The 57081-nt window shown below is 64.0% G+C and carries 51 protein-coding genes, 1 tRNA gene, 2 rRNA genes and 1 pseudogene (2 of these 55 only partly in view); 32 read left to right on the top strand and 23 right to left on the bottom strand.

Annotated elements, in window-relative coordinates; genetic code table 11:
* Positions 1-755, top strand: the 3' portion of a protein-coding gene (locus tag G6N82_RS11410) for a hydroxyneurosporene dehydrogenase (RefSeq protein ID WP_346773761.1). Its footprint begins 148 nt before the window's first position; the window shows 755 of its 903 coding nt (coding positions 149-903); the start codon falls outside the window, past its left edge; its stop codon occupies positions 753-755.
* Here G6N82_RS11410 and G6N82_RS11405 read toward each other — a convergent pair whose 3' ends face one another.
* From G6N82_RS11405 to G6N82_RS11380, 6 genes are all read right to left on the bottom strand, one after another.
* Positions 756-926: a hypothetical protein gene (locus tag G6N82_RS11405; protein ID WP_165196545.1), complete on the bottom strand. Its 171-nt coding sequence runs from the start codon at positions 924-926 to the stop codon at positions 756-758.
* The gene (gene bchO, locus G6N82_RS11400; RefSeq protein ID WP_165196543.1) at positions 923-1816 is read right to left on the bottom strand and encodes an alpha/beta fold hydrolase BchO; all 894 of its coding nucleotides are present in this window, start codon (positions 1814-1816) and stop codon (positions 923-925) included. The genes G6N82_RS11405 and bchO overlap by 4 nt, the downstream gene beginning before the upstream one ends.
* On the bottom strand, positions 1813-3525 hold the full coding sequence (locus tag G6N82_RS11395; protein ID WP_165196541.1) for a magnesium chelatase subunit D: 1713 nt from the start codon (positions 3523-3525) through the stop codon (positions 1813-1815). Before G6N82_RS11395 ends, bchO begins: the two co-directional genes overlap by 4 nt.
* Entirely contained in the window at positions 3522-4523 is a 1002-nt protein-coding gene (gene bchI, locus G6N82_RS11390) for a magnesium chelatase ATPase subunit I (protein WP_165196539.1), read from the bottom strand. Before bchI ends, G6N82_RS11395 begins: the two co-directional genes overlap by 4 nt.
* Positions 4524-4573: 50 nt before the next feature.
* Positions 4574-5851, bottom strand: coding sequence for a DUF3422 domain-containing protein (locus G6N82_RS11385; protein ID WP_165196537.1), 1278 nt, complete (start codon positions 5849-5851; stop codon positions 4574-4576).
* Between the two features lie 112 nt (positions 5852-5963).
* Positions 5964-6584, bottom strand: coding sequence for a TetR/AcrR family transcriptional regulator (locus tag G6N82_RS11380; RefSeq protein ID WP_165196535.1), 621 nt, complete (start codon positions 6582-6584; stop codon positions 5964-5966).
* Positions 6585-6794: 210 nt separating this feature from the next.
* Here G6N82_RS11380 and G6N82_RS11375 point away from each other — a divergent pair, with 210 nt between their 5' ends.
* From G6N82_RS11375 to rimO, 6 genes are all read left to right on the top strand, one after another.
* On the top strand, positions 6795-9038 hold the full coding sequence (locus G6N82_RS11375) for a TonB-dependent receptor (RefSeq protein WP_241255263.1): 2244 nt from the start codon (positions 6795-6797) through the stop codon (positions 9036-9038).
* 140 nt (positions 9039-9178) lie between these two features.
* Positions 9179-9370 (top strand): DUF2892 domain-containing protein, encoded by a 192-nt coding sequence (locus G6N82_RS11370; RefSeq protein WP_165198201.1) that lies wholly within the window; start codon positions 9179-9181, stop codon positions 9368-9370.
* Between the two features lie 52 nt (positions 9371-9422).
* Positions 9423-10718, top strand: a complete 1296-nt coding sequence (gene serS / locus G6N82_RS11365; protein ID WP_165196531.1) for a serine--tRNA ligase — start codon at positions 9423-9425, stop codon at positions 10716-10718.
* Complete coding sequence (surE, locus tag G6N82_RS11360; protein ID WP_165196529.1) at positions 10718-11482, top strand: 5'/3'-nucleotidase SurE; 765 nt, start codon at positions 10718-10720, stop codon at positions 11480-11482. The genes serS and surE overlap by 1 nt, the downstream gene beginning before the upstream one ends.
* A 37-nt stretch (positions 11483-11519) precedes the next feature.
* Positions 11520-12572, top strand: coding sequence for a potassium channel family protein (locus G6N82_RS11355; RefSeq protein WP_165198199.1), 1053 nt, complete (start codon positions 11520-11522; stop codon positions 12570-12572).
* A 40-nt stretch (positions 12573-12612) separates the two neighbouring features.
* Complete coding sequence (rimO, locus tag G6N82_RS11350; protein ID WP_165196527.1) at positions 12613-13989, top strand: 30S ribosomal protein S12 methylthiotransferase RimO; 1377 nt, start codon at positions 12613-12615, stop codon at positions 13987-13989.
* 9 nt (positions 13990-13998) lie between these two features.
* Here rimO and G6N82_RS11345 read toward each other — a convergent pair whose 3' ends face one another.
* On the bottom strand, positions 13999-15021 hold the full coding sequence (locus G6N82_RS11345) for a LacI family DNA-binding transcriptional regulator (protein ID WP_165196525.1): 1023 nt from the start codon (positions 15019-15021) through the stop codon (positions 13999-14001).
* A gap of 123 nt (positions 15022-15144) precedes the next feature.
* Here G6N82_RS11345 and zwf point away from each other — a divergent pair, with 123 nt between their 5' ends.
* The 5 genes from zwf to G6N82_RS11320 are packed head-to-tail and all read left to right on the top strand — an operon-like array spanning position 15145 to position 22774.
* A complete protein-coding gene (zwf, locus tag G6N82_RS11340) occupies positions 15145-16608 on the top strand; it encodes a glucose-6-phosphate dehydrogenase (protein WP_165198197.1) in 1464 nt (487 codons plus the stop codon).
* Entirely contained in the window at positions 16601-18406 is a 1806-nt protein-coding gene (gene edd, locus G6N82_RS11335; protein WP_165196523.1) for a phosphogluconate dehydratase, read from the top strand. Before zwf ends, edd begins: the two co-directional genes overlap by 8 nt.
* On the top strand, positions 18403-19389 hold the full coding sequence (glk, locus tag G6N82_RS11330; protein WP_165196521.1) for a glucokinase: 987 nt from the start codon (positions 18403-18405) through the stop codon (positions 19387-19389). The genes edd and glk overlap by 4 nt, the downstream gene beginning before the upstream one ends.
* Positions 19386-20000 carry a bifunctional 4-hydroxy-2-oxoglutarate aldolase/2-dehydro-3-deoxy-phosphogluconate aldolase gene (eda, locus tag G6N82_RS11325; RefSeq protein ID WP_165196519.1) on the top strand — a complete coding sequence of 205 codons (615 nt, stop codon included), beginning with the start codon at positions 19386-19388 and terminating at the stop codon, positions 19998-20000. Before glk ends, eda begins: the two co-directional genes overlap by 4 nt.
* The gene (locus G6N82_RS11320; RefSeq protein ID WP_165196517.1) at positions 19997-22774 is read left to right on the top strand and encodes a phosphoenolpyruvate carboxylase; all 2778 of its coding nucleotides are present in this window, start codon (positions 19997-19999) and stop codon (positions 22772-22774) included. The genes eda and G6N82_RS11320 overlap by 4 nt, the downstream gene beginning before the upstream one ends.
* On the opposite strand, the gene tilS is transcribed toward G6N82_RS11320, so the two are convergent.
* From tilS to G6N82_RS15320, 5 genes are all read right to left on the bottom strand, one after another.
* The gene (gene tilS / locus G6N82_RS11315) at positions 22771-23697 is read right to left on the bottom strand and encodes a tRNA lysidine(34) synthetase TilS (protein ID WP_277601975.1); all 927 of its coding nucleotides are present in this window, start codon (positions 23695-23697) and stop codon (positions 22771-22773) included. The two genes, G6N82_RS11320 and tilS, sit on opposite strands and share 4 nt — an antisense overlap.
* A gap of 22 nt (positions 23698-23719) precedes the next feature.
* Positions 23720-24691, bottom strand: a complete 972-nt coding sequence (locus tag G6N82_RS11310; RefSeq protein ID WP_346773732.1) for a tetratricopeptide repeat protein — start codon at positions 24689-24691, stop codon at positions 23720-23722.
* 146 nt (positions 24692-24837) lie between these two features.
* Complete coding sequence (locus G6N82_RS11305) at positions 24838-25707, bottom strand: helix-turn-helix domain-containing protein (protein ID WP_165196513.1); 870 nt, start codon at positions 25705-25707, stop codon at positions 24838-24840.
* 133 nt (positions 25708-25840) lie between these two features.
* Positions 25841-28111, bottom strand: a complete 2271-nt coding sequence (gene ptsP, locus G6N82_RS11300; protein ID WP_165196511.1) for a phosphoenolpyruvate--protein phosphotransferase — start codon at positions 28109-28111, stop codon at positions 25841-25843.
* Positions 28112-28207: 96 nt separating this feature from the next.
* On the bottom strand, positions 28208-28294 hold the full coding sequence (locus tag G6N82_RS15320; protein WP_346773760.1) for a hypothetical protein: 87 nt from the start codon (positions 28292-28294) through the stop codon (positions 28208-28210).
* 235 nt (positions 28295-28529) lie between these two features.
* Here G6N82_RS15320 and G6N82_RS11290 point away from each other — a divergent pair, with 235 nt between their 5' ends.
* A complete protein-coding gene (locus G6N82_RS11290; protein WP_165196507.1) occupies positions 28530-28727 on the top strand; it encodes a DUF465 domain-containing protein in 198 nt (65 codons plus the stop codon).
* 227 nt (positions 28728-28954) lie between these two features.
* Positions 28955-29413, top strand: coding sequence for a DUF1465 family protein (locus G6N82_RS11285; protein WP_165196505.1), 459 nt, complete (start codon positions 28955-28957; stop codon positions 29411-29413).
* A gap of 12 nt (positions 29414-29425) precedes the next feature.
* On the opposite strand, the pseudogene G6N82_RS11280 reads toward G6N82_RS11285, so the two are convergent.
* Positions 29426-30843 (bottom strand): annotated as a pseudogene (locus G6N82_RS11280) (glycerol kinase).
* Here G6N82_RS11280 and G6N82_RS11275 point away from each other — a divergent pair.
* From G6N82_RS11275 to nadA, 5 genes are all read left to right on the top strand, one after another.
* Entirely contained in the window at positions 30784-30933 is a 150-nt protein-coding gene (locus G6N82_RS11275; RefSeq protein WP_165192549.1) for a hypothetical protein, read from the top strand. The pseudogene G6N82_RS11280 and the gene G6N82_RS11275 overlap by 60 nt on opposite strands.
* A gap of 128 nt (positions 30934-31061) precedes the next feature.
* On the top strand, positions 31062-31949 hold the full coding sequence (locus G6N82_RS11270; protein WP_165196503.1) for an MBL fold metallo-hydrolase: 888 nt from the start codon (positions 31062-31064) through the stop codon (positions 31947-31949).
* On the top strand, positions 31934-32743 hold the full coding sequence (locus G6N82_RS11265; protein ID WP_165196501.1) for a hypothetical protein: 810 nt from the start codon (positions 31934-31936) through the stop codon (positions 32741-32743). Before G6N82_RS11270 ends, G6N82_RS11265 begins: the two co-directional genes overlap by 16 nt.
* Before the next feature lie 189 nt (positions 32744-32932).
* Complete coding sequence (locus tag G6N82_RS11260) at positions 32933-33700, top strand: hypothetical protein (protein WP_165196499.1); 768 nt, start codon at positions 32933-32935, stop codon at positions 33698-33700.
* Between the two features lie 72 nt (positions 33701-33772).
* The gene (gene nadA, locus G6N82_RS11255) at positions 33773-34759 is read left to right on the top strand and encodes a quinolinate synthase NadA (protein WP_165196497.1); all 987 of its coding nucleotides are present in this window, start codon (positions 33773-33775) and stop codon (positions 34757-34759) included.
* Here nadA and G6N82_RS11250 read toward each other — a convergent pair.
* Positions 34756-35655, bottom strand: coding sequence for a DMT family transporter (locus G6N82_RS11250; protein WP_165196495.1), 900 nt, complete (start codon positions 35653-35655; stop codon positions 34756-34758). The genes nadA and G6N82_RS11250 overlap by 4 nt on opposite strands.
* 86 nt (positions 35656-35741) lie before the next feature.
* Between G6N82_RS11250 and G6N82_RS11245 the strand changes: the two genes are divergently transcribed.
* Positions 35742-36848: an alkene reductase gene (locus G6N82_RS11245; protein WP_165196493.1), complete on the top strand. Its 1107-nt coding sequence runs from the start codon at positions 35742-35744 to the stop codon at positions 36846-36848.
* Positions 36849-36853: 5 nt separating this feature from the next.
* Here G6N82_RS11245 and G6N82_RS11240 read toward each other — a convergent pair whose 3' ends face one another.
* Entirely contained in the window at positions 36854-37153 is a 300-nt protein-coding gene (locus G6N82_RS11240) for a hypothetical protein (protein ID WP_165196492.1), read from the bottom strand.
* Positions 37141-37815 (bottom strand): lipoyl(octanoyl) transferase LipB, encoded by a 675-nt coding sequence (gene lipB, locus G6N82_RS11235; protein WP_165198193.1) that lies wholly within the window; start codon positions 37813-37815, stop codon positions 37141-37143. Before lipB ends, G6N82_RS11240 begins: the two co-directional genes overlap by 13 nt.
* 81 nt (positions 37816-37896) lie before the next feature.
* On the opposite strand from lipB, the gene G6N82_RS11230 reads away from it, so the two are divergent.
* A complete protein-coding gene (locus G6N82_RS11230; RefSeq protein ID WP_165196491.1) occupies positions 37897-38718 on the top strand; it encodes a glycerophosphoryl diester phosphodiesterase membrane domain-containing protein in 822 nt (273 codons plus the stop codon).
* Positions 38719-38724: 6 nt separating this feature from the next.
* Here the strand turns inward: G6N82_RS11230 and G6N82_RS11225 are convergent, their stop codons facing one another.
* The gene (locus G6N82_RS11225; protein WP_165196490.1) at positions 38725-39369 is read right to left on the bottom strand and encodes a methyltransferase domain-containing protein; all 645 of its coding nucleotides are present in this window, start codon (positions 39367-39369) and stop codon (positions 38725-38727) included.
* A gap of 100 nt (positions 39370-39469) precedes the next feature.
* Here G6N82_RS11225 and G6N82_RS11220 point away from each other — a divergent pair, with 100 nt between their 5' ends.
* The gene (locus G6N82_RS11220; RefSeq protein WP_165196489.1) at positions 39470-40849 is read left to right on the top strand and encodes an MFS transporter; all 1380 of its coding nucleotides are present in this window, start codon (positions 39470-39472) and stop codon (positions 40847-40849) included.
* Here the strand turns inward: G6N82_RS11220 and arsC are convergent.
* Positions 40846-41187, bottom strand: coding sequence for an arsenate reductase (glutaredoxin) (gene arsC / locus G6N82_RS11215; protein ID WP_165196488.1), 342 nt, complete (start codon positions 41185-41187; stop codon positions 40846-40848). The two genes, G6N82_RS11220 and arsC, sit on opposite strands and share 4 nt — an antisense overlap.
* A gap of 164 nt (positions 41188-41351) precedes the next feature.
* Here arsC and G6N82_RS11210 point away from each other — a divergent pair, with 164 nt between their 5' ends.
* Positions 41352-43463, top strand: a complete 2112-nt coding sequence (locus G6N82_RS11210) for a TonB-dependent siderophore receptor (RefSeq protein ID WP_165196487.1) — start codon at positions 41352-41354, stop codon at positions 43461-43463.
* A 3-nt stretch (positions 43464-43466) separates the two neighbouring features.
* Here G6N82_RS11210 and G6N82_RS11205 read toward each other — a convergent pair whose 3' ends face one another.
* Complete coding sequence (locus tag G6N82_RS11205; RefSeq protein WP_165196486.1) at positions 43467-44021, bottom strand: (2Fe-2S)-binding protein; 555 nt, start codon at positions 44019-44021, stop codon at positions 43467-43469.
* Between the two features lie 135 nt (positions 44022-44156).
* On the opposite strand from G6N82_RS11205, the gene G6N82_RS11200 reads away from it, so the two are divergent.
* From G6N82_RS11200 to G6N82_RS11160, 9 genes are all read left to right on the top strand, one after another.
* Positions 44157-45500: an MATE family efflux transporter gene (locus G6N82_RS11200; protein ID WP_165196485.1), complete on the top strand. Its 1344-nt coding sequence runs from the start codon at positions 44157-44159 to the stop codon at positions 45498-45500.
* A 63-nt stretch (positions 45501-45563) separates the two neighbouring features.
* Positions 45564-47924, top strand: coding sequence for a chemotaxis protein CheA (locus tag G6N82_RS11195; protein WP_165196484.1), 2361 nt, complete (start codon positions 45564-45566; stop codon positions 47922-47924).
* The gene (locus G6N82_RS11190; protein ID WP_165196483.1) at positions 47921-48361 is read left to right on the top strand and encodes a chemotaxis protein CheW; all 441 of its coding nucleotides are present in this window, start codon (positions 47921-47923) and stop codon (positions 48359-48361) included. Before G6N82_RS11195 ends, G6N82_RS11190 begins: the two co-directional genes overlap by 4 nt.
* Before the next feature lie 52 nt (positions 48362-48413).
* The gene (locus tag G6N82_RS11185) at positions 48414-48779 is read left to right on the top strand and encodes a response regulator (RefSeq protein ID WP_165196482.1); all 366 of its coding nucleotides are present in this window, start codon (positions 48414-48416) and stop codon (positions 48777-48779) included.
* A gap of 11 nt (positions 48780-48790) precedes the next feature.
* Positions 48791-49903: a chemotaxis-specific protein-glutamate methyltransferase CheB gene (cheB, locus tag G6N82_RS11180; protein ID WP_241255083.1), complete on the top strand. Its 1113-nt coding sequence runs from the start codon at positions 48791-48793 to the stop codon at positions 49901-49903.
* Positions 49894-50745 carry a protein-glutamate O-methyltransferase CheR gene (locus tag G6N82_RS11175; protein ID WP_165196481.1) on the top strand — a complete coding sequence of 284 codons (852 nt, stop codon included), beginning with the start codon at positions 49894-49896 and terminating at the stop codon, positions 50743-50745. The genes cheB and G6N82_RS11175 overlap by 10 nt, the downstream gene beginning before the upstream one ends.
* Before the next feature lie 150 nt (positions 50746-50895).
* A complete protein-coding gene (locus G6N82_RS11170) occupies positions 50896-52401 on the top strand; it encodes an EAL domain-containing protein (protein WP_241255082.1) in 1506 nt (501 codons plus the stop codon).
* Positions 52398-53153 (top strand): hypothetical protein, encoded by a 756-nt coding sequence (locus G6N82_RS11165; protein WP_165196480.1) that lies wholly within the window; start codon positions 52398-52400, stop codon positions 53151-53153. Before G6N82_RS11170 ends, G6N82_RS11165 begins: the two co-directional genes overlap by 4 nt.
* Entirely contained in the window at positions 53150-54199 is a 1050-nt protein-coding gene (locus G6N82_RS11160; protein WP_241255081.1) for a methyl-accepting chemotaxis protein, read from the top strand. The genes G6N82_RS11165 and G6N82_RS11160 overlap by 4 nt, the downstream gene beginning before the upstream one ends.
* Positions 54200-54231: 32 nt before the next feature.
* Here the strand turns inward: G6N82_RS11160 and G6N82_RS11155 are convergent, their stop codons facing one another.
* The 4 genes from G6N82_RS11155 to G6N82_RS11140 form a co-directional block, all read right to left on the bottom strand.
* Complete coding sequence (locus G6N82_RS11155) at positions 54232-55419, bottom strand: acyl-CoA dehydrogenase (protein ID WP_165196479.1); 1188 nt, start codon at positions 55417-55419, stop codon at positions 54232-54234.
* A 149-nt stretch (positions 55420-55568) separates the two neighbouring features.
* Positions 55569-55645: transfer RNA gene (locus G6N82_RS11150), tRNA-Met, on the bottom strand.
* A gap of 99 nt (positions 55646-55744) precedes the next feature.
* A 5S ribosomal RNA gene (rrf, locus tag G6N82_RS11145) occupies positions 55745-55859 on the bottom strand.
* A 139-nt stretch (positions 55860-55998) separates the two neighbouring features.
* A 23S ribosomal RNA gene (locus G6N82_RS11140) occupies positions 55999-57081 on the bottom strand; it runs 1705 nt beyond the window's last position.

Below are 57081 nucleotides of genomic sequence, written 5' to 3'. Positions count from 1 at the left end.
TCAACGTCGCGCTCTATGGGCCGAGCGCGCGCTGGACCATGACCGAGCGGCAGAGCGCATTGGTGCGCCGCGATCGCGACACGTTGCAGGTCGGCCCCAGCGCGGTGCGCTGGTACGGCGACCATCTGCAAATCGACATCGTCGAGCGCGACAAACGGCTTGGCATTCCGTGGCGTCGGCACGTGCGCGGCACGGTGCGGCTCTACCCTGAGACGCTGAATTCGACCGCCTTTGCGCTCGATCCGGAAGGGCACCACCTGTGGCATTGCCTTGCCCCGCGCGCGCGGGTGGAAGTGGAGATGACGCAGCCAGAATTGCGCTGGAGCGGCGAGGCCTATCTCGATTCCAATTTCGGCCGCGAGTCGCTGGAAGAAGGGTTTCGCGTATGGCACTGGTCGCGCGCGCATCTCGGACGCGAGGCAGTCGTCTGCTATGAAGGTGTCCGCCGCGATGGCAGCGGTTTTGCCAGTGCGCTGCGGTTTGATGCCTCGGGCACGCCGCACGAGGCGGAGCTGCCGCTGGTCGCGCCCTTGCCCAATACGCTGTGGCAGATGACGCGCCGGACCCGCGCCGATCGCGGCCATGCCAGCGTGCTCAAGACCTGGGAGGATGCGCCCTTCTATGCCCGCTCGACGCTCGCTTCGCGGCTCTATGGCGAACAGGTGGTGGCGGTGCAGGAAAGCCTCGATCTGGACCGCTTCGCTTCGCCAGTGGTGCAATTCATGCTGCCGTACCGGATGCCCAGAAAGGACTGATCATTCGGCGTCGCGGCGTTCGGCCTTCTTCGCCTTGTCCTTGGCGATTTCGCGATTGACCGACCAGATCTGGTACGCCCCGAAACCGAGCGCGACGGTGGCGGTGAACAGCACTTCGACGATGGCGAAATTGCTGCCAACGAAGCTGCGAAACGCCTCCCACATCGTCATTCTCCCGCTGAAATCGGCTGCGCAATTGATTCAATCAACGCCGCGGCCTGATCTGGCGCCTCTTCATGCGCAAGATGGCCCAGATTTCCCATCAGTTCCAGCCGCGCACCCGGGATGCGCGCTGCTGCCGCTTCGACCGAACCGAGCGGCACAGCGGTGTCACCGCGGGCATGGACCAGCAGCACCGGATTGGCGACATCGCCGAGCCGCCGCGAGAATGCCTCAAGGTCCCAATGCGCCATCATCGCCAGCGCGCCGCGCGTGTGATGCGAACTGGCAAACAGCCGGGCATAGCAGCGCAGCGAGACCGGATCGGTGCGCGAACCGGTCGAACGCTCAAGGAAACGCGAAGGATCGCCCGCCAGGCGCGACACGCCGGAGAAGACTTTCGGCACAAAGGGATTAAGCAACAACAGCTTGGCCATGCCCGGGAAGATCTGCGCCGCCGCCCCGGGAAAGGGGGTTAGCGCGGGGTTGAAGCCGACCACTGGCGTGCGCCGATCGACCACGCCATCAAGGGCCATCTGCAGCGCGATCGCCGCGCCGGCGGAATGGCCTACCAAGGCAGTCGGCTCCACACCAAGCGCGACCACAAGCGCCGCCACGGCCCGCGCCATTGCGGGCAGGCTGGCGCGATGGCTCACCGGGTCGCCCCCGGTGAAACCATGCAGCGGCAGGTCGGGCACAATCACCGTGACGTTCTGGGCAAGAAGCGGTGTCACCCGATGCCAGCTGTGGCTCGATGCGCCGGTGCCGTGGAGCAGCAGTATTGGCGGCCCCTCCCCCATCTGCTGCACATGCCAGGTGAGGCCATCAGCTTCGACAAAGCGGCTGGCCCCGCGATGCGGCCAGTCACGCCCTTCGACGTCCCAGCGCAGGGCGCCGCTCATCGTGCGAATTGCGGCGCAGGCTGGGCCGCGCTCACCGCCCGCTCAAGCGCGGCGGCATCGGCCAGGGGCAGCGGCAGGTAGCGCGCCTGCATCGCCTTGGCGAGCTCCGCCGCTTCGGGGCGCGGACGCGGCGAGATGTCGATCACGATCCCCTCGATCCCGCGCAGGGCAAACCCGCGCGCGGCCGCCAGCGCATCTTCCTTTGCCTGCGTCCGCCCAGGCGCGCCATCTGCGGCGATATTGGCGCTGCCATCGGTCAGGCAAACCACAAAGGGTGTGCGCCCGCGCGACGCCACCGCCAACGCCATCTGCAAGCCGAGCTGCAACCCGGAGGCCAGCGGTGTGCCGCCCCCGCCCGGCAGTTCCGACAAGGCACGCCGCGCGCGAGTTAGCGAGCGGGTCGGGGGCAGCAGCACTTCCGCCCCTTCGCCGCGAAAGGCGATCAGCGCCACTTCGCTACGTTTGACATAGGCCTGCGCCAGGATGCGCTCGACCGCGCCCTTGGCCTCGGCCAGCCGCGCGATCGCCGCAGAGCCTGAAGCATCGACGCAGAAGATCGTCACCGAACCCGCGCGTTCCTCAAACCGGCGGATGCGCAGATCGTCTTTCTCGATATGGAGCGCGGTCATCGCACTTTCGCCGCGTTCGTGCCGCCGCAGCGGCTGCCATGGCGCCGCCGCGCGCAGGCTGTCGATCAGCGCCAGCCGCGCCCCGCCACGCGGGATGCCGGGCCGCGCGCCGAGCGGCTTGCCGCGCAGCTTCGACATGCTGCGCTTGCCGCCGCCTCCGCCTTGCGCACTCCTCCGCATCTTGCCCGCGGCAATCTGAGCCAGCACATCGGGCGGGATCGCGGCGAGCGCGGCTTCGACCAGCATTTCGTCCGGCGGCATTTCGCCTGAGCTTTGTTTCTCGCCATCGGACGAATCCTCGCCCTGATCGGGCGGAGGGGGTGCATCGTCGTCTGCGGGCGCTTCGGGCAGCTGGGTGGCACGGGGGCTGAGCACCAGCCGAACCGCAGCAGCCAGATCCTCTTGCCGCACCTTCTTGCGCCGGTTGAGCGCGGCATGCGCCCGTGCCGTGGCCAGCGCAAACAGCAATGGACGCACCGAGTCGATCCCCAGCGCGGCCGAAACGGCAGCGAGCGCGGCAAGCTGCTCGTCATCCAGCCCTGCCACCTGGCTGATCGAAAACGGCTTCGTATCGGCAGTATCTGCAACGTCGATCGATGCCACACGCGAAAGGTCACACTCGAACGCCACCCGATCGCGCAGTGCCGCCGCAGGCCGGTCATCAGGCTCGCGCCCGTCATCCAGCAGCACCAGGGCAATTGCGCCATCGTCCATCGCCTGCGCCAGCCGCCCGGCGGTTGCTTCGCGCATGCGCTCGGCCATCGGCACCAGCACCACGCCGCCCTGCGCTTCGCTCAATAGTCCGCAGCGCTGCACCGCGCGGCCTTCGGCTAGGCTGGCAGCGACGTCGATCCCGCCGAGCAGTCCCTCGTCATCGGCATTGGCCGGAAGTCGCCGCCAAGGAGCGCTTTCAGGCAAGGCAGCGCGAAGGCGCTCCAGCACCAGGTCGCGCGCCGGGCCGCCGCCGCGCAGGCAAATCCCGCCAAGGCTGGTAGGTGCAATTGCCAGCAGGCGCGCCGCCAGCAGCGCATCGGCCAGTGGGTCGAAAGCAGGCTCCGGCGCAGGCGCGCCGATGCTCATCCGAAGAGCTCGGCCACCGCGCGTTCGATCCGCACGGTCGAGCCGGTTTCGTCAAGCACATCGCGCCGCAAGCGGTGGCGCAGCGCCATCGGGGCAACCGCCAGCACATGCTCGCGCTTGACCTTTCGCGCACCGGCAAGCGCCGCATAGGCGCGGCTTGCACGCATCAGCGTCAGTTCGCCGCGCAGCCCGTCAACGCCCACCGCCATGCAGAGCTGCGCTGCATCCGCCAGCACATCGTCCGGCAGCTCGATTGTCTGGACGCGTTTCTGGCCGCGCGCGATCTGCTTGACGATCTTGTCGTCTTCTGCCTGCCACTCTGTGGCAAAGCCTTCCGGATCGCGTTCCTGCGCGCCGCAGCGGCGCATGATCTCGACCCGCTGTTCGATTTCGCGCGGGGTGCGCACCTCGACCGACAGACCAAAGCGGTCGAGCAATTGCGGCCGCAGCTCGCCTTCTTCGGGGTTGCCGCTGCCGATCAGCACGAATTTGGCGCGGTGGCGCACTGACAGCCCCTCGCGCTCGACCACGTTTTCACCTGATGCCGCCACATCGAGCAGCAAATCGACGAGGTGATCCTCAAGCAAATTGATCTCGTCGATATAAAGGAACCCGCGATGCGCCTTCGCCAAGAGGCCGGGCTCGAACGCTTTTTCACCCTGCCTGAGTGCCTTCTCAAGATCGAGCGAACCCACCACCCGGTCTTCGGTCGCGCCCAATGGCAGATCGACAAACGGGACCGCGCGCTTTGCATTACGGCCCGAGGTGCAAGGGTCAGGGCAAGTGCCGCGCTGTTCGGGCAGGCAGTGGTAACGGCAGCCCTCGACCGTGGTCATCGGCGGCAGCAAGGATGCAAGCGCGCGGCTGGCGGTGGACTTGCCCGTGCCGCGATCGCCAAACACCATGACGCCGCCGATCGACGGATCGACCGAGGCGATCAGCAGCGCCAGTTTCATCTCGTCCTGGCCAACAATCGCAGAGAAGGGAAAACGCGCCATCTGTCCACTGTTCTGGACAAGTTGCAGCGTCAGGACAAGCGATTAAGTGATCAGCCGGGTTTTCCGCCATCGGGAAACAGGCGCCGCTTGAGCACGCGCATCCCGATCCAGATCACCAACACAACTGGGATCACCAGCGCAGCGATCACATAGGTCTTGTCGAGCCCATAATCCTTCAGCGGCAATCCTGCGAGCAGATAGCCGATCAGGCCGATCAGGTAATAGCTGAGCGCGACGACCGAGAATCCCTCGACCAGTTGCTGCAGCCGAACCTGCATCCGTGTGCTGCGCTCCATCGAATGGAGCAATTGCGCGTTCTGGTTCTCGATCCGCGTTTCGATCCGGGCGCGAAGGAGCGAGGACAGCTGGACTGCACGCAGCGCCAGCTGGCGCACCCGCGCGGTGGTCGCTTCGCAGGTGTTCATCGCCGGGAAGAAGCGGCGCTGGGTGAAATCGGTCAGTGAGGCAAAGCCGGCAATCGGGCGCGGATCGACCTGCGCCAGCCGGTCGTTCACCAGCTGGGCATAGGCCTTGGTCGCATCCATCCGGAAGGAGATCGATGTCTCGATCGCCGCAAGCTCAAGCGACAGTTCGGACAAGGTGTCCATCAGCTGGTCGTCGGTTTCGTCGCGATTGCCGATCCGCGCGGCAAGATCTCGCAGGCGGGCCTCGGCTTCATCCAGCTTGGGCCAGCATTCGCGCGCGACCGGCAGCCCCAGCAGGGCCCGGTTGCGGTAATTGCCCAATTCCTGCAGCCGCTGGACCTGGCGCGTGATTTCCGCCGGATCGGCCCCATTCGCCGCAACCAGCAGACGGCCATAGCCATCGTCTTTGAGCCGGAAGTCGGACCACATGCGCAGCGGACCACCGAAATGGCACGACACCGTTTCTGCGGGAATGAAGCCGACCTGGGGCAGGATCGCTTCGATCTCGCGGTCGCTCTGCGCGACCCAGATCCGGGTACTGCGCACGATCCGGCCGGGCAGCGCGGTCGCCCAGTCAAGTGCCGCCTGCAGTTCGGCATGGCTGTCAGGATCGAGGAAGGCATCGGCTGCGGCCCCTACCGCAAACAAGGTCAGGCTGGTGCCTTCGCTGTGCCGTTCCCAGACGAACCGAACGTCCTCGCCCAGCCGACCTGCGCGATAGCTGGGATTGCCGAGCACATCCTGCGGCAGCGCCTTGACCTCAATCGCGGCAAGTTCGTCGGCGCGCTCGTCGTCATCGACAATCAGCACCCACTGGACGATCACACAGGGCACATCCAGCTGCGGCCAGCGGCGCAGGTGCATTTCGCCAACGGCCAGTTTGCGCAGTTCATGATCACGCATGGGCTTCAATCCCCCCTGCTGTGCCGGAATCGAACCGTAAGCGGCCGATGTGCGGAACGTCTACCGCATGCAACCGCGCAAGGCGACCTGCGGTTCCCGAAGGATGGTCTGGCTAACCGTGCCCGGCCGCGATGCCCTGGGCCAGCATGGTGTTTACCAGGGCGGCAATTTCATCGGAGTCGCGGCCGATTTCGTCCCAGACCGCGAAGCGCAGGCCGACAAAAACGTTCATCCCCATCAATGCCCAGGCCTGCACTTCGCCCAGGCCGGACCGGAATGCGCCGCTTTCGCCCCCGGCCTTCAGGCGCTGTTCGATCAGCTTGGCGATCGTCTCGTAATGGGCGCGATAACTGGCGGGGTCGACGAATTCGGCTTCGTCGATAATGCGATAGACTTCCTTGTGCTCGCGCGCGAAATCCAGGAACGCCGCCAGCGCGGCCTGTTCGACTTCCAGCGGCTTCATGTCTTCGGTCAGCGCGCTGCGGGCGCTGACCTTGACCGCATCACTCATGTCGCTCACCAGCGCGCGGAACAGCGCATCCTTGCTGTCGAAATAGGTGTAGAAGCTGCCCAGCGCGACCCCAGCCCGCCGCGTGATCGAGCTGATCGAAGCATCGTGGAAGCCCTTTTCGCCGAACTCCACCGCTGCCGCATCGAGCAGCTTGCGCAGCGTGCGGCGCCCGCGTTCTGTGCGCGGCGTCTTGTCCGTCTCGACTGGCTGCATCCCCGTCATCACCCCTCACCTGACCGATACATCGCCTGTTAGCATGCAAAATCAGAACTTGAAAGGTGGTTCAACTTTCAATATTGGGGAGGAAAGAGTTTTGGGAGGAGATCACCGATGAATTCCGCCGTTTTGATTCGCCGCAGCGCATTCCTGGTTGGCTGCGCCGCCGCTGCCCTCGTGGCCGCGCCCGCTTCAGCGCAGGACGCCGGTAATGGCATGCCCGAAGCCAGCACGGGCGAGGAAGGCAATGTCATCATCGTCACCGCACGCCGGCGCGAGGAACGCGCGATTGATGTGCCGATCGCCGTCACCGCAATTTCCGGCCAGCAACTGGCTGACCAGGGCGCGCTCGACCTGACCGATGTCGGCAACCTGGCCCCCAATGTGACGCTCGAGACTTCGCGCGCCACCAATTCCACCCTCTCCGCCTTCATCCGCGGCATCGGCCAGCAGGACCCGGTTTCGGGCTTCGAACAAGGCGTCGGCATCTATCTCGACGATGTCTATCTCAACCGTCCGCAGGCCGCCGTGCTCGACATCTATGACGTCGAGCGGATCGAAGTGCTGCGCGGGCCCCAGGGCACGCTTTATGGCCGCAACACCATTGGCGGCGCGGTGAAATATGTCACCAAGCGCCTGCCGCAGGATGTCACACTGAAAGCCCGCGCAACCTATGGCACTTACGACCAGGCTGAAGGCGTGGTTTCGGTCGGCGCACCGGTGAGCGACCTGGTGCGGGTCGGCGGGTCAGTCGCGCGCCTGTCGCGCGGCGGCTTTGGTGACAACCTCACCACCGGGCTCGAGAACTACAACAAGGATATCTGGGCCGGCCGGCTGAGCATGGAAATGGGCGGCTATGGCGAGCCAGTGTTCCTGCGCATCCAAGGCGACTACACGCGCGACAAGAGCAATCCGCGTGGCGGCCACCGCCTGATCCCGGGCCTCGTTTCGGGCGCCCCTGTGCTCAAGAACGTGTTCGATACGCGCGGCGGGCTGAACGATCCCGAACAGGACGTCGAAGCCTATGGCGTGATGATGAATGCCGAAATCGACCTGTCGGATGCGCTGCAGCTTCGTTCGATCTCGGCATGGCGCAAGGATACCAGCGATACGCCGATCGACTTCGACGCGCTCCCTGCAGTCGATCTTGACGTGCCGGGCCGTTACCTCAACGAGCAGCTGAGCCAGGAAGTGCAGCTGCTGTGGGACAATGACGGGCCGCTGTCCGGCCTGCTGGGCTTCTATTACCTCGACGCCAAGGCGGACACACTGTTCGACGTGCGCCTGTTCACGGCCTTTGCCGGCCTCACCGCCTATACCGAGGCCAATGTCGACACGGAAACCTATGCCGTGTTCGGCGACTTCACCTTCGATGTGACCGAACAGATTTCGGTTTCGGTCGGCGGGCGTTACACCTGGGACGAACGCTCCGCTGAAATCCTGCGCCAGAATTACCTGGGCGGCGGTTCGCCTGAGTTCGGCGGGCTAGGTATTCCGTTCGGCGCGCCCAGCACCAATTTCGACGGTTCGCGCGACTTCAAGAAGTTCACCCCGCGCGCTTCGATCAGCTTCATGCCGACGCCCGATCACAATATCTACGCCAGCTATTCGCAAGGCTTCAAAGGCGGCGGGTTTGACCCGCGCGGCGTGGGTACGAACGCGCCCGACCTTGATAACAACGGCACGAGGTCCGACGCCGAAATCGCCCAGTTCCTGAGCTTCCGGCCCGAGCAGGTCGACAGCTACGAAGTGGGCTACAAGGGCTCGCTGGCGGGCGGCGCAGTGAATGTCGCGGTCGCAGCCTTCTATGCCGACTATACCGACGTGCAGATCCCCGGCTCTGTCGCCTGCACCGTTTCCGGCCTGCCCAGTTTCTGCGGGGTAGTTTCAAACGCCGGCAAGGCCACGATCAAGGGGCTGGAATTCGAAGGCAATGCGCGCTTCGGCAATGGCTTCAACCTGGCGGTGACCGCAGGCTGGGTCGACGCCCAGTATGACGAATATATCACCAATATCGGCAACACGCCCACCGATGTGGCCGAATTCCGCAAGGTGCAGAACACGCCCGAGTTCACCGGATCGGCCAACCTCAGCTATACCATGCCGGTGGGCGAGGCCGACGTCTTCATGAATGTGGGCGTCAGCTATCGCAGCAAGACCTACCAGTTCGAAATCCCCAATCCATATCTTGACCAGGACGGCTATGCGCTGGTCGATGCCAGCCTGGTCTACAAGGCACCGGGCAACCGCTGGACGATCGGGGTCTACGGCAAGAACCTGCTGGACAAGGAATACAAGACCAGCGGCTATACCTTCGTGGCAGTCAACCCCACGACCGGTGCGATCATCCCGGGTACCAATGGCGCTCCGGTTGTCCCGACACTGGGCCCCGAAGGCACGCTGACCGCCTTCTACGGCAATCCGCGCCAGGTGTTCGTGACGGGTACGCTCAACTTCTAGCCTCCCTCCCTGTGGCCGGCGGCATCCCCTCCCATGAAGCCGCCGGCCCGAACCCCATTCGGATACGATTGATCCTGATCAATGAACTGCTGCGCAAATCGTGGCAGGATTGCTCCATTGGTCAAAGGAGAAGCGTGATGCTGTCGGTCAACGTGGGCAATATGGATCGCATCCTGAGATTGGTAGTGGGCCTGGCGCTGATTGCGATGGTCTTTGTGGGTCCGCAGACGCCCTGGGGCTGGATCGGACTTGTTCCGCTTCTGACCGGTCTTACCCGCAGATGCCCGGCCTACTCGATTTTCGGGCTAAGCACCTGCCAGCGGCGTAAATGATTGCGGAATCGTAGCTGGAAATGCCTATGCCGCTGGTGCATAGGCCCTGCCCATGCACGATATCCGCTTTATCCGCGAAACCCCTGAAGCTTTCGATGCCGCGCTGGCAAAGCGCGGGCTGGAGCCGGTTGCCGCCCATCTGCTCGAGGCGGACGAGGTGCGCCGCGCCGCCGCCACGAGCCTGCAGGAAGCGCAGAACCGCCGCAACGAAGCCTCCAAGCTGATTGGCCAGGCCATGGCCAAGGGCGACAAAGACACGGCCGAAGCGCTAAAGGCCGAAGTTGCTGAATTGAAAGAAGTACTGCCCGCGCTGGAAGAAACCGGCCGCGCGGCGGACCGCCAGCTCGAGGATTTGCTGGCAGCGATCCCAAACCTGCCCGCCAACGATGTGCCCGAAGGCACGGACGAGAACGACAATGTGGAAGTGAGCCGCTGGGGCGAGCAGCCGCAGTTCGATTTCACGCCGCAGGAACACGCTGATATCGCGCCGGCGCTGGGGATGGATTTCGAAACCGGCGCGATGATCAGCGGCGCCCGCTTCACTTTCCTGAAGGGCGGCATGGCAAGGATGCACCGCGCGCTGGCGCAATTCATGCTGGACAAGCAGACGAGTGAAAACGGCTATACAGAATGCGCGCCGCCGCTGCTGGTGCGCGGGGAATCGCTCTACGGCACCGGCCAGCTGCCCAAATTCGCGGAAGACAATTTCCGCACCACCGATGACCGCTGGCTCATCCCCACCGCCGAAGTTTCGCTGACCAACGCGGTGCGCGAGCAGATCATCGACGATCTCTCCACGCCGATCCGCATGACCGCACTCACCCCCTGTTTCCGCAGCGAAGCGGGCGCAGCGGGCAAGGACACCCGCGGCTTCATCCGCCAGCACCAGTTCGAAAAGGTCGAGCTGGTCAGCATCTGCCGTGCCGAGGACGCCGCGACTGAGCATGAGCATATGGTGAAGAGCGCTGAGGGCGTGCTCGAAGCGCTGGGCCTGCCCTATCGCAAAATGCTGCTCTGCACCGGCGACATGGGCTTTGGCGCCCGCAAGACGTTCGACCTCGAGGTGTGGCTGCCCGGCCAGGGCGCCTATCGCGAGATCAGCTCGGTCAGCTGGTGCGGCGAATTCCAGGCGAGACGCATGAATGCGCGCTATCGCCCCGAGGGTGAAAAGAAGACCGCCTTCGTCCATACGCTCAACGGATCGGGCCTGGCGGTCGGGCGCACGCTGGTGGCAGTAATCGAGAACTACCAGCAGGCAGACGGCAGCGTGATCGTGCCGGAGGCGCTCGCGCCATACATGGGCGGCGTCACCAGGCTGGAGACCACCCAAGAGAGAATGGGCACCTGATGCGCATCCTCGTTACCAATGACGATGGCATCCATGCCCCTGGCATCGCGCTGCTTGAGGAAATCGCCCGGCAACTGAGCGACGATGTGTGGGTATGTGCGCCATCCGACAACCAGACCGGCGCGGGCCATTCGCTCACCCTGTCGCTGCCGGTGCGGCTGCGCAAACATGCCGAGCGGCGCTTTTCGGTCACCGGCACGCCAACCGATGCGGTCTCGATCGGGCTCAAGCAGGTGCTCGACAGCCCGCCCGACCTGATCCTGTCGGGCATCAATGCGGGTGCCAATCTGGGCGACGACATCACCTATTCGGGCACGGTCTCCGCCGCGATGGAAGGCGCGCTGGCCGGGATCCGGTCGATCGCGTTGAGCCAGGTGATGAAGCAGGAACGCCCGGCCTGGGGTGATCGCTTTGCCACCGCGCGCGAATGGGGCCCCAAGGTGATCCAGCCACTGATCGGCGCCCCGTTCGAACCGCGCACGCTGGTGACGGTCAATTTCCCCTGCCTCGCCCCGGAAGAGGTGCGCGGCATCCGCGTGGTGCGGCAGGGCTTCCACGATTATGCCCGCGCTTCGGTGATCGAAGGGCGCGATCCGCGCGGCCAGCGCTATTACTGGTTCGGGCTCGACGCGATCGAGCATACGCCCGACCATGGCACTGACCTTGAAGCGATCGGCGAAGGCCATGTTTCGGTCACCCCGCTCCAGCTCGATCTGACCCATCACGCTTCGCTCTCCGGGCTGGCGCAGCGCTTCGGCGGATAGTAAGGCAGAGGGTGTGACGGAGAAACAGCTCGACCGGATCGTCCCCGCCCGGCCGCCGCGCCATTATCGCGGGCCGCACTTCAAGCCACTAAGGCGCGCGGTGAAAGTGCCCGTATGGGGCGATTTCTTCATCCGCATCGGCCTGGCGCTGGCGCTGGTGTTCTTTGTGGTGTTGATCCACTGGTTCGATCGCGGTGGCCTGCGCGACAGCGTGGATGGCGAAGTGAGCTTTTCGGACATCGTCTATTTCACGATGATCTCGATCACCACCACGGGCTTCGGCGATATCGCCCCGGTGACTGACCGCGCGCGGATGATCGAAGCGATCATCGTCACGCCGATCCGCTTTGCCGTGTTCTTCATTTTCGTTGGCACGGCCTATAATTTCATCATCAAGCGCAGCTGGGAGAAGTGGCGCATGGAACGTATCCAGGAAACTCTTGCCGATCACATTGTCGTGCTGGGGTTCGGCGTGTCCGGCTCCGAAAGCGTGCACGAACTGATCGAGCGCGGGGTCGATCCGCACAATATCGTGGTGGTCGATCCCAGCGAGGAGCGGCTCACCGAGGCCGAAAAGCTGGGCTGCAATGTCATGGCCGCCGATGCGACGCGCGATGCCACACTCGATGCCGTGCGCATAGCCAGCGCCCAGCGCGTGCTGGTGTCCGCCGGACGCGACGACACTTCGATCCTGATCGTGCTGACGGTGCGCGCGCTCGCGCCCGATGTGCCGATCAGCGTGGTGGTGCGCGCGGATGACAATGAATCGCTCGCGCGGCAAGCTGGCGCCAATACCGTGATCAACCCGGTGCGCTTTACCGGCTTGCTGCTCGCGGGCAGCGCACGCGGCGCGCATATCGCCGATTACCTGGCCGATCTTGCTTCGGTAACGGGCCGCGTCCAGCTGGTCGAACGCGAAATCACTGACGATGAATGCGGTTGCGCGATCGACGCACTGACGAGCGGCGGGCGCGGGCTCAGGATTTACCGCGATGGCGAAGCGCTCGGTTTCTGGGAAGCCGAATGCCAGAGCCTCAAGAAAGGCGATGTGATCGTCGAAATCGTCCCGACCGGGAACGGCAAAGCCTAGCTGGCGCAAGTCGCCGCGCTGGTGTAGGGGCGCGCCGTCTATGAGCACTACGTCCACCTTGATCCCCGACCAGAAGAAGGTCGGCATGGTTTCCCTCGGCTGCCCCAAGGCGCTGGTCGATTCCGAGCGCATCCTTACCCGGCTGCGCGCCGACGGCTATGCGATGAGCCCCGATTACGCCGGGGCGGACGTGGTGCTGGTCAACACCTGCGGCTTCCTTGATTCCGCTAAGGAAGAAAGCCTCGCCGCGATCGGCGAAGCGATCGCCGAGAACGGCCGGGTGATCGTCACCGGCTGCATGGGCGAGGAAGCGGATGTGATCCGCGCCAAATACCCGCAGGTCCTGGCGGTTACCGGCGCGCATCAATACGAGCAGGTGGTCGAAGCCGTGCACGAGGCCGCGCCGCCTTCGCAGGGTCCTTTCATCGACCTGATCCCGCAGCCGGACATTAAGCTCACCCCACGCCACTACAGCTATCTGAAGATCAGCGAAGGCTGCAACCACTCCTGCGCCTTTTGCATTATCCCGCAGCTGCGCGGCAAGCTCGCCAGCCGCCGGGTCGATGCCGTACTGCGCGAAGCGGAAAAGCTGGTTGCGGCTGGGACGAAGGAACTGCTGGTGATCAGTCAGGATACCTCTGCCTATGGCGTCGATATCCGGCATGAAGAACGCGAGTGGAAAGGCCGCCCTGTCCGCGCGCATATGACCGACCTGGCCCGCGAACTGGGCCAGTTGCGCACTCCGGGAGGCGAGACCCCCTGGGTGCGGCTGCACTATGTCTACCCCTACCCGCATGTTGATGCGGTGATCCCCCTGATGGCGGAAGGGCTGCTGACGCCCTATCTCGACATCCCGTTCCAGCACGCATCGCCATCGGTGTTGCGCGCCATGAAGCGCCCGGCGAATGAGGCCAAGGTGCTTGAACGGCTCAAGAGCTGGCGCGAAATCTGCCCTGATATCGCGGTCCGTTCCAGCTTCGTGGTCGGCTTCCCCGGCGAGACCGAGGACGATTTCCGCTACCTGCTCGACTGGCTCGAAGAAGCGCAGCTTGACCGGGTCGGCGCCTTCCGCTTCGAACCGGTCGAAGGCGCAGCGGCCAATGCTCTACCCGATCCGGTGCCCGAAGCGGTCAAGGAAGAGCGCTACGCCCGGATCATGGAAGTGACCGAGCGGATCAGCGCGGCGAAATTGCAGGCGAAGATCGGCAAGGTGCTGCCCGTCATCATCGACGAGGTCGGCGAACCCGACGAAGATGGCGACATTGGCGCGACAGGGCGTTCACAGGCCGATGCGCCGGAGATCGACGGCGCGGTCTATCTTCGCAATGTCCCGGCCTCGCTAAAGCAGGGTGACATCGTCAGCGTCGAAGTGGAAGACGCCGACGCGCATGACCTTTTCGGGGTCATCACCGGCTAACTTGGGGAATCAGCTGCTGCCGCGTTCCAGCAAGCGCACCGGCACGCGGCGGATGCTGGGGTGCACCCCGTCCTCAGCCGTTACCGCTTCGACCAGCAGCCGCCCGGCAAGATCTAGATCGGGTTCGATCGAGGTCAGCGGAGGATTGCTGAGCTCGCCAGCGGGCAGACCGTCGAAGCCTACCACTTTCACTGCATCAGGCACCTTCACGCCCGCCGCGTTAAAGGCTTCGAGCACGCCGAAGGCGATCGCATCGCACACGGCAAACACGCCGTCGAATGCTTCCCCGCTTTCCAGCAGGGCCGCAGCCGCCAGGCGACCTTGCTCGCGCCGGTCCTTCCCCTGCTCGATCGACACCAGCCGTGCATCAAGGCCCAGCTCTTTGGCGCGGGTGAGAAAACTGTCCGTGCGTTCGGCAAACTGGCGCTGGACCGAGCCATGCGACCCGATGCAGACAAGTTTCTTGCAGCCGCGATCGGCCAGATGCTCGGCCGCCAGCCGCGCGCCGGCATGGTTGTCCGAACTGACCCAGTCGAGATCGCCCATCGGCGAGCCCCAATAGGCGACCGGCTGGCTGGTTTCGCCTATCTTGCGGAAAAATTCCCACGCGGGCCGATTGGCGGTGGTACCGATCACGATCAGCCCCTCGGCCTGGCCGCGCTCCACATAATGGCCGAACAGCCGGTCTTCCTCCGCCTGCAGCGACACCAGCACTTCCAGCCCGCGTTCTGACGCTGCAGTGCAGATACCGCCCAGCAGGGCATAGGAGAACGGATTGACGTCCTTGGCGCTGTGGCCCGGCTTGCAGATCACCACGGTGGCAAGCGTACCGGTGTGGCCGCGCCGCAGGCGTGCAGCGCGCTCGTCAACAAAATAGCCCAGCTCGCGCGCTGCTTCGAGCACACGCACCCGCGTCGCTTCGGTGATGACCGAGGAACCCGACAGTGCGCGCGACACCGTCGACTGGCTGACCCCGGCCTTTTCCGCGACGTCGAAACTGGTCACCCGCACGGGCTTGCGCGGCGTTTCCATATCCTCTTTCCTTGCCCCCGTCCGCTCATGCTTTGCGGCGTGTGAATAGCTATGCGATGCTATGGCCGACATTTGGCTGGCACGCTAGATGTCTATGGCACGATGCACGGGAGAAGCGAGCAGATGAATGTAGCCTCGATCACCGGAAGCGGCTTCACCGCCGACCGGTTGCTGCTGTTCGGCGCGACCGGTGACCTGTCGCAGCGGATGCTGCTGCCTTCGCTATGCGCACTGCACGCGGACGAGCTGATTCACGAAGACCTTCGGATCATCGGCACCGCAAGGTCCCCGATGACGGACCATGAGTTTCGCAATTTCGCCCGTGAAGCGCTGGAAAAATACCTGCCGGCCGAGCGGCGCGGCGGGATGGCCGATTTCCTCAACCGGCTCAGCTACCAGTCGCTCGATGCGACTACGCTGGAAGGCTACGAGGCGCTGGCTGAAAAGGTCGGCGACCCCAAGCATGGCCTCGCCATTTTCCTGTCGACCGCGCCCAGCCTGTTCGAGCCGACCATCAAGGGACTGCAGCATGCGGGACTGGATGGTGCCAACGTCCGGATGTGCCTCGAAAAACCGCTGGGGACAGACCTCGCGAGCAGCTGCGAAATCAATGATGCGGTCGCTTCCGCCTTCCCGGAAGACCGGATTTTCCGGATCGACCACTATCTGGGCAAGGAAACGGTGCAGAACCTGCTAGCGCTGCGCTTCGCCAATCTGATGTTCGAGCCGATCTGGAATGCGGCGCATATCGACCATGTCCAGATCACCGTGGCGGAAACGGTCGGGCTGGAATCGCGGGTCGCCTATTACGATGACAGCGGCGCGCTGCGCGACATGGTGCAGAACCATATGCTGCAGCTGCTGGCGCTGGTGGCGATGGAGCCGCCCGGCAGTTTCGATGCCACCGCCGTGCGCGACGAAAAGGTCAAGGTGCTGCGGGCGCTGCGTGGGGTCGAATCCGGCGAGACAGTGACCGGGCAGTATCGCGCCGGGGCGATCGGCGGGCAGGCGGTGCCCGGCTATGACGAAGAACTGGGCAAGGATTCGGACACGGAAACCTTCGTCGCGATCAAGTCCCACGTCGACAACTGGCGCTGGAAAGGCGTGCCGTTCTACCTGCGCACCGGCAAGCGCCTGCCCGAACGCGTGACGGAAATCGTCGTCCAGTTCCGTTGCGTTCCGCATTCGATCTTCGCCGGCAAAGGCGCGACCATGCAGCCCAACCGGCTGGTGATCGGTATCCAGCCCGAAGAAAACATCACCCTGTCGCTGATGGCCAAGGTGCCCGGGCTTGACCGCGAAGGCATCCGCTTGCGGCAAGTTCCGCTCAACATCGCCATGGCCGATGCCTTTTCCGGCAAGGTGCGGCGGATCGCCTATGAACGACTGCTGCTCGACCTGATCGAAGGCGACCAGACGCTGTTCGTCCGCCGCGACGAGGTGGAGGCGCAATGGCAGTGGATCGATGCGATCCGCGCTGGCTGGCAGGCCGATGGCCTGAAACCCAAGACCTATACCGCCGGCAGCTGGGGGCCGAGCGCCGCAATTGCCCTGGCCGAGCGTGACGGAGTGAGCTGGCATGAGTGATCTCAACCCCACCATCGCGAAAGTCACCCAGCGGGTGATCGAAAAATCGCGCGGCAGCCGCCAGGCCTATCTCGACCTGATGGAGCGCGAGGCCGATCGCGCGCCCGATCGCAGCCAGGTCTCCTGTTCCAACCTCGCCCACGCCTTTGCCGGGGCGCTGGATGACCAGGCGACGATGAAGGCGGGCGGTGCGCCCAATATCGGCATCGTCACCGCCTATAACGACATGCTGTCCGCGCATCAGCCTTATGGTCGTTACCCCGAACGGATGAAGATCTATGCCCGCGAAGTGGGCGCCACCGCGCAAGTCGCGGGCGGTACCCCCGCGATGTGCGACGGGGTGACGCAGGGCGAAGACGGCATGGAGCTGTCGCTGTTCAGCCGTGACGTGATCGCGCTCTCGACCGGGGTCGCGCTCAGCCACGCGATGTATGACGGGATGGCGCTGCTTGGCATTTGCGACAAGATCGTGCCCGGGCTGATGATCGGCGCGCTGCGGTTCGGCCATTTGCCCGCCGTCTTCGTGCCGTCCGGCCCGATGCCCAGCGGCGTCGCCAACAAGGAAAAGCAGCGCGTGCGCCAGCTCTATGCCGAAGGCAAGGTGGGCCGGGACGAGCTGCTCGCGAGCGAAATGGGCAGTTACCATTCGCCCGGCACTTGCACCTTCTACGGCACTGCCAATTCGAACCAGATGATGATGGAGATGATGGGGCTGCACATCCCCGGCTCCGCCTTTATCCAGCCGGGCACGAAGCTGCGCCAGGCGCTCGACCGGGCGGCGGTTCACCGGATCGCGGCCCTTGCCGGCACGCGGGAACGCACCATGGCCAAATGCGTCGACGAAAAGGCGATCATCAATGCCGCGATCGGCCTGCTCGCGACTGGCGGATCGACCAACCATGCGATCCATATCCCGGCGATGGCGCGCGCGGCGGGCGTGCAGTTCGACTGGGACGATTTGAGCGAGCTGTCGAGCGTTGTACCGCTGGTGGCGCGGGTCTATCCCAACGGCTCGGGCGACGTGAACCATTTCCACGACGCGGGCGGCATGGGCTATGTCATCGGCACGCTGCTGAGCGAAGGGCTGGCCCATCGCGACATCCTGACGGTGTGGGATGGCGACCTGGCCGACTACGCCAAAGAACCCGGCCTCGACGGCGAGGACCTAGTCTGGCGCGAAGTCGGCGAAAGTGGCGATGATACCATGCTGCGCCCGGCGAGCGATCCGTTCCAGCCCGACGGCGGGATGCGGCTGGTGCAGGGCAACCTCGGCCGCGGCTGCTTCAAGAGCTCGGCGGTCGAGCGCGAGCGCTGGACGATCGAAGCGCCCTGCCGCGTATTTGAAGACCAGGCATCGGTTGCCGCGGCCTTCAAGGCGGGCGAGCTCGACAAGGATGTGGTGGTCGTGGTCCGCTTCCAGGGTCCGCGCGCCAACGGCATGCCCGAACTGCACAAGCTGACCCCGCCGCTGGGCGTGCTGCAGGATCGCGGGTATCGCGTGGCGCTGGTCACCGACGGGCGCATGTCAGGCGCTTCGGGCAAGGTGCCGGCGGCGATCCATGTGACGCCGGAAGCACTGGGCAGCGGCCCGCTCGCCAAGCTGCGAGATGGAGATTTGGTGAAAGTCTGCGCGGTGACTGGAGAACTCTCGACCACAGCAGACCTTGATGCGCGCGACGCCGCACCCGATCCGCGCCCGGCAATGGGCGTTGGCCGTGAAATTTTTGCCATGTTCCGGCAGTTTGCCGATGGCGCAGAGAAAGGCGGCAGCGCGATGCTGGCGACTGCAGGACTATGACACAGGTCGTTGCCGTAGATATCGGGGGCACCCATGCCCGCTTTGCCATCGCCACTATCGCCAAGGATGGCGGCATCACGCTGGGCGAGCCCGAAACGCTCCACACGGTCGATCACGCCAGCTTCCAGACCGCATGGGAGGATTTCCGCGAGCGGATGGGCGGCACCCTGCCCCGCGCGGTCAGCATGGCGATCGCTGGCCCGGTGGGCGGGGATGTGATCCGCTTCACCAACAACCCGTGGATCATCCGCCCGGCGCTGGTGAAGGAAAAGCTGGGCGTCGACAATTACACCATCGTCAACGATTTCGAAGCCGTGGCGCATGCCGTGGCGCGGGCGAGCGAGGACCAGTTCGTCCACTTGACCGGCCCCGACAAGCCGCTGGCACCGACCGGGCGGCTGAGCGTCCTCGGCCCCGGCACGGGCCTTGGCGTAGCCCATCTCTATCGTGAAGCGGATGGCACCTATCGCGTTTCCGCAACCGAAGGCGGGCATATCGACTTCGCCCCGCTCGATGCGATCGACGATGCGATCCTTGCCCGGCTGCGCAAACGCCATACCCGCGTCTCGGTGGAGCGCGTGGTGGCGGGGCCTGCCATCTCCGACATCTACCAGACGCTCGCCGCGATGGAGGGCAAGGCGGTGGCCGAGGAGGATGACATCGCCATCTGGACCCGTGGGCAGGATGGCAGCGACAGCCTGGCTGCCGCTGCGGTCGATCGCTTCTGCATGTCGCTTGGCAGTGTGGCAGGCGATATCGCGCTGGCCCAGGGTGGCTTCGGCGGCGTCGTGATCGCCGGCGGCCTCGGCTACCGCATCCGCGAGACCTTGCTCAAATCGGGCTTTGCCGAACGTTTCAAGGCCAAGGGCCGGTTCCAGGAGCTGATGGCTTCGATCCCGGTCAAGCTGATCGTCCATCCGCAACCGGGCCTGTTCGGTGCGGCGGCGGCCTTTGCCTCCGAACACGGGAAATCTACCAAGTGAAGCCCATCGAAACCATCATGCGCACCGCGCCGGTAATCCCCGTGATCGTGGTCGACGAAGTCGAGCACGCCGTGCCGCTGGCTGAAGCGCTGGTCGCAGGCGGGCTGCGCGTGCTCGAAGTCACACTACGGACACCGGCTGCGCTGGAAGCGATCGCCGCGATGAAGCAGGTCCCCGGCGCAATCGTCGGCGCGGGCACGGTGACCAATCCGGATGAGCTGGATGCGGCGCTCAAGGCGGGCAGCGAGTTCATCGTTTCTCCGGGCCTGACCGAAGTGTTGGGCAAAGCCGCCATCGCAGCCGACGTGCCGTTCCTGCCCGGCACGGCGACGGCTGGCGACATCATGCGCGGGCTCGACCTGGGCCTGACCCACTTCAAGTTCTTTCCTGCCGCAACCTCGGGCGGGCTGCCCGCGCTCAAGGCGCTCGCCGCACCGTTCGGCCAGTGCCTGTTCTGCCCCACCGGCGGGATCAGCGAAGCAAATGCGCCGGAATGGCTGGCCTTCGAGCCGGTGCTGTGCGTGGGCGGCAGCTGGGTGGCACCGCGCGGGGCGCCAGACCAGGCCGCCATCGAAGCAAGCGCCCGCGCTGCGGCAACGATCGGTCGATGAGGACGGTCCACAACCTCATCGAGCGGCTGAGCCAGCTCCACACGCGGACGCAGGAAACCCCGCTGTTCAATCCGGTTTTCCAGCTGGGGCTGGACCTATCACGCCAGCTTGAGTCCGGAGAGATCGACCTTGATGCGATCGAAGCGCTGGTGGCAGAGCTCGAATGCGACAGCATGCAGAGCCGCGCCGCTCGCCTCAGGCGGCTGGTCGCCCCGGTCGCTCCGGACAAGAACAGGGAAGCGCTGACTTCTACACTTACGGAAAGCGAATTTGCGACATTTCGCGCGCGCTGGGAAAGGCCGCAGCTGCACGCCGTGTTCACCGCGCACCCCACTTTCCTGCTTACCCCCGATCAGTCCGCCGCGGTGGCCGAAGCGGCCAGCAGCAGCGGGGAGATTGGCGACGAAGTCTGCCTGATTCACCACCCGCGCCCGGCGGTCACGCTGGAGCATGAGCACGACCGGGCGATGCGAGCGATCGCCCATGCGCAGGACGCGCGCGATGCGATCGTCACCGAAGTGCTCGATCATGCCGCCGCGCAATGGCCCGGCCAATGGCAGGAACTGGCACCCTTGCCGTTCCGCTTCGCCAGCTGGGTCGGCTATGACATGGACGGGCGCACCGATATCGCCTGGTACACTTCGATCCGCTTCCGACTGGCGGAAAAGGCACAGCGGCTGGGGCGCTATGCGCAGAAGCTGGAGCAGGCGGCGCCGGGCCACCCGCTGGTCGCGCAGCTTTCTGGCGCGGCGGCCTATGCGCAGGAACGCGCGGAAGAATTCGCGGCGGATCTATCCGAGCCAGAGGCGCTTTCGGCAGCGGCCAATCGCCTGACCGCCGATCATCCGGATAAGCTGAGCAGCCTTGCGCCGATCATCGAACAGCTTGAACGTGAAGCGCGCGAGGCCGAAGGGAAAGCCGCCGTGGCGCTCAAGACGCTCGCCGCTGCCATGCGCGCCGACGGGCTGGGCATGGGCTGGATCCACTTCCGGGTGAATTCGAGCCAGCTCCACAATGCGATCCGCCGCCGGATCGACCCCGACAACACGCTCGACTTGGCCAGCCAGGGAGCAATCGCGGCGCTGCGCGACATCCTGGCCAAGGTAAAGCCGCTGCGCAGCAATTTCGCCGCGCTGGCGATCGAAAGCTCTACCGCGATCCGCCAGTTCCTGGCGATGGCGCAGATTCTGGCGCATGTGGATGCCGACGCGCCGATCCGGATGCTGATCGCCGAATGCGAACAGCCGACCACGATCCTGGCCGCGCTCTATTTCGCCAAGCTGTTCGGGATCGACGGCAAAGTCGACGTCTCGCCGCTGTTCGAAACCGAAAGCGCGCTGGAACACGGCGGCCGCTTCCTCGACGCGCTGTGTGCCGAGGAAAGCTATCAGCAGTACGTCCGCCAGCGCGGGCGATTGGCAATCCAGACCGGCTTTTCCGACGCCGGTCGCTTCGTCGGCCAGATACCCGCAAGCCTGGCGATCGAGCGCCTGCAAGGTCGGCTGAGCGAGGCAATGGTCGCCAACGGCCTCACCGATGTTGCCGCCCTGATCTTCAACACCCATGGCGAGAGCATGGGCCGCGGCGCGCACCCTGACAGTTTCGAGGACCGGCTGACCTGGCCGCTCAGCCCCTGGGCCAAGCGCCGTTTCCAGCGCGCGGGAATCCGGCTCGAACCCGAAGTCAGCTTCCAGGGCGGCGACGGCTATCTGTTCTTTGCCACGCCAGAGCTGGCGCGGGCCACGCTGACCCGGATTGCCGAACTGCGCCCGGCCGAAACCGATCCCGATGCCCCGGCCGATCCGTTCTATCGCCGCACCGACCTGAGCCTCGATTTCTACCGCGCGATCCGCAGCCACCAGCGCGAGCATCTGGAAAGCCAGACCTATTCGCGTGCACTGACCGCCTTCGGGCTGGGCCTGCTCAACCCCACTGGCAGCCGCGTGTCGCGCCGCCAGAGCGACCTTGCCGCCGATCGCGAGATGAACCTGCGCCAGATCCGCGCGATCCCGCACAATGCGATCCTGCAGCAGCTCGGCTATCCGGTGAACGTGATTTCCGGCGTCGGCAGCGCAGCCGATGGCACCTATGAAGAGCTGGCGCAGCTGATCATGGAAAGCGAACGCGGGCGCCAGCTGATCCGGCTGGTGCGCAGTTCCAACGCGCTCGCCAGCATCAAGACGGTTGCCGCCTATGGCGAGCTGTTCAACAGCGCCTATTGGGCGAGCCGGCCCTATCGCGGCACTGAAAGCCATCTGTCGGACGCATGCGAGGCGCTCGCCGAATATCTCACCAAGGATGACCGCACCGGCGTGTTCCGGCGGCTTGCCTCGCGGCTGCGCGTCGATGCGCTCAAGCTGCACCGCCTGCTGGCGCTGATTCCGAACGAGCACCCGCTGGAGGATCGCGAGAATATCCGCCGCACGATCGGCGCGGCGCAAGCGATCCGGCTGGCGCTGCTGCAGCACATGTTCCTGCGCGCGGTGTCGATCCCGGCGTTCAGCCGCGCCAATGACATCAGCCGCGACGACGTGCTGGAAATGGTGTTCACGCTGCGGGTCGACGATGCACTGGCGCAGTTGCGCCGTGCCTATCCCACCCATTTCCCGCAGATCACCGATTTCGCGGTCGATGCGCCGAGCGATTACCCGGACGGCGATAACGCCGGCTATTCCCAGATCGGCCGCGACTATATCGATCCTATAGAGCGTGCCTATGCGCTGTGTTTGCGGCTATCGACGGCTATCGCCAACGAATTCGGGGCGCACGGCTAGCGACGCGGCGGCTCGGGAGTAAATATCCATCCGTTCGGAGTTGCGCGGGCCAGCACCCCGGCGAGATTGCCGCTTTCCCCGCGCTCGAGCGCATCGAGCAGTTCGGCCACTTGCGACAGGCGCGTTTCCCCGCCCAGTTGGGCGATCGCGCGCGCCATTACGCGCAAGCGGATCTCGCGCGGGGTTTCGGGCGCGGGGCGATAGGTGATCGCTGATTCGCTCACCCCCACCAAAGCATCCCATTCGGCGTTGGCATAATGCACCAGCGCTGCTTCCGCCTGTTCAAGCCACGCTGCGCTTTGCGCGATAGCTGGCGGATCGAGCCAGTCGGCTGCTGCCAGCGACTTGCGGATGCGCGCGCGATCGAAACGGTCGTCACGGTTTGAGGGATCCTGCACCGGTTCGATGCCGCAGTCCCGCACCAGCGCCTCGAGCTCTGCCTTGCGCCAGTCCAGCAGCGGGCGCAGCACCAGACCGCCACTCACAGGATTGCGCCCCTTCGCGCGGACGCCGGCAAGCCCGCCCAGCCCGCTGCCGCGGTTGAGCCGCATCAACAGCGTCTCGGCCTGGTCATCGGCATGGTGCGCCGTAAGTAGGGCGTCCAGCCCGCGCGCTGCCTGCCAATCGGCCAGTGCGCGGTAACGCGCCTGCCGTGCTTCCTGCTGCAGGTTTCCGGCAGCAACGGTCACTTTCAGGGTCGTATGCGGAACGCCGAGTTGCTCGCACAGGCGGGCAACGCTGGCTGCCTCGTCCGCGCTTTCAGGACGCAGGCCATGGTCGACCGTGGCCGCTTCGACTTCGCCTGGTCGCGCCTGCGCGGCTAGCAGCAGCAAGGCCAGGCTGTCCGGTCCCCCCGAAACCGCCACGCCAAGCCGCGCCGAACCCGCCCCAAGGCGGTCCAGCGCGGCGCGAAATCGCGCGATCAGTTCAGGGGGAAGCGCCCTATCAATTACATTTCACCTTTTGCCGGTTAGCATCGTACTGGCTTTGCAGGCGCCCGGTCGCGAGCGCCGGATAGGTTTCGCCGAATTCGGCCAAGGCGATGCAGGCGCGGTTGGTGTCGCCCAAGGCAATCATCGCTTCAGCCAGGAACAACAGGCTGTCGCCAGCGCGTGCGGCCTGCTTGTCGACCTGGTAATTCCGCAGGAACCATGGTGCTGCCTCGCGTGCCTTGCCGTCATCAAGATAGGCACGGCCCAGCAGGTTGCGGCCATAGGTCGCGCGCGAATGGTTCGGATATTTTTCAAGGAATAGCGACAGCTGCTGCTGCGCCTCGGGGAAATAGCCCGCGTTCCACAGGCGGAAGCCATAGGTGTACTCGTCATCGCCAGCGTCTTCGGTCTGCGGCTTGGTGATCGCCTGCACCCCGGCCAGCCGGTCAGCGCTCGGCCCCTGCGCGGGGGGCGGCGAACTCGCCGCAGGCTTCGCTGGTGGCAGTTCGGCTGCCCTTGGTGGTGTGGCCGCAGGCGTAGCTGCCGGCGTGGGCGCAGCGGCGGGCAGCAATGCCGGTGCAGGCGGCGTCTCTTCCAGAGTCGGCGGGTTGAGGCTCGCCTCGATCCGCGCCACGCGCTCTTCCAGCAGCGCCGCGGCATTGCGGTTTTCCTCGCTGGTCGCGGTCAATTGCTGAAGCTGGCCCTCGATCGCATCAAGCCGGGCAAGGATGTCAGTCACTGCGGTGGTCGAAGTGGCGGCAGGAGCACCGGTAGCCTGTGGTTGGGCCGTGCTGATCTCCGGTTCGAAAAAGCGCGCATCACCGCCCGGAAATACCTTGCGCTGCAGGGCGCGGATTTCGGATTCGATCTTGCGCACCCGCGCTTCGGACACTTCATCCTGCGACAAGGCAGGCACAGGTGCCGTTACGGCCACCGACAATGCCAGGCCAGCGGCCGCCATGCGGGAAAGGGATTGCAATTTCACTGCGAAGGACTCCTCGGGTCAAATCTGATGCGGTATCGCACAGCTATCCCGCGTGGATAGCGCTGCGCGCCTGAACCTCAGGCGAATCTTGCCTCAAAGCCGCTGCCCAAGTCGAGCCGCGCGCGCGCCAAAATGGTGGGAAATCTTCAGCCGGTGGTAGCCGGGTTGCGCGCCGGGGCTACGGCAGGCGGCGTTCCACCCGTCTGCTGCGCAGGCTGCCTTGCGCGGAGCGCTTCCGCCGCGATCGCCACATCACGGATCACAACCTGCTCTTCTGCCAGCTTGGCAACCGGTTGCCCGCCAACCGTGATGGCAAATGCATCGGGACGACCGGTCCAGATACGCGGATCGGTTGCATCGGAAGGAACCGCGAAGCTTTCGCCCTTTGCCATCAGCTTTTGCTCCAGCCGGCGCCCGCCCGCCTCGTAAAAGCTGACCCAGACGCCATCTTCAAGCGCGGTGAAAACCACTTCGTCGCGGTTGGCAGTGGGAACTGTTGGAGCCGCCACGCCGCTTCCCTGGGCGGGGTTTGACATGCCGGCCGGTGCAGCCTGTTCGGCTTCGGCCACCAGCGGTGCGGGATCAGCACCAGCTGCGAAGAAGCGCGAATAGAAGGCGTAAACCCCGATCGCCAGCAGCACGACAGCGATCAGCGAAGCCCATACGAGTGCCGCAGGCGGCACCTTGGCCGGATCACCCGGCTCGAAAGCAGGCGTATACGCCTGCCGGTGGCCGCCGCCTTCGGCCAGTTCCTGGCGCAATTCATCGACCAGGCGGTTTTCATCCAGCCCCAGTTCGCGCGCATAGGTGCGGGTGAACCCGATTGCGTAGGTGCGCGCTGGCAGCGCGGCAAATTCGCCGTCCTCGATCAATTCCAGATGGCGTTGCGAAATCCGCGTGCGCTCACCCATCTGGGCAAGCTTCAAACCCTGCTTTTCGCGCGCGCGACGCAGCTTTTGCCCCACTCCTTCGAGCGGCAGTTCCCCGTCCGCTTCGGCAATTTCTTCCTCAACCATGGATCTGCGGCCCTTTGTTTGACGCGACAAAACGTATCACATCCGCGCCTGTCAAGCACGGCAAACCCGTGTCACATCAGGATCAAGACGAATTGGCCTGCATTTGGGGCCAATGCCCGCGCCGGTCGAAGGGTTACTCCGCCTCGATCCCGCGTTCTTCGGCCCAGGCCCTGATTTCGCGGCGCAGGTCAACCTGCGGATCGGCCAGCCAGCCGGTCATGGCCGCACTGATCTCCGCCAGATCGACCTTGCGCACCAGTTCCTTGATCGGTCCGACGGCGGCGGGCGTGATCGAGAAGCGGCGGAAACCGATCCCCAACAGCGCCAGCGCTTCCAGCTGGCGGCCGCCCATCTCGCCGCAAATGCCGAGGTCGACATGGGAGCCGACCATGGCCTGCGACACCCGGCGCAGGAAACGCAGGATCGGCGCGCTCAGCCAGTCATAGCGCTCTGCCAGCTTCGGATTGGCGCGGTCTGCCGCGAACAGGAATTGCGTCAGGTCATTGGTGCCGACCGACAGGAACTGGATCTTGGGCAGCAGCAGGTCGAGCATTTCGGCCAGCGCCGGCACTTCCAGCATCGCACCATAGCGGATCGCATCGGGCAGCAGCTTCTTCTGCTTGCGCAGGTAAGCCAGCTGATCATCGAAAACCTGTTTGGCCGCATCGAATTCCCACGGTTCGGACACCATCGGGAACATGACATAGAGCTCGCGACCGGCCGCCGCTTCCAGCAGCGCGCGGGCCTGCACCTTCAGCAGGCCTTCGCGCTCCAGCGCCAGCCGCAAGGCACGCCAGCCCATCGCCGGGTTCTCGTCGTGCTCGGCCAGTTCTGACTGCAGGTATGGCACCGCCTTGTCACCGCCGATGTCGACCGTGCGGAAAATCACCGGCTTGTCCCCCGCTGCGTCAAGCACGTCGCGGTAAAGCCTCAGCTGCCGTTCGCGTTGCGGCAGGGTGGCCGAGACCAGGAACTGGAATTCGGTGCGGAACAAGCCGACACCGTCTGCCCCGGTCATCGCCAGCGCCGAGATATCATCGCGCAGGCCAGCGTTGATCATCACCTGGATGCGGGTGCCGCAACGGGTGAACGGCTCGACATCGCGCAACTTGGCATAGGCCGCTTGCTTCTCGCGCGATTTGGCGAACCGCGCGTTGAAAGTGTCCGACACCTGCGGCGAGGGGCGGATCGTCGCCGTCGCATTGTCCGCATCGAGCAGGATCTCGTCACCGGCTCGGATGATGCCGCGGATGCCCCGCGCCCGGCCCAGCACGGGAATCCCCATGGCGCGCGCCACGATCACGACATGCGCGGTGAGCGAACCTTCCTCCAGGATCACGCCCTTCAGGCGCCGCCGGTCATATTCGAGCAGTTCGGCCGGGCCGAGGTTGCGCGCGATCAGGATGGAATCGCGCGGCAGGCCCTGCTGCGCGGCAGTGCCGAGCTGGCCTGACACGATCCTGAGCAGCCGGTTGGAGAGATCCTCCAGGTCATGCATCCGGTCAGCCAGCAGCGGATCGTCGATCTCACGCATGCGCATGCGGGTGCGCTGCTGCACGCGCTCGATCGCGGCCTCGGCAGTCAACCCGCTGTCGATCGCTTCGTTGATGCGGCGGCTCCAGCCTTCATCATAGGCGAACATCTTGTAGGTCTCGAGCACTTCCTCGTGCTCGCCGCCGCCGCCGAATTCGGCCTGGCTCGCCATGTTGTCGATCTGCTCGCGCATCCGGTCGAACGCGCGATAGACCCTTTGGCGTTCAGCCTCGATGTCCTCCGCCATGACCTGGTCGATGGTGACGCGCGGCTGGTGATAAACGGCCTGCCCGGCCGCCAGCCCCTTGACCAGCGTCAGCCCGGTCACGGTGTGCGTGCCGGTTTGCGCCTCGGTCAGGCCCAGCACTTCTTCCTCGTCGATCAGCCCGGCATTGGCGATGAGTTCGCTCAGCACCATGGCGGTGGTCTGCAGCGCTTCGATCTCCACATCCTCGTAACGGCGCGGATCGACATGCTGCACACACAGCACGCCAACGGCCCGCTCACGGTAGACGATCGGCACGCCGGCGAAGGAGTGGAACTTCTCCTCACCGGTTTCGGGGCGATACTGGAAGTCCGGATGGGCCTTGGCCTCGGCCAGGTTGAGCGTTTCGATATTGGCCGCGATCGTGCCGGTCAGGCCTTCCCCGATCGCCATGCGGGTGACGTGGACCGCGCTCTTGTTCAGGCCGCGCGTGGCGAACAGTTCCAGCATGCCCTCGCGCAGCAGGTAGATCGAGCACACTTCGCTATCGAGGCTTTGCCCGATCACGTCGACCACCTGGTCCAGCTTGCCTTGCGCGTGCAGGCGCGAGGCCATCACTTCGTGCAGGCGGGTGAGGATCAGGCGAGCGGATGCAGCGGCGGACATGACCCCAGCCTATAGCAGCTTGGTTGCAATACGAAACGCCGCATCGCCGCACTTGCCAGCGCGGCGATCAACGGCACGGGAAAGTCTTGCCGACGCTCAGGCTTGAGCAAGTTCCTGCTTGATCCTGAGCTTGTGCTTCTTGAGCCTTTGGATGATCGCGAGGTCCGGCGCTGGGCGGTTCATTTCATCGCGCAATTGCGCTTCGAGACCGGCATGTTTGGATTGCAGCGCTTGGACGTGGGGCGATACCATCAAGGCTCTCCTCTGGCAGGTTGACCATAGAAGCGACTCGTCCTGACGCGGACGAACCGCGAATTGTCATCAAAACATAATCTGCCTATCTTGAAAAGGTGAACATACTACGTATTCGGCGCAGGCGCGGTTTTGCGCGGCCAGTCGATTCCCGGGAGACGAGCGAGTGAACGAGCAGGAGCTTCGCAAGCGGCTGGAACTGCTGCGCACGGAGCATCGCGATCTCGACGCGGCGATCACGGCGCTGACCGAGGCCGGCTCGCAGGACCAGCTACAGATCGCCCGGCTGAAGAAGCGCAAGCTGAAACTCAAGGACCAGATCGCGCTGATCGAAGATTATCTGCTGCCGGATATCATCGCCTGACCAGCCGGATTGAGGCCCGCCCTAATCAGGTCCGCTTTCGGTTAACGGCAACCGCGGGATCGATCGCTCTCGACAGTCCAGTTCAGCCAAAAATCAACGTCTTTCAATGTCTTGATGGTTAATTCCGGCTTACGATCCGTGCCGCTTTGGGACAATGCGACGAGAAGTCGCGGACAATATGGTTGCCGCTCTGGACCTTTGCCGGAAGCCCGGACTAGCCATGCAGCATGCATCGTACGACAAGCCTTTCCCGCCCGATTATCGAGTCGCTCTACAGCGAGGCCCTGCTGCTGGCTGACGAAGTGCGCTCAGTCTTTGCCATGGGTATTGGCGAATCCGCGTCGGGCGGCAGCGACATGTTGCGGCTGGCGCTGTCGAGCGAAGGTTTGAAGGCCACCACGCGGATGATGCACGTGCTGGCCTGGTTGCTGAACCAGCGCGCGTATTTCTCGGGCGAGATGAACGAGAACCAGCTGCGCCGACATGGCGAATTGCCGGCAGATCGCGAATCGCGCGAGGAAGACCTCGCACTGCTCGAACCGGCGACCCGTGAGCTGATCCAGGACACGATCCGGCTGCATCGCCGGATTGCCCGGCTGGACCAGGCATGGCGCGACCATTTCGATGCCCAGCCGGTGGTGCTAAACATGCACGAGCGGTTGGGCCGCGCGCTTAGCCAGCACTGACCTTCAATCAGTTCAGGCGGCGGCCAAGGCTGCACGCCAGCGCGCCAGGCGTTCCTCCCGAACATCGGCTGGCATTTCGGGCACGAAGCTGGCCAATTCGCCGCGCATTGCGGCTGCTGCCTGCTCCAGCCCCGGGTACAGCCCCGCACCAGTGGCCGCCAGCATCGCAGTGCCCAGCGCCGTGGTTTCGACCATGCCGGGGCGCTCAACGGTCAGGTCCAGCATGTTGGCCAGATCCTGCGCCATCCAGTCGTTGGCGCTCATCCCCCCGTCGATCCTGAGGCGGCCCCATTTGGCGCCATCCGCGGCGAAGGCTTGGGCAAGGTCATGCGTCTGGTGCGCCATCGCCTCAAGCGCAGCGCGCGCCAGTTCTGCCTTGCCGCTGGCAAAGCTGAGCCCGGTGATGACGCCGCGCGCCTCGGCCCGCCAATGCGGCGCGCCAAGACCGCTCAATGCGGGCACGATGGTCACCCCACCGCTGTGCGGGATCGACCGTGCCAGCCGCTCGGTTTCCGCCGCGACATCGACGATCCCCAGCGAATCGCGTAGCCATTGCACCAGGCTGCCGGCCACGAAGACCGAGCCTTCGAGCGCATAGGTCCGCTCGCCACCCATCTGGTACAGCACCGTGCCCAGCAGCCGGTTGGCCGAAGCGGGAATGTCGCCGCCCTTGTTGGTCAGCACGAAGGCGCCGGTGCCATAGGTCGCCTTGGTTTCGCCAGGGCTGAGGCAGGCCTGGCCGATGGTGGCCGCCTGCTGGTCGCCCGCAAGCCCGGTGATCGGGATCCGGCGCCCCAGCCATTGCGGATCGGACATCCCGAATTCACCGGCATTATCGACCACTTCGGGCAGTGCCGCATGCGGCACGCCGAACAGGTCAGCCAGTCGTTCGTCGAAGCCTGCCCCGCCGAGCTCAAGCAGCAGCGTGCGGCTGGCATTGCTGGCATCGGAAACATGCGCTCCGCCGGTCAGTTTCCACACCAGCCAGCTTTCGATTGTGCCGAATGCCAGCGTGCCGCTTTCCGCTGCGCCGCGCACCGCAGCTTCGTTATCGAGCAGCCAGCGCATCTTGGTGCCGGAGAAATAGGGGTCGAGCAGCAGTCCGGTGCGGCGCTGCACATCCGCTTCGTTGCCGCCCGCGCGCAGCCCCTCGCAGAAATCGGCGGTCCGCCTGTCCTGCCACACGATCGCGCGCGCCAAAGGTTGCCCGCTGTGGCGATCCCATGCCACCACCGTCTCGCGCTGGTGGTGATGCCGATGCAGGCGATCCGATCGGCACCGCCGGCCTTTTCAGTGACTGCGCGGGCGCAAGCCAGCGTCTTGTCCCAGATCTCCGCCGCATCGTGCTCGACCCAGCCTGAGCGCGGATAATGCTGCGTCAGTTCCTGCTGCGCCACGCCGTGCAGCTTGCCGCCGGAATCGAACAGCATCGCGCGGGTCGAAGTCGTTCCTTCGTCCAGCACCAGGATAAATTCACTCACGTTTTTCTCCGCGCTATCGCTTTGCTGCTTGAGCGCTAATCCGGTCGCGTTGCGACCGCAAGGGCGACTGCCCGTCCGCAGCAACCTTCAGGGAGCGAGGATAGCCAAGCGAGCGGATGCGAGCGCCGACGCTTGAGGCGAAACAAGAACACGCCCATATGCAAGCCATGGCATTACCTCCTCAGCCTTGGCCCACCGGAATTGCCGAGCAATGCGAGCCGCTGGTGCGGCGCGTGCTGGCACCCAATCCCTCGCCCTATACCTACACCGGCACGCAGACTTATATCGTCGGCAATGCCGGGGATGTGGCGGTGATCGATCCCGGCCCAGCCGAACCGGCGCATCTTGATGCCGTGCTGGCCGCGATCGGCGAGGCGAAAGTCGTGGCGATCATGTGCACCCACACCCACCGCGACCATTCGCCCGCAGCAGCGCCGCTTAGCGAAAAGACCGGCGCGCCGGTGGTTGGCTGCGCGCCGCTGGTGATCGACAGCGAGAAGCTGAAGCAGTGGGGGCCGCGAAGCGACGAAAGCTTCGATTCGACTTATGCACCCGATCGCGTGCTGGAAGAAGGCGAAGCGATGACTGGAACCGGGTGGACTTTGCGCGCGGTGCACACGCCCGGCCACACCTCGAACCACCTTTGCTTTGCGCTGGAGGAAAGCGGCGCGCTGTTCACCGGCGACCATGTGATGGGCTGGTCTACCAGCGTGGTGATCCCGCCCGATGGCGACATGGGCGATTACATGAAAAGCCTGGAGAAGCTGCAGGCGCGCGAAGACCGGGTCTATTACTCGGCCCATGGCGAACCGATCACCAAGCCGCAGCAGCTGGTGCGCGGGATGATGGGCCACCGCCGCCAGCGCGAACACCAGATCCTGCGCCTGTTGGGTGAGCGGGCGCGGGAAACGCACCAGTTCATCCCGGAAATGTACAAGGGCCTAGACCCCCGCCTAAACAAGGCCGCCGAGATGAGCGTGCTGGCGCACCTGCTCGATCTCGAAAAGCGCGGGCTTGTAGCGGCGGGAGAACAGGGAGCATGGGCATTGCAATAGGCGCGCTGGCGCTGGCGGCAGCGGTTCAGGCGTCACCCGATCCGGGACCGACCGGTGCACCGGGCGAACCTGCGCCGATGCGACAATCCAATGGTCGGCTGTGCCTGCCCGATGCCGATGTGTGTTTTGCGGTCGAACCGGATCCCGAGCGCAGTGAAGGCCATTATCGCCTACAACTGACCGATGCCGCCAACGACGGCAGCAACGCGAAGCATGAAGCGCTTTCATATCACGCCGGCAATCGCGACAGGCTGGAAATATGGCCGAACGCCATCGCTTTACCTGGCTGGCAGGCTGAAGGCCAGGCGTGGCTGGTCGGCGTACTGCAAAACTCGCACGTCATGTATTCGGGCGGCGGTGGGGACAGCACGCGGCTGCACCTGCACCTCTTCTATCTGGGTCGCACAGCCGGTTTGAGCAAACAACTGCTCGACCTTCCCTGGCGCGCCTCGCAGTTGATCCGCGCCTGTTTCAACAAGGATGACCAGAAACGGCGGCTGGGCGCATGCCATGATGAATATGAATTCGGCGCAAGCCTGGCGCTCGATCCTGACAATGCCGGGGGCGAAATGCCCGCGCTGACCTATCGCACGCAGACCACCGCCTTCCCGCAAACCGCGCGGTTGTGGGAGGATTCAAGCGAAGCGCCGCCGCTCACCAAGGACGACCTGAGCCACTGGACCGATTTCGAATGCAGCTATCAGCGCACATTACAGTTCAACCCGGCGAGTCGACGCTATGAAATGGACAGCCCGGCACCCGATTGTGCGCAATATACCGACTTCATCCGTTAAGATCCCCACTTGAGAAGGTCATAGCGAGTCATTCGTCGATGCCGGACGTCACTCGGCGCCATCCAACGATTGCGCCGTGCCATTGATCGACCGGAAATGGCCGTGACCGGTTAAACCGCCATGAGCGCTCCGCTTCCCTGCCACGCCGCAAATCTGTAAAAGGCGGGCGGGGTCGAGGAGGGTTTCAATATGTCAACAGCTTTCAAGGTTCACGCCGATCCTGAACGGCGTTTCTTCCTGACTATGGCCTGGGTGATGTCGCTCATCATCGTCGCCGGGTTCTCGCTCAATCTGGCCATGGGCCGCTCAAGCTTCGCCGTGCCCTGGCAATACCACGTCCATGGCATGGTCTTCATGGGCTGGATCGGCATTTTCCTGGCGCAGAATACATTCATCGCGGGCGGCAATATCGAGCTGCACAAGCGGCTGGGCCAGCTCGCCTATCTCTGGATCCCGCTGATGGTGGCGCTGGGCTTCACGATCATGTTCGTCTCGATGCGCCGCACGGGCGGCCCATTCTTCTTCGATCAGAACGAGTTCCTGATCAGCAATTCGCTGCAGTTGCTGGTGTTCGGCGGGCTGGGTTTGGCTGCGCTCAAGGCGCGGCGGCACACCGGCTGGCATCGGCGGCTGATGTTCTGCGCGATGGCGATCCTGACCGGCCCGGGCCTTGGCCGCTTGTTGCCCCTGCCCTTGATGATGCCCAATGCCTGGCGGATCACGATCGCCGCCACTCTGATCTTCCCGCTGATCGGGATGGTTGCGGACTATCGCCGCAGCGGCCGGATCCACCCCGCATGGTTCTGGGGCGTTGGGCTGGTGCTGGGCGCGCAAATCGCCGCCGACCTGATCGCCTATTCACCGCTGGGCGTTTCGCTGACCGAACAGGTGCTGGCAGGTACTCCTGGAGCGGAACGCCCGATGGCCGCCTTCATGCCCCCCGGCTTTTCGATGTAACCGCTGAAACCCGCTCGCAAATCGCCGCCGGGGTCCTATATGGGCTCCAGCGGCAACTGACGGATGAGTTTGATGAGCGTCGAGACCAAAGTTCCCACCGGCAAGGACCTGCTGGCAGAGATCGACCGGCTGCGCAAAGAGCGCAACGCGGTGATCCTGGCGCATTATTACCAGACGGCGGATATCCAGGACATTGCCGATTTCGTGGGGGATTCGCTGGAGCTTTCGAAGCGTGCGGCGGAAACCGATGCCGATGTGATCGCGTTCTGCGGGGTCAAGTTCATGGCCGAAACCGCCAAGATCCTCAGCCCTCAAAAGATCGTGATCCTGCCTGACATGGACGCCGGCTGCAGCCTGGAAGACAGCTGCCCGCCGGAAAAGTTCAAGGCCTTCCGCGAGGCGCATCCGGATCACATCGCGCTGACTTACATCAATTGCTCGACCGAGGTGAAGGCGCTGAGCGACGTAATCGTCACCAGTTCCAGCGCCGAGACGATCCTTGCCCAGATCCCGCCCGAACAGAAAATCATCTTCGGGCCTGACCGGCACCTGGGCGGCTATCTCAGCCGCAAGTTCAACCGCGAGATGCTGTTGTGGCCGGGTGTGTGCATCGTGCACGAGGCCTTCAGCGAAACCGAGCTGCTCAAGCTGAAAGAGCAATATCCGGGCGCGCCCGTCGCCGCGCATCCCGAATGCCCGCCCTCGATCATCGACCATGCCGATTACGTCGGTTCGACCAGCGGCATATTGAAATTCGCCAAGGAGTTCGAAGGCGATACGCTGATCGTCGCGACCGAGCCGCACATCATGCACCAGATGGAAAAGGCGCTGCCGGAAAAGACCTTCATCGGCGCGCCTGGGGCGGACGGCAACTGCAGCTGCAACATCTGCCCCTATATGGCGCTCAACACGATGGAGAAGCTTTACGTCGCTTTGCGCGACCTGGAACCGCGGATCGAGATCGAGGAAGAGCTGCGACTCGCCGCCAAGAAGAGCCTCGACCGGATGCTGGAAATGGCCGCTGGAACCGTTGGCAAAGGCGATCTGGGGAAAGTTTAGCGCGTAACCGGCCGGCTCGCCCGAGCCACCACCAGCGCGCTGCCCAGCAACACCATCCCGATGATATCCAGCGGCAGCAGCACTTCGCCGAACGCGCTGTAGCCATATAGCGCCGCCACCGCCGGCTGGGTCAGTAGCGCAAGGCCGATCACCAGCGGCGGAAAGTGCCCCATGGCATAGACCAGCAGCCCCTGCCCGATCAGCTGGCTGACGATGAACAGCCCCACCACCGGGTCCCAGTCCGTCGGCCATACCGGCTCCCCCAGCGCGAGTGCCAGCGCCAGCAGCACGGGGCAGGCGAAGATGCTGACCCATACCAGCAAGCTCCAGCTGCCGATCGTCTGGCGCGCGCCCTGCAGGGTGATCAGATACACTGCGTAGAGCAGCCCGGCGGTGAGGCAGAACAGATCGCCCACCAGCGTCTCCGTGGAAATTTCCGCGCTGCGCCCCATCAGGATTGCGGCGCCCGCCAGCGCGAAAACAATCGCGATCCATTCCTTGCCCTGCGGCAGGCTGCGCGCCACAATGAAGCCCCAGAACAGCATCACGATGCTGCCCGCATTTCCGAACAGCGTGGCATTGCCGAGCCGGGTCAGCCCGATGCCGACATGCCAGCTCGCCAGGTCGAGCCCGAAGGTGACCGCCCCCAATGCCACCAGCGCCAGGGTGCGGCGGGGAATACCGGTCAGTGCCTGTCCGCTTGCCCGGGCGAACAGCGCCAGAAAGGGCAGTGCCAGGAATAGCCGCCAGAAGCCGGCAGAAACGGGCCCGGTATCGGCCAGCCGCACGAACCAGGGGCCCAGCGCCAGCGCGACATTGCCTGCCAGCAAAGCCAGCAGCAGCAGCCATTGGCGCGGCTGGACAAGCGCATCTTGCAGGCCCCCGTCTTTTTCCATGCCCCTTCCCTTTTTCAAGCATTGCGCCTTAATCGGTTCGTCCCCAAGTGCATATCGCAATCAGACAAGCCAAAGAGGATTTCCCCTTGCACGACGCACTTTTCCAGCCGCTCAGGCTCGGCGCACTCACCACGAAGAACCGCATTTTCATGGCTCCGCTCACGCGCGGGCGTGCCGCCGAACCGATGTTCGTGCCCAATGATCTGATGGCGACCTATTATGGCCAGCGGGCCGGCGCCGGCCTGATCCTGACCGAAGCGACGGGCATCAGCCGCGAAGGGCTGGGCTGGCCCTCTGCCCCCGGGATCTGGAGCGACGAACAAGCCGAAGCGTGGAAGGCCTCGACTGCAGCGGTGCATGCCAAGGGCGGGCTGATCGTGATGCAGCTGTGGCACATGGGCCGGATCGTCCATCCGTATTTCCTTGACGGCGAGCCGCCCTTTTCCGCCAGCGCGACCAAGGCACCCGGCGAAGCGCATACGCCGGTGGGCAAGCAGGAATATGCGGTTGCGCGCGAGATGACGCATGAGGATATCAAGCGCACCATTGCCGACTATCGCCGGGCGGCACTGAACGCCAAGGCCGCCGGGTTCGACGGGGTGCAATTGCATGGCGCCAATGGCTATCTGGTCGACCAGTTCCTGCGCGACGGAACCAACCATCGCAGCGACGAATATGGCGGCTCACCCGAAAACCGCACCCGCTTCATGCGCGAAGTGCTGGAGGTGCTCATCGATGTGTGGGGCGCGGATCGCGTCGGCATCCGCCTGTCCCCCAATGGCGATTCGCAGGGCACCGATGACAGCAACCCGCCCGCAACCTTTGGCGCCGCAGCCAAGGTCTGCGAGGAGCTGGGCCTGGCATTTGTCGAACTGCGCGAGCCGGGCCCGGATGGCACATTCGGCCGAACCGATGTGCCCAAGCAAAGCCCGCTGATCCGCGAAATCTATTCCGGCCCGCTGGTGCTCAACAGCGATTACACCGCCGAGCAGGCCGTGGCCGACATCGAAAGCGGGAAATGCGACGCGGTCAGCTTTGGGCGACCCTATATCTCCAACCCGGACCTGGCCGAGCGGATCCGCGTCGGCGCCCACTGGAATCCCAACAAGGATGTGCCCAAGAGCTGGTACTTCCCGGGCGAGGCCGGCTACACCGACTATCCAACGCTGGAAGAAGAGCAGGCAACCGCCTGACCCGGCTATTCCTGCGGCTGTGAAGGCTCTGCCGGCTCAGCCGGCGGAGCCCCGTCGCTTTCCTCCGCAGCGGCATCATCTGCCTCTTCGCCTTCCTCGCCTTCGGCGCCCGGGGCTGCGGGCGTCTCGCGCAGGATCGGCGATTGCGACTGGATCTGGTCAAGCGGCAGCATCTCGTCGCTGATCGTCCCGCCCAGCACTTCGCCTTCGGCCCGGCGCGCGTCGTTGTCGCGTTGCAGAGCGCTGTCGCCGCATGCCGCCAGCGCAAACGCGGCGGGCAGGAACACAAGAGTCAGGCTTCGCATGAATTCCTTCCACTTACCCGGGCCAGATGTTCGAGGAACCCCGGCGCTTCGGCAATCAGCGCCTCGTCCCATTGTTGCGGTGAAATGTCGAGGCCCAAACGCGCCAGGCTGGTGACGCCGAATTCCTCGATCCCGCACGGCACGATGCCGGTGAAATGGCTGAGGTCAGGATCGAGGTTTACCGAGAAGCCGTGCATCGTCACCCAGCGGCGTACCCGCACGCCGATCGCGCCGATCTTGGCTTCGCGCCCGTCGATATCGGTGGTCCAGATACCGACCCGCCCGTCCACGGCCCAGCTTTTCACCCCGAAGAGGGCCAGCGTGGCGATCACCCATTGTTCGATCCCATGGACGAAGCAGCGCACGTCCTTGCCGCGCTTCGTCAGGTCGAGCAGCACATAGCCTACCCGTTGCCCCGGTCCGTGATACGTATAGCGCCCGCCCCGCCCGGCCTCGACCACTTCGAAGCGCGGGTCCAGAAGCTCGTCGGAAGCGGCGCTGGTCCCGGCAGTGTAGACCGGCGGATGCTCTAGCAGCCACACCAGTTCGCGCGCGTCGCCCGTCGCGATGGCGGCATTGCGGCGCTCCATCTCGGCCAGCGCTTCACGATAGGGAACCTGCCCCTCCTCGCGCCGCCAGTCGATCACATCTGTGGTTTGCATATCCATTGCCAATTGCGTGGGGACAATCGCCTCGCTTATCAAGGGGCAAATGCAGCGCGAGAGACCGGAAGGGAACGCACGATGAAGTTCGACATGGGCCAGGCCTGGAACACGGCCACCAGTCTGATCGGCAAGAACAAGGATGTGATCCTGGTGGTTGCCGGGGTGTTCTTCTTCCTGCCCTATCTTGCCAGTGCGCTGCTGATGCCCGAGGCAATGGCACCGCAGGCGGGCAATCCGGAAGACATGCAGGCGATGATGGACGCGGTTATGCAGACCTATGCCGATTACTGGTGGGTCATGCTGATCATCTTCGTCATGCAGGGCATCGGCACGCTGGCGCTGCTGGTGCTGCTGACCGACCGCGCGCGGCCGACGCTAGGCGATGCGCTCAAGCGGGGGGCAACCGCTTTCCCGTCCTATTTCGTGACCAATATCCTTGCCGCGATCGCCATTGTCGTGATCGTGGCGCTGCCGGTAGGGCTGGTGGTTTCGGTGGGCGGCGCGATCTTTGCGGCGCTGGCCATCTTCCTGATCTTCCCGCTGATCTTCTACCTGATGGTCAAATTTTCGCTGATCATGCCCGCAATCGCGATTGACGGCATTCTCAATCCGGTCGCAGCGATCGCGCGGTCATGGCGGCTTACCAAGGGCAACAGCTTCCGGCTGTTCCTGTTCTTTGTGCTGCTGTTCGTTGCCGTCATTGTGGTCTCGCTGCTGGTCACGATGGTGCTGGGCGTGGTGTTCGCGGCGATGGGTGGAGAGATCGAACTGATCGGCAACGGTATCGTCGCCAGCCTGGCGAACGCCGCCTTTGTGGTGATTTTCCTGGCGGTGCTGGCCGGCGTGCACCAGCAACTGGCAGGTGACCGGCCCGAAGCGCTCGGCGAAGTGTTCGAATAGCCGAGGTTATCCGGCGGGCTGGTCCGCCTCGCCCTTCCACGCCCAGAACAGCTTGCATGGCAGGATGTTGAGCCATTCGAAGCCGCTATCGATCCGCGCGAAATGCGGGCGCATGTAGTCGAGGCAGGCGGCAGTGAACTGATAGACCAGGAAGCCGCCACCGGGCCTCAGCGCGCGGTGCGTCGCCGCGCCGATCGCCGGTGCGACACCTGCAGGCAAGGTCGAGAACGGCAGGCCCGAGAGGATGTAATCGGCATGGTCGAAGCCGTGATCGGCGATGATCTGCTCGACATCGGCGGCGGAGCCCAGCACCGCATGGAACCGCTTGTCGCGGATCGTGCGCTGCAAATACTCGATATAGAGCGGGTTGGTATCGATCACGATCAGCGTTGCATCGCCGCTCAGCCGTTCCAGCACCGGGCGGCAGAAGGTGCCGATCCCCGGCCCATATTCCACGAACAGGCGGCAATTGCGCCAGTCGACCCGCTCCAGCATCTTGCGGACAGTGAAGCGCGAAGACGGGATAATCGAGCCGACCATCCGCGGGTGCTCGACGAATCCGCGAAAGAATACCGCGCATTGCCCCGCATAGAGCGCCATCCGGTCACGCAGGCGGCGCCTCAGCTCGATTGCTACTCCGGTAGAATTCATGGAATTTGGTCCAACCCGCTTTCTGCCAAAGGAGGGTGCGAAGTCGCAGATGCAGCCGCGCATTGCAAGCGCTACGCCGCTGGCCTAGCGCTGAAGCGTCATGGCAGACTTTGATCCAACACCCCTTTCAACTTCCTTACCCAAGGCGCCGCACATCTCGCGCGGGCGGATGGTGCTGCTGTTTTCCGTGATGCTGGTAACGGCGGCAGGCAATACAGCGATGCAATCGGTCATGCCGTCGATCGGCACGGCTCTGGGGGTGGCGGACGTGTGGATCAGCCTTGCCTATACCTGGTCGGCCCTGCTGTGGGTGATCTGCGCCCCGCTCTGGGCGCGCCGGTCCGACCATCGCGGGCGCAAATCGATGATGGCGGTAGGCCTGGTTGGCTTCATCGCCTCGATGGCGCTGTGCGGCCTGATGCTGTGGTTCGGGCTTGCAGGCTTACTGTCAGCCACCGCGACGCTGATATTATTCGCCGCCGCGCGCAGCCTTTACGGCGGGTTTGGCTCGGCTGCGCCGCCAGCGGTGCAGGCCTATGTCGCCAGCCGCACGCCGCGCGCCGAGCGGACGCAAGCGCTCGCGCTCATTGCTTCCAGTTTCGGCCTCGGCACTGTGATTGGTCCGGCACTTGCACCGCTGCTGATCTTTCCTGCGGTCGGCCTTCCCGGCCCATTTTTCGCCTTTGCCGCCATAGCGGTAGTCGTGCTGGTCGCGCTGCGGCTACGCCTGCCGAACGACGCGCCGAGCTATGCCGCGCGAGGGGTGGTGGTCGCTGCGCCCTTCAGCGCCAGCTCCAATTCCTCGTTGGCGGGCGATGACGAGAGCGACGACACGCCCGCAGATGCCGAGGGCCGCGGACCGCCCAGCGCAGGCGACATTCCACGCCTCAAATGGCAGGATCCCCGACTGCGTCCCTGGCTCATCGCCGGGCTGCTGGGCGGCCATGCACAGGCGGCAACGCTGGGCATCATCGGCTTCTTCATCCTCGACCGGCTGGGCCTGCGCGGCGACCCTACTGCTGGAGCCGGGCCTATCGGTCTTGTGCTGATGGCAGGAGCGATTGCCACTTTGCTGGCGCAATGGGGGCTGATCCCCATGCTGAAGCTCGGCCCGCGGGCCTCGACCATGTGGGGCGTGGCGCTGGCAGCAACGGGCACCATTATCTTTGCGGTTTCATATGACCTGCACGCCATTTCGCTGGGCTTCGCCATCGCTTCGCTTGGCTTCGGCCTTTACCGACCAGGCTTTACGTCAGGCGCTTCGCTGGCGGTGACCCGCAAGGAGCAGGGCCAGGTCGGCGGCATGGTAGCCTCGGTCAATGGCGCGGCTTATGTTTTCGCGCCAGCGATCGGGGTGTGGCTTTACGGCCATCATCCGGTGATCGGCTTTTCCGCGATCTGCGCGCTGTGCCTGGCGGTTTACGTGCTTGGCTGGCGCCAGCTGACCCACGACCGCGATCTGATGCTCGACCAGCGCTAGAGGATTTCGCGGACCACATCCTGCGGTCGGCACAGCCGCACGCCCTTGTCGGTTTCGACCAGCGGTCGCTCGATCAGGATCGGATCGGATGCCATTGCCGCCAGCACCACCTCGTCGCCCGCTTGCGGCAGGCCACGCTCCGCGGCGTCGGTCCCGCGCAAGCGCAGACCCTGCTGCGGGCTGATCCCGGCATCGCGATAAAGCTGCGCCAGCTTTTCTGCCGTTGGCGGAGTCTTGAGGTATTCGACCACGGTCAGATCCACGCCAGCCTCTTCCAGGATCGCCAGCGTCTTGCGCGAAGTGCCGCAATTGGGGTTGTGCCAGATCGTTGCCTTCATCGCCTACTCTCCTTCCGAAAGCGCACGCATGGGGTGCGTACCGCTCGCTCGCGCGCCCTAGCGAGCGACATTTTTTCGGGCAAGTGCGCTTTCTCTGTTGCTTTTGCGAATAATTCTCAATAGCGGGTGCCCACGGATCACGACTCAATCGATTGGACGATTACATGAAACATCTCGGCAAGGCATTCTGGCTCGCAGGCGCAGCCCTGATTGCACCGGCGACGGCACTCGCGGCGGAAAGCACTGCCGAGCAGGACCGGCAATACCTTCCCGAAGGCATCATCGTAACCGGCGAGCGCCAGGGCTATGCCGAGGACGACGGCTCGACCGGTACCAAGACCCCCACCCCGGTGATCGATGTGCCGCAAACGATCACTTTCGTGACCGAGGACCAGCTGGAGGACCAGTCGATCCGGCAGCTGGGCGAAGCGCTGCGCTATGTGCCGGGGATCAGCATCGAAACCGGCGAAGGCCACCGTGACGAGATCTTCATTCGCGGGCAGGAAACCACCGCTGACTTCTATCTCGACGGGCTGCGCGATGACGCGCAATATTATCGTTCGCTCTACAACATCGAGCGTGTCGAAGTACTCAAGGGCGCCAATGCCTTGATCTTCGGGCGCGGCGGCGGTGGCGGCGTGATCAACCGCGTCAGCAAGACCGCGCGCATCAACGGGTTCGAAGCCGAAGTCGACGCATCGGTCGACACGTTCGGCGCATTCTCGCTCTCGGGTGACGTCAACACCACGCTGTCCGGCGTCGCCGCAGCGCGCCTCAATGCCACCTATGAGGAATTCGACAGCAACCGCGATTTCTACAGCGGCCATTTCATCGGCATTTCGCCCACCGTCACGGTTGACCTGGGCGAGGCAACCCGCCTGACCGCGACCTATTCCTACGACGAAGACCAGCGGCTGGTCGATCGCGGCCTTCCGGCCGACGGCAGCGGCCCGTTGCGCGGTTTCCGCGACACGCTGTTCGGCGATCCGGATTTCAACGACACCGATTCCAGGGTCCACATTGCCCGCGCGCGGATCGATCACGAGTTCTCCAGCAGTCTTACCGCCAATGCCACGCTGCAATTTGCCGACTACGACAAGGCCTACCAGAACATCGTGCCCGACGGCTTGCGCAATGGCGGGGCGGACGTGCAGTTCTCTGGCTATCGCGACACTCAGACCCGCCAGAACTGGATCGCGCAGGCGAACCTTGTGTGGGAGCTGGACACCGGCGCACTTCAGCACATGGTCCTGGCCGGGGTTGAAGCCAGCTGGCAGGATTCGAACAACGGCCGCAGCAACTCGCTGTTTGCCAATGGCACGGGCGGCACCACCAGCCGCTTCACCACTGCGCTGACCGATATCTTCGCCTTTCCGGCGATCAGCCTGACCGGCCCGGTGCGTGACCGCGACAGCGAACTGGAAGTGTTCTCCGCCTATTTGCAGGACCAGATTGACATCGGCGAACATTTGCAACTGATCGCTGGCCTGCGCTGGGACCGTTTCGACCTCAGGACGATCGAGCAGCTCAATGGCAATCGCGGCGACCGGGTGGACGAGAAAGTCAGCCCGCGCTTCGGCCTGGTGGTGAAGCCCAACCCGCAACTGTCGCTCTATGCCAGCTATGCTACTAGCTTCCTGCCGCAGGCTGGCGACCAGTTCTTCCTGCTATCACCAGGCGATGCCGCCTTTGCGCCAGAGAAGTTCACCAATTACGAATTGGGCGTAAAATGGGCGCCGAGCGAAAAGCTGTTCGTGACTGCCGCCGTGTTCCAGCTTGACCGGACCAATACCAAGGGCCCCGATCCGCTGGATCCCTCGCTCACAGCGCTGGTTGGCGAAAGCCGGACCAAGGGGCTGGAGTTCAACCTGGTGGGCGAAATCACGCCGCGCTGGCAGGCCAATATCGGCTACACTTATCTTGACGGCGAAATCACCAGTACCAGCAGCTTTGGCGCCGAGGGCCTGCGACTGCAGCAGCTACCCGAACACCAGATCAGTGCCTGGACCCGCTATGATTTCTCGGACAGTTTCGGGTTGGGCCTGGGCGTGATCTATCAGGATGAGCAGTTCGCCAGCTTCAGCAATGCGGTGACCCTGCCCGATTACCTGCGGGTCGATGCCGCAGCCTATTACACGGTGAGCGAGCGGCTGTCGCTGCAGCTCAATGTCGAGAATCTGTTCGACGCGAACTATTTCCCCAGCGCGCATGGTGACAACAACATCCAGCCGGGCCGTCCGCTGAGTGCGCGGCTGGGTGTGCGCGTAAAGCTCTAACGGCTAGTCGCCGTCCGTCGCTTGTGCCGGTCGCAAGGCCGGCACCACCCGCGCGGCATCTTCCGTACTTATACCGGGGGGTGGAGCGGCACTGATCGTCTCCACCCGCCGCGCAACCCGCCCGGCCCGCTGGATTGCCCGCACCAGCCGCGGATAGACCCCGCAGCGGCAGAGATTGGGGATCGCGGCCTTGATCTCCGCTTCGCTGGGGTTGGCGTTGCCTTGCAGCAGCGCGGCAGCGGCGATGGCAATCCCGGGCGTACAGAAACCGCACTGGATCGCTTGCTCGGCAACGAGCGCCTGTTGCACCGGATGCGACCGGTCGCGCGACAGGCCTTCGATCGTGGTGATAAAGCGCCCTTCCGCCTCGGCAATGGTCACCAGGCAGCTGCGCAGCGCTGCCCCGTCGACCAGCACCATGCAGGCTCCGCAGTCGCCCGTGCCGCAGCCATATTTGGTGCCGGTAAGGTTGGCCGCATCGCGCAACGCCCACAGCAGCGGCGTATCCGGGGCCATCTCGAATTCAACCGGACGGTCGTTGACAGTCATGCGCGGCATGGATGCGCGGCTTCCCTCGGCGATCAGAACGTGCGCGGCCTATCGCATGCACGCGGGTACCGCACAAGCCGACCTTGCCCCCACTCTCACAAGTTTCGCCTTGCCATGTCGCTCTTCTCGATTAGTCCGGCCTGTATGAGCGAGAACGCCAAACTGACGCGCGGATCGATCCGCGGGCATCTCGTCACGCAAACCTTGCCGATGATCATCGGGGTCGCCGCGGTCATGTCGATCGGCCTCGTCGATGCCTATTTCATCGGCCAGTTGGGCAGCGATGCGCTGGCTGCGATTTCCTTCATCTTCCCGATCAGCGTGGCCATCACCAGCCTGGGCGTGGGCATGATGGTCGGCATCAACTCGGTGATCGCCCGCGCGCTGGGCGAAGGCGATGACGATCGCGCCGCGCGCCGCGCCAACTTCGGGATCGTGCTGGCGGTGCTGGCCGGCGTGATCGTCGGCGGGCTATTGTTCTTGCTGCTCGATCCGCTGTTCACGCTAATGGAAGCATCCCCGCGCGAATTGCCGCTGATCCGCAGCTATATGCAGCCCTTCGCGCTCGGTTTCCCGCTGATGATGGCCATCATGGGGATCAATGGCGTGCTGCGCGGCCAGGGTGAGGCGCGCAAGACCTCGATCGTCTCGATCAGCTATGCGGCGGCGAACTGGGTGCTCGACCCGATCCTGATTACCGGCGCTTTCGGCTTTGAGGGCTTCGGCATGCCCGGCGCGGCCTATGCCACGATCATCGGCTGGGCGATCGGCGTTGGCGTGGCGCTGTGGCTGGTCCGGCGCGCCGCACTGCCGATCAATCTGGTGCTGCTGCGCCAATGCAATATCGCTGAATCCTCTGCCGCGATCCTGCGCGTGGCAGGCCCGGCGGCGCTATCAAACTCGATCAATCCGGTGGGGCTGTCGGTGCTGACCGCGCTAATCGCATCGGAAAGCGCGGCAGCGGTCGCCGGGTTTGGCGCCGCCGGCCGGGTGCAGAGCTTTGCAGTCGTCCCGCTGCTCGCGCTGTCCGGCGCGATCGGCGGGATCGTAGGGCAGAACTGGGGCGCCAAGGAATATGGCCGCGCGCGTGAAGCGATGTGGCTCGCCGGCCTGTTCTGCGTGGGTTACGGGCTCGTCACTGCCGCGCTCCTGTCATGGGGCGGGCCGTGGTTCGCCGACTTTTTCAGCGACGACCCACAGGTGAATGCCGAGTTTTCCAGCTATTTGCGGATCGCCGCCTGGGGTTATGCCGGTTTCGGCGTACTGATCGTTGCCAATGGTGCGCTCAATGCCCTCGGCAAGGCCAACCACGCGCTGCTGCAATCTTTCATGCGGGTATTTCTGGTGATGCTGCCATTGGGGTGGCTGGCGCGCGCATTTGCCGGGCCTGCGGCGATCTATGCGGCGGAGCTGGCGGCGAACCTCGCTGGCGGGCTTTTGGCAGGCTTCCTGGTGTGGCGCGTGATGCGCCGGCCAGGGCACAAGTGACGCTTCGTTAACCATCTTCGCTCATAGAGTTCAGCCAAGTGGCCGGAACCAAGGGCTGGAGTGATGGACGACCTGCTGGCGGATTTCATCGAGGAAACGCGCGAACTGCTGGAGGCAATCGCAGGTGAGATGATCGCCTGGGAAGCCGATCCGGCCGATCGCGCGCGGCTCGATACGATTTTCCGCTTCGTCCACACCGTAAAAGGCAATTGCGGCTTCTTCGATCTGCCGCGCCTTGAACGCTTGAGCCACACCGCCGAAGACGCGCTGGCCGATGTGCGCAAGGGCCGCCGCGAAGCTGACGCCCCGCTGGTTTCCGCCGTGCTGGCGATCATCGACCGGATTTCGCAGATGGTCGACGCGCTCGACGCCGGGGATGATTTTCCCGAAGGTGGCGATGACGAGCTGATCGCTGCGCTTGCCGACGAAGCTGGCGAAGCTGTCGCAATCGCTCCAGCGCCGGTGCCTGATCGGTCGGGCGCCCCGGCAAACGCAAGCTCTTCCGCCACGCCGCGCTCGATCCGCTTGCCGGTAGATCTGCTCGACCGGGTAATGAGCGGCGTGTCCGACATGGTTCTGGCACGCAACGACCTGGCCCATCGCCTGCGCGAAGCAGGTACCCAGCCGACCATCGATGGCCCGTTCGAGCGGCTGACATCGATCCTCACCGATGTCCGCGACGCTGTGACCCGGATGCGGATGCAACGGATCGACCACCTGTTTAGCGCCTTTCCCCGGCTGGTGCGCGACCTTTCTGGCGAGCTGGGCAAGCAAGTGATGCTCGATATCGACGGCGGCGATGTCGAGCTGGACCGCGAGATGATCGAAATGATCCGCGATCCGATGACGCATATCATCCGCAATGCGATCGACCACGGTTTCGAACCGCCCGCTACGCGGCTCAAATCCGGCAAGCGCGAGTTCGGCCTGCTCACCATCGCCGCGCGCCAGTCCGGCAACACCATTTCGATCGTGATCAGCGACGATGGCAAAGGCCTCGATCAGGATCGTATTGCCACAAAGGCGGTCGAGGCCGGTCTGGTGTCGCGCAGCGAGCTCAAGGCCATGACGCGCGACGAGATCCTGCAATTCGTGTTCGCACCGGGCCTGTCGACTGCGGAACAGATCACTGCAGTGTCCGGTCGCGGCGTCGGCCTGGACGTCGTACGGGCCAATCTGGAAAAGGTCGGCGGGGCGATTGAAGTGGCGAGCGAGCCAGGGATCGGCAGCCAGTTCACTCTGCGCATTCCCCTGACCCTCAGCATTATCGCGGGGATCACGGTGGAGGCGGCCGGACAGCATTTCGCTATCCCGCAGGGCTTCGTCGAGGAAATCGTCCATGGCGAGGCAGCCGGGCTGGAACGGGCCGTTGTCGGTGATGCCGGCATGGTCAGCTTCCGCGGGCAGCGCGTCCCCTGCCTGCACCTGGCGCAAGTACTGAAGCTCGACGAGCCCGATACCGGGAAAGGCAAAGTGCTCGTCATGCTGAAACTCGCCCAGGGCGACCTGTTTGCGCTGGCCGTAGACGCAATCCACAATCACGCTGACCTGGTGGTCAAGCCGCTGGCCCCCGCCGTCATGCGCAGCCGCGTATTCGCCGGCTCGACACTGCTCGACAACGGGCGCCCGATCCTGATGCTCGACATCCCCAATATTGCCGAGCTGCACGGCTTGCTGGATCACTCGCGCGAATTCAAGGCGCTGACCTTCGAGCGCCGGCCTGCTGCCGAAGCCGCTGCACCCCCTGAACTTATCATGCTGTTCCGCGGCTGGGACGGAATCCGCCGCGGCGTGAGGCTGGAACTGGTGCACCGCATCGAAACCGTGCCTTGCGATGCGATCGATTTCGGCATGGCCGCACCGCAAGCGGTGATCGATGGCGAAATCGTGCCGATGGTTGGCATGGACGCCGTGCCGCAAAATGTGCCGCAAGTCAGGATGTTGCGCCTGTCCGATGGCACGAGCGAAGTGCTCTATGCCGTCGCCAAGGTGGAAGATGCCGTTCCGCTGGCCAGCGAACTGGCCCCATCGCGCGACGATCCGGCGATCGAAGGAATGGCACTGGTCGATGGCAAACCGGTCCCTGTTGTTGACGGGCACACCCTGTTCGCGCGGCACGGGGCGGTACCCCGCCCGATCTCGGCGCTGACGTGCCATCTGCCAACCGGCGACTGGGCGCAGGCCATCCTGGCGCCGTTGGTCAAGGCGGCGGGGTATCGCCTGGCCAAAGATGCCGCTTCGGCCGATGTGGCAATAGTGATCGATGCGCAGACTGCCCCCGCAGAGAAGGCCGCAATCGTCCGCTTGCGCAGCCTGCCTGACGTTCACGCCAGTGACGAAGATCTCGCCGGATCGATCTATCGCTATGATCGCGACGGCGTGCTCAAGGCGCTGCGAGCGGCCAGCAGGGGGATTGCAGCATGAACCGCCTGGTCGTCCTGGCCGAAGTCGCCGGGCGCAAATGCGCCTTCCGTTCCGAAGACGTACGTTCGGTGATCGAGATGACCGAGATCACGCCTGTGCCGCTGGCACCGCCCCATGTGCTGGGAATCACCGCCTTGCGCAGCCAGGCGCTAACCGTGATCGACTGCCGCGTGGCCGTGGGGGAAGCCCCAACCGAATGGCACAGCGAAAGCCGCGCCGCTGTGGTCCAGGTCGATGGGCACGCCTACGCCCTGCTGATCGATGCGATTGACGATGTCGCGACGGCCCATGACGATCCGCAAAACCTTCCCGGCGGCTTTGGGAAGATGTGGGACCGGGTCGCGCATGGCATGGTCGAAACCGACCTTGGGCCAATGCTCCTGCTCGATATTGCGGCGCTGATTGAAGCGCCGGCTAGGCACGCCGACGCAGCTTAAGGTAAATATTTACGGGTTCGCTCTATCACGGAGACCACAAAAAGGGGTTTGCATGAAAACGTGTCTGATCGTTGACGATTCGCGGGTGATCCGCCGGGTATCGAGACATATTCTCGAAACGCTCGACTTTACCGTCGACGAAGCCGAGGACGGCAAGCAAGGTCTGGACCGCTGCGAGGAACGCATGCCCGATGTCGTCCTGCTCGACTGGAACATGCCGGTCATGAGCGGGATCGAATTCATCACCCAGCTGCGCCAGCGCCCAGGTGGCGACAAGCCCAAGGTCGTTTTCTGCACCACTGAAAACGATGTGGCTCACATCCGCCAGGCAATCAGCGCCGGGGCAGACGAATATGTGATGAAACCCTTCGACCACGAGACACTCCAGATCAAACTGCAGCTGGTCGGCTTCAACTGAGGCCTGGTGCGATGGAGCCGCGCGCTTCCTCCCCCACCTCGGCTTTCCCGCTTCGCTCACGCAGGCCGGCGGGGCAGCCGATCCGCGTGATGGTGGTCGATGATTCGCTTACCGTGCGAACCGCATTTTCGCGCCTGATCGAAGATGATCCGGCGCTGGCGCTGGTAACCACCGCCAGCAATGCCGAGCGTGCCATTGCGATCCTGCGCAGCAAACCGGTCGATGTCATCCTGCTGGACCTTGAAATGCCCGGGATGGGCGGGCTTGAGGCCTTGCCGCGCATGCTGGAGGTAGCGTCAAGGGCTCAGGTCCTCGTGGTCTCCTCACTGACCGAGGATGGCGCCGAACACACGCTCACTGCATTGGCGATGGGCGCCGCCGATACCATGGCCAAGCCGGGTCCGGGCCAGTTCGACGCATCCTATCGCAGCGCATTGCTCGCAAGGATCCATGCGCTGGGTGGCAGCGACGCGGGCGATACAGCCATACCAACAGCCGCGGGCAAAGCGACGACTGCTGTAAAGGCGTTGCGCGCCCGACAGCCTGAAGTGCTGGCGATTGGCGGCTCGACCGGGGCGATCCAGGGGCTCAACACGATCTTGCGCGGCCTGCCGCGCGGCTTCGACTTGCCGATCCTGATCACGCAGCACCTGCCTGCCAGCTTTATCTCCGTTTTCGCGCGGCAGATGGAAACGGTCGCCGCCCGGCGCACCGTGATTGCAGAAGATGGGGCAATCATCGGCCCGGGAGACATTGCCATTGCCACCGGGCGCGGACACATGCTGGTCGAACGGCGGGGTGAGCGGCTGATAACCAGCGTATCATCAGCCCCGGCCCGCAGCGGATGCTTGCCCTCGGTCGATCCGATGCTGGCCAGCCTCGCCGAAAATCTGGGCGGTCACGCAATTGCCGTGATCCTTTCCGGCATGGGGCGCGACGGGGTTGAGGGCGCGGCGCAGCTCGTCGCGGCTGGCGGGACCGTGATCGCGCAGGACCAGGCAAGCTCGGCAGTGTGGGGCATGCCTGGCGCAGTGGTCAGGGAAGGCATAGCGTCACTCGCATTGCCGCCCGCGCAACTGGTCGGAAAGATCATCGAGTTCACCGGGGTCGCGGCATGGAAGTGAACAGCCCCGCGCTGGAACTGATTGCCGACCTGCTGGCGGAGCACACCGGCCAGCAGCTTACCGAGTCCCGCCGCTGGCGGGTCGCAACGGCGCTGTCGCGCGTGTTCCGCGAGCGCGGCATCTCCAACGTCGACCAGCTGGCGTGCCTGCTCGCGACCGGCAGGGATTCGAGCCTCGAACAGGATGTCGTCGAAGCGCTGCTCAATAACGAGACCTATTTCTTTCGCGACAAGCCGACGTTTGACCAGCTGCCGGCCGGCATCTTCCCCAAACTGGCGCAGCGGCGCGCCGACCGTCGCAGGCTGCAGATCTGGTGCGCCGGCTGTTCGACCGGGCAAGAAGTCCATTCGCTGGCGATCCAGTTCGCCGAGCAGGCGGCGCAATGGGAAGGATGGTCGATCGACATCCTTGGCACCGACATATCGGCATCGGTGATCCAGACCGCGCGGAGCGGGCATTACAGCCAGTTCGAAGTGCAGCGCGGCTTGAGCGTGCGGCAGATGCTGGATCATTTCGATGAAACTGCTTCGGGCTGGCAGCTGCATGCGGATACCCGCGCGATCGTCCGGTTCGAGCGGCACAATGTGCTGCAACCACCCCCAGGTCGCCAGCCGTTCGACCTTGTCCTGTGCCGCAATGTCCTGCTCTATTTCGATGGAGAGACCCGCAAGCAGGCTTTCGCCCGGCTACGCCAGGCCGTCGCGGATGATGGATTCCTGATACTGGGCGCCGGGGAAACCGTTGTCGGCCAGACCGAACTGTTTGCCCCGTCCGAAGGCTTCACAAGCCTCTATGCACCGCAACCGGTGCCCGCGCAGCAGGTGCTTGCCCTGGCGCGGTGAAGCTGCAGGTCGAACCGTGCAAAGCGCCGTGAAGGCGCCGTTTTCAAGGTAAATATCGGGTTTACGCTTCCTTAGCGAATGCAGGCTAATCCGGGGATATTGCGCGAATTCGCGCCAAAGGGGGCCATGTTGAAGCTGGATTGGCAACGAGTGCAAAGCATCAGGGTGCCCTGGCTGGCGATGCCGCTGGCCGGGTTGCTTGGTGCGGCGACGGTGCTTACCTTCAACGGGCAGACCATCTGGCCAAAGCTGGATGACGTTTCAATGGTGGCGACAGTCGTGCTCGCAGCTGCCATCGCGCTCTACCTCGCCCGTCGCGGCTCGATCCGCATGCCCTTATCGGCGGGAGACCGCGCATCCGATACCGACATGCTCAGCCAGTTGCCCAGTCGCCGCGCCTTGCATCGCGATATCGACCAGTTCCACGTTGCGGGTGAGGAGATTGCGATCGCGCTGATCGACCTCGACAGCTTCAAGCAGGTCAACGACCATTACGGCCATCTGGTGGGCGATCAGCTGATCCGTGACTGCGCAGCGATCATCAGCGAGGTATGTGCCGATGAGGCACGGTGCTATCGCCTGAGTGGCGACGAATTCGCGCTGTCGATGAGGGGGCCGGTCGCCGGCAATATCCTGGAGGGGATTTGCCGACAGATCCTTGAGCGTCTGGCCAAGCCAATGATCGTGGGCGAGGATGAAATCATGGTCGGTGCGAGCATCGGCCTGTCACGCGACAATGGACGCGAACGGCTCGGATCTTCCGAACTGCTGCGCCGTGCCGACGTCGCCATGTATTCCTCGAAGCGGGCAGGCAAGATGCGCTGCACCTGGTTCATCGAAGACCTCGACCGCAACCGCGAGGCGCAGCGCGAACTCGACACCGAGCTCCGCCGCGCGCTCGCCAACGAGGAATTCGTGCTGCATTACCAGCCGCTGGTTGACGCTGAAACGCGCGTCATCGTGGCGGTGGAATCGCTGATCCGCTGGAACCGGCCCGACGGCCAGCAGATCGGGCCGCATATTTTCATTCCCGTCGCCGAGGAATCCGGCCTGATCAACGAGATCGGCGTGTGGGTGCTGTGCCGGGCGTGCACCGACGCGCTGGCCTGGGGCGAAATAATGCTGTCGGTAAATATATCCGCAGCACAGCTGCGCAATTCCGATTTTCCTGTCCAGCTTGGCCAGATCCTTGAGGAAACCGGCTTTCCGCCCGAGCGGCTCGAGCTGGAAATCACCGAGACCTGCCTGGTGCTCGATCCCGTGGTGGCAGAACGCAACCTCGACGTTATCCGCAGCTTCGGCGTCAATATTTCGCTCGACGATTTCGGCACCGGCTATGCCTCGATCGGTTTCCTGCGGCAGTTCCGTTTCGAAAAGCTCAAGCTCGACCGTTCGCTGGTAGTCGATGCCGGGAAAGACGAGGGCTCGCGCGCCATGATGCTTTCCAGCATCACGGTCGCCCGCGCGCTGAAAATGGATGTCGCGGCAGAAGGCGTCGAAACACAGGAACAGGCTGACATGGTGCGCATCGCCGGTTGCGACCAGATCCAGGGCTGGCTGTATTTCAAGGCCATGCCGGCCGTCCAAGTCGCCCAGCATTTACAAATAGCGGCTGAGAGCCAGCCGGTGCAGCAGATCCATAAAGGTGCCGCATGAGTGCGATCGAAGACGTTGCCAAGCAACTCCAGGCCGAAACAGCTTCCGACATAGTCGAAAGCGCGCTGGCGCAGCCGCAAGGCCGCCGTGGTTTCAAGGCCTGGTTCCATGACTTGCCGCTGGCGGGCAAGATCCGCGCGGTGTTCGGATCGTTCCTGCTGATAATGGCGATCATGTCGCTGGTCCTGGGCATTGGCCTGGCCCAGCTTTACGAACGCTATCAATTGCACGCAGAGGTTCAGGGTGCGGTGCAAGCCTCAGCCGATCTGCGCAGCATCAATGGCGAATTGCGTTACAACTCGGTGCGCTATGTCTTGGGTTCGGAACAGGCCGCGCTTGAACGTCAGCAGGAGAGCTTCGCCAAGGCACGCGAGAGGATCGAGGGAATCGGCGAAACGATTGACCGGCGCGTGCCCGAATTCAGCGGCCGGGTTGACGAGCTGGGCGCCACTATGGCCGCCTATAACGCCAAGTTCGAAGAGCTGCGCGCCAATTTGGCACAGGACGGGCGGAACGGGAGATCGACCGCTCTCGCCAGCGAACTTTCGGTGCAGGGCGATGCACTGTTCGCGCTGTCGAGCAATTTCGAGCAGGATTTGTCACTCGCCGCCAGCCGCATCGAGCAGTCAGGCCTCGACTATTTCTTCAACATGATCAAGATCTTCATCGCCGTTACAGCCTTGGCTGCAGCGGTCATGGTATTTGGCCTGCGATACCTGTCACGCGATTTCGCCCAAAGGTCGCGGAAGTGACCGGCGGCATGACCATGCTGGCCAAAGGCAACCGGTACTTCGAGATCGACGGGATCGAGCGCAAGGACGAGATCGGGGAAATGTTGCGCGCGCTGGCATTGTTCAAGCGCGCCAATATCAAGTTGGAGCATTGGGCCAAGGAACGCGCCGAGCGCGCCACGGCGGAACTCGAAGCCCGCGAAAAGGCCCGATTGGAGAAATCCCACATGCTGCGCGAATTCGCCGACCAGTTCGAACGGACCGTAGGCGATGTCGTGGGCGGTGTTGCCGCCGCTTCCAGCCAGCTCCAGACGACTGCGGCCGCAATGGCGAAGACCGCCGAGGAATCGACCCGGCAGACGGCGCTCGTCTCGAAATCGATGGATGACGCGAATGCCGGCGCGACGGCGGCGGCTGCAGCCAGTGACGAATTTGCGATGTCGATTGGCGAGATCAGCCGCCAGGCGGCATCGTCGGCCGAGCTGGCGCGCGAAGCGAGCCTGTCTGCCGGCAAGGCGGACGCGACCATCTCCGCACTGGCCCATTCGGCAGAGGAAGTTGGCCAGATCGTCGAGCTGATCAAGACCATCGCCCAGCGTACCAATTTGCTCGCCCTCAACGCCTCGATCGAAGCGGCGCGTGGCGGCGAGGCGGGACGCGGCTTTGCAGTGGTCGCTTCCGAGGTCAAGGAACTGGCGATGCAGACCAGCCGTGCGACCGAAAAGGTGGCAGAGCAGATTCGCGCCATGCAGGATACGACCGGCGCCAGCGTCGGCGCCTTGCGCAGCATTGCCAGGCAGGTCGAGCAACTGGAAGCGACCGCGGTCTCTATTGCGTCGGCAGTGGATCAGCAATCGGTTGCCGGGCAGGACCTCGCGCGCAGCATCGACATGGCTGCCCGCGCGACCGACGCCGTTTCCAGCCACATCGATGATGTACGCGAGCTGTCGCTTTCGACCGGCACGGCGGCCTCGCAAGTCCTGTCCTCATCGACCGATCTCGAAGAACAGGCATCGACCCTGCGTAGCCAGGTGCATGAATTCCTGAAGAAGGTCCGCGAAGGCTAAGACCAGTCGCGTGATCGGCGGAACGCGCCCGGTCAATCACCCTGTGCTTCGCGCCATTCGCGCTTGATCTTTTTCGCGAGGCTCCATTTGTGGACCTCGGTTGGGCCGTCATAGATACGGAAAGCCCTGACTTCGCGGAAGAATTGTTCGACGATCGTGTCGCCGGTAACGCCCGTACCGCCCATCGCCTGGACACAGCGGTCCGCCACCTGGAACAGCGTTTCAGCGACGAAGGTCTTGGCCATCGAGCTTTCCGTGGTCCCCAGATCGCCCGTGTCGAGCACGCCCGCGCACCAGTCGATCATCAGCTCGCATGCCTTCAGGTCTATCCGGTTCTGCGCCAACATGAAGCCGACGCCCTCATGGTCGATCAGCTTCTTGCCGAAGGCATCGCGGCGGCAGGCATAATCGGTGGCGATTTCCTGTGCACGATCGGCCAGGCCCAGCCAGCGCATGCAGTGGGTGAGCCGCGCGGGAGCGAGGCGCACCTGGGCATATTTGAAACCTTCACCCGCCTCTCCCAGCATCTGGTCAGCGGGAACGCGCAAATTGTCGATCGCGATCACGGCATGTCCGCCGGGCATCGAACTGTCGATCGTTTCCAGCACGCGCTCGATCCGGATTGCCGGATCGGGCAGGTCGACCAGGAACATGCAGGCGCCGCCTTGCGTGTCCGGCTCTACAGACTTGGCCATGACGATCCCCACCCGCGCCCCTTCGGCCCCGGTAATGAACGCCTTGCGGCCGTTGATCACCCAGTGATTGCCATCGCGCCGGCAAGTGGTCTGCATCAACGAAGGATCCGATCCCGCGCCGCCTTCTGCGGCAGGTTCGGTCATGAAGAATGCGGACCTGGCGTTACCCGCCACCAGCGGTGCCAGGAAGCGCTCCCTGATCTGCGGACTGCCGACCTTGCCAAGCAGATACATATTGCCTTCATCGGGTGCCATGACGTGGCAGGCGATCGGCCCGAGCGGGGATAGCCCGCTCGCCCGCAGGATCAGCGCCGTTTCGCGGTGGTTGAAATGCGAACCGTCGTCGCGGATATGCGGGACGAGCAAGCCGGCTGCGCGCGCCTTTTCTCGCAGCTCGGCGCCAAGCGCGTCCGACGGTCCGTGGCTGCCGCACCGCGGATCGCGCTCATAGGGCGCAACAACTTCCCGGACGAACCGCTCGACCTGCGCTGCGACAGACCGCGCTTCACCGGAAACTTCGCTCATCTGCCTATCCCTTCGAATGTCTTGCTTCAGGCAATAGGTAGCGCAGGAGAACGTGCCACCTCGCGATTTGGGCAGGCTCGATGGCGACGAGGGGGCAGCACAACAAAAAAGCCCCGCAAAAGCGAGGCTTGATGGGTTGTCTTGAGGGCTGGTTGCGGGGGTTGGATTTGAACCAACGACCTTCAGGTTATGAGCCTGACGAGCTACCGGGCTGCTCCACCCCGCGATACCGAGCGTCGGCGTCAAAGACGCCAAAAGGGCCGCCCTTATGGGTCAGCCCTTCGACTTGTGAATGGGTTTTTTCCGCGCACTCGCCGGCTGCAATGCCTGGCGACGACCTACTCTTCCAACGCTTAGACGTTAGTACCATCGGCGCTATCCGGTTTCACGGCCGAGTTCGAGATGGGATCGGGTGGGTCACAGACGCTATGGTCACCAAGCAATGAAGCAGGCGAGTACGGGTTAAATCGATGCAGCTTATTCCCTCATTGCTGAGGGGGTGGGCTTGATCTGGCATGAGAGGATCCTCCTCCTCAACGCCAGCCTGCAAGTGCAGGGCTGTCATTGATGGTGGGATTCATCAAGCGCGATCAGAACTATTAGGACTGGTTAGCTCCACGCATTACTGCGCTTCCACACCCAGCCTATCAACGTCGTGGTCTACGACGGTTCGAAGATACCTAATCTTAAGGGAGGCTTCCCGCTTAGATGCTTTCAGCGGTTATCCCGTCCATACATAGCTACCCTGCGGCACCCTTGGCAGGATGACAGGTACACCAGAGGTATGTTCACCCCGGTCCTCTCGTACTAGGGGCAACTCCTTTCAAGTATCGACGCCCACGGCAGATAGGGACCAAACTGTCTCGCGACGTTCTGAACCCAGCTCACGTACCACTTTAATTGGCGAACAGCCAAACCCTTGGGACCTGCTCCAGCCCCAGGATGTGATGAGCCGACATCGAGGTGCCAAACGATTCCGTCGATATGAGCTCTTGGGAATCATCAGCCTGTTATCCCCGGCGTACCTTTTATCCGTTGAGCGATGGCCCTTCCACGAGGGACCACCGGATCACTATGACCGACTTTCGTCTCTGCTCGACTCGTCAGTCTCGCAGTCAGGCAGGCTTATGCCATTGCACTCTTGCAGACGGTTTCCAACCGTCCTGAGCCTACCATCGCGCGCCTCCGTTACTCTTTAGGAGGCGACCGCCCCAGTCAAACTACCCGCCACAGAGGGTCCCACTACCGGATAACGGTAGCTGGTTAGACATCAGAAAACAGCAGGGTGGTATTTCACCTATGGCTCCACGACAGCTGGCGCCGTCGCTTCAAAGCCTCCCACCTATGCTACACAACTCTTTCCTAATGCCACTCTGAAGCTGCAGTAAAGGTGCACGGGGTCTTTCCGTCTAACCGCGGGTACTCCGCATCTTCACGGAGAATTCAATTTCGCTGAGCATATCCTGGAGACAGTGGGGAAGTCGTTACGCCATTCGTGCAGGTCGGAACTTACCCGACAAGGAATTTCGCTACCTTAGGACCGTTATAGTTACGGCCGCCGTTTACTCGGGCTTCAATTCGGAGCTTGCACTCCTCCTCTTAACCTTCGAGCACCGGGCAGGCGTCAGACCCTATACGTCGTCTTGAAGCCGACTTAGCAGA

It is taken from the genome of Altererythrobacter sp. BO-6 (assembly GCF_011047315.1).
GTDB lineage: Bacteria > Pseudomonadota > Alphaproteobacteria > Sphingomonadales > Sphingomonadaceae > Erythrobacter.
Note: the sequence above shows the minus strand (reverse complement) of the source record. Positions and strands in the feature narration are given on the sequence as shown.

What these genes read in the sequence shown, in the direction of transcription:
- G6N82_RS11405 (WP_165196545.1), bottom strand. Translation starts at nt 926, where the DNA reads ATGACGATGTGGGAGGCGTTTCGCAGCTTCGTTGGCAGCAATTTCGCC.
- bchO (WP_165196543.1), bottom strand. Translation starts at nt 1,816, where the DNA reads ATGAGCGGCGCCCTGCGCTGGGACGTCGAAGGGCGTGACTGGCCGCAT.
- G6N82_RS11395 (WP_165196541.1), bottom strand. Translation starts at nt 3,525, where the DNA reads ATGAGCATCGGCGCGCCTGCGCCGGAGCCTGCTTTCGACCCACTGGCC.
- bchI (WP_165196539.1), bottom strand. Translation starts at nt 4,523, where the DNA reads ATGGCGCGTTTTCCCTTCTCTGCGATTGTTGGCCAGGACGAGATGAAA.
- G6N82_RS11385 (WP_165196537.1), bottom strand. Translation starts at nt 5,851, where the DNA reads ATGCGTGATCATGAACTGCGCAAACTGGCCGTTGGCGAAATGCACCTG.
- G6N82_RS11380 (WP_165196535.1), bottom strand. Translation starts at nt 6,584, where the DNA reads ATGACGGGGATGCAGCCAGTCGAGACGGACAAGACGCCGCGCACAGAA.
- G6N82_RS11375 (WP_241255263.1), top strand. Translation starts at nt 6,795, where the DNA reads ATGCCCGAAGCCAGCACGGGCGAGGAAGGCAATGTCATCATCGTCACC.
- serS (WP_165196531.1), top strand. Translation starts at nt 9,423, where the DNA reads ATGCACGATATCCGCTTTATCCGCGAAACCCCTGAAGCTTTCGATGCC.
- surE (WP_165196529.1), top strand. Translation starts at nt 10,718, where the DNA reads ATGCGCATCCTCGTTACCAATGACGATGGCATCCATGCCCCTGGCATC.
- rimO (WP_165196527.1), top strand. Translation starts at nt 12,613, where the DNA reads ATGAGCACTACGTCCACCTTGATCCCCGACCAGAAGAAGGTCGGCATG.
- G6N82_RS11345 (WP_165196525.1), bottom strand. Translation starts at nt 15,021, where the DNA reads ATGGAAACGCCGCGCAAGCCCGTGCGGGTGACCAGTTTCGACGTCGCG.
- zwf (WP_165198197.1), top strand. Translation starts at nt 15,145, where the DNA reads ATGAATGTAGCCTCGATCACCGGAAGCGGCTTCACCGCCGACCGGTTG.
- edd (WP_165196523.1), top strand. Translation starts at nt 16,601, where the DNA reads ATGAGTGATCTCAACCCCACCATCGCGAAAGTCACCCAGCGGGTGATC.
- glk (WP_165196521.1), top strand. Translation starts at nt 18,403, where the DNA reads ATGACACAGGTCGTTGCCGTAGATATCGGGGGCACCCATGCCCGCTTT.
- G6N82_RS11320 (WP_165196517.1), top strand. Translation starts at nt 19,997, where the DNA reads ATGAGGACGGTCCACAACCTCATCGAGCGGCTGAGCCAGCTCCACACG.
- G6N82_RS11305 (WP_165196513.1), bottom strand. Translation starts at nt 25,707, where the DNA reads ATGGTTGAGGAAGAAATTGCCGAAGCGGACGGGGAACTGCCGCTCGAA.
- ptsP (WP_165196511.1), bottom strand. Translation starts at nt 28,111, where the DNA reads ATGTCCGCCGCTGCATCCGCTCGCCTGATCCTCACCCGCCTGCACGAA.
- G6N82_RS15320 (WP_346773760.1), bottom strand. Translation starts at nt 28,294, where the DNA reads ATGAACCGCCCAGCGCCGGACCTCGCGATCATCCAAAGGCTCAAGAAG.
- G6N82_RS11285 (WP_165196505.1), top strand. Translation starts at nt 28,955, where the DNA reads ATGCATCGTACGACAAGCCTTTCCCGCCCGATTATCGAGTCGCTCTAC.
- G6N82_RS11275 (WP_165192549.1), top strand. Translation starts at nt 30,784, where the DNA reads ATGCTGCGTCAGTTCCTGCTGCGCCACGCCGTGCAGCTTGCCGCCGGA.
- G6N82_RS11270 (WP_165196503.1), top strand. Translation starts at nt 31,062, where the DNA reads ATGGCATTACCTCCTCAGCCTTGGCCCACCGGAATTGCCGAGCAATGC.
- G6N82_RS11265 (WP_165196501.1), top strand. Translation starts at nt 31,934, where the DNA reads ATGGGCATTGCAATAGGCGCGCTGGCGCTGGCGGCAGCGGTTCAGGCG.
- G6N82_RS11260 (WP_165196499.1), top strand. Translation starts at nt 32,933, where the DNA reads ATGTCAACAGCTTTCAAGGTTCACGCCGATCCTGAACGGCGTTTCTTC.
- nadA (WP_165196497.1), top strand. Translation starts at nt 33,773, where the DNA reads ATGAGCGTCGAGACCAAAGTTCCCACCGGCAAGGACCTGCTGGCAGAG.
- G6N82_RS11250 (WP_165196495.1), bottom strand. Translation starts at nt 35,655, where the DNA reads ATGGAAAAAGACGGGGGCCTGCAAGATGCGCTTGTCCAGCCGCGCCAA.
- G6N82_RS11240 (WP_165196492.1), bottom strand. Translation starts at nt 37,153, where the DNA reads ATGCGAAGCCTGACTCTTGTGTTCCTGCCCGCCGCGTTTGCGCTGGCG.
- lipB (WP_165198193.1), bottom strand. Translation starts at nt 37,815, where the DNA reads ATGCAAACCACAGATGTGATCGACTGGCGGCGCGAGGAGGGGCAGGTT.
- G6N82_RS11230 (WP_165196491.1), top strand. Translation starts at nt 37,897, where the DNA reads ATGAAGTTCGACATGGGCCAGGCCTGGAACACGGCCACCAGTCTGATC.
- G6N82_RS11225 (WP_165196490.1), bottom strand. Translation starts at nt 39,369, where the DNA reads ATGAATTCTACCGGAGTAGCAATCGAGCTGAGGCGCCGCCTGCGTGAC.
- G6N82_RS11220 (WP_165196489.1), top strand. Translation starts at nt 39,470, where the DNA reads ATGGCAGACTTTGATCCAACACCCCTTTCAACTTCCTTACCCAAGGCG.
- arsC (WP_165196488.1), bottom strand. Translation starts at nt 41,187, where the DNA reads ATGAAGGCAACGATCTGGCACAACCCCAATTGCGGCACTTCGCGCAAG.
- G6N82_RS11210 (WP_165196487.1), top strand. Translation starts at nt 41,352, where the DNA reads ATGAAACATCTCGGCAAGGCATTCTGGCTCGCAGGCGCAGCCCTGATT.
- G6N82_RS11205 (WP_165196486.1), bottom strand. Translation starts at nt 44,021, where the DNA reads ATGCCGCGCATGACTGTCAACGACCGTCCGGTTGAATTCGAGATGGCC.
- G6N82_RS11200 (WP_165196485.1), top strand. Translation starts at nt 44,157, where the DNA reads ATGAGCGAGAACGCCAAACTGACGCGCGGATCGATCCGCGGGCATCTC.
- G6N82_RS11195 (WP_165196484.1), top strand. Translation starts at nt 45,564, where the DNA reads ATGGACGACCTGCTGGCGGATTTCATCGAGGAAACGCGCGAACTGCTG.
- G6N82_RS11190 (WP_165196483.1), top strand. Translation starts at nt 47,921, where the DNA reads ATGAACCGCCTGGTCGTCCTGGCCGAAGTCGCCGGGCGCAAATGCGCC.
- G6N82_RS11185 (WP_165196482.1), top strand. Translation starts at nt 48,414, where the DNA reads ATGAAAACGTGTCTGATCGTTGACGATTCGCGGGTGATCCGCCGGGTA.
- cheB (WP_241255083.1), top strand. Translation starts at nt 48,791, where the DNA reads ATGGAGCCGCGCGCTTCCTCCCCCACCTCGGCTTTCCCGCTTCGCTCA.
- G6N82_RS11175 (WP_165196481.1), top strand. Translation starts at nt 49,894, where the DNA reads ATGGAAGTGAACAGCCCCGCGCTGGAACTGATTGCCGACCTGCTGGCG.
- G6N82_RS11165 (WP_165196480.1), top strand. Translation starts at nt 52,398, where the DNA reads ATGAGTGCGATCGAAGACGTTGCCAAGCAACTCCAGGCCGAAACAGCT.
- G6N82_RS11155 (WP_165196479.1), bottom strand. Translation starts at nt 55,419, where the DNA reads ATGAGCGAAGTTTCCGGTGAAGCGCGGTCTGTCGCAGCGCAGGTCGAG.